Here is a 54,026-nt window from a genome sequence, read left to right on the forward strand (position 1 = left end):
GTGGCTGTGAATGTCAGGCAAAAACGCCCGTCCGACACGGCGGCGTGAAAACCCTGACTCGGACCTAGGTATGAGAACGGTCGGTTTATAATCGTCCGACAGACTCTCAAAAATACTAACCGCCAGGGTGGATCACGCAGCAGCGGCACGCCGCCGCGCGGCCAGCCGGCGTTACCTGGGCCGGACGACATGGAAGCCAAACCTCCCCGCCGCACCCGCGAACGGATTCTCGAACTGTCGTTGAAGCTATTCAACGAGATCGGCGAGCCGAACGTCACGACGACGACGATCGCCGAGGAAATGGAAATCAGTCCGGGCAACCTGTACTACCACTTCCGCAACAAAGACGACATCATCAACAGCATCTTCAGCCAGTTCGAGCAGGAGATCGAAAAACGTCTGCGCTTTCCGGACGATCACCGCGCGACGATCGACGAGATGTGGTCCTATCTGCAGTACATGGTGGATTTCACATGGCGCTACCGTTTCCTATATCGCGATCTGAACGATCTGCTGGCGCGCAACCGCACGCTGGAAACACACTTCAAGCAGATCATCAGCCACAAGGTGCGCTTTGCCAGCCAGTTCTGCGACCAGCTCGTCGCGGACGGCGAAATGGTCGCAACGCCTGACGAACTGAACGTAATCGCCACCAATGTGGGCGTGATCGGCACGTACTGGCTGTCGTATCAATTTGTGATGAATCCGCGCAAGTACAACGAACAGGAAGCGATCCGCGCCGAACTGCATCAGGTCAGCGTGCAGATCGTCTCGCTGATGGCGCCGTATCTGCGCGGCCGCTCGCGGCAACTGTTCGACGACCTGATCTCCGGCAAGCTGCCCAAGCGCGAGTTCTACGACTACCTGCCGCAGAAAGAAGGCGCCGCGCCGCGCAACGAACCGAAGGACGTCTGAACATGAAGTCGGTGTGTGTCTATTGCGGCTCCGCGCTGGGAGCCAAACCGCTGTACGCCGAAGCCGCCCGCGGCTTCGGGCGCGCACTGGTCGAAGCCGGCCTCGCGCTGGTCTATGGCGGCGGCAAGGTCGGCCTGATGGGAACCATCGCCGATGCGGTGATGCAAGCGGGCGGCCGCGCCATCGGCGTGATCCCCGAGTTGCTCGTCAATAAGGAAGTCGGCCATAACGGCCTGACGGAATTGCACGTCGTGCCCGATATGCACCACCGCAAAAAGATGATGGCGGACCTCTCGGATGCATTTGTCGCCATGCCGGGCGGCGTGGGCACCTTCGAAGAACTGTTCGAGGTTTATACCTGGGCGCAGTTGGGTTATCACCAGAAGCCGGTGGCGCTGCTCAATATCGACGGCTATTACGATCCGCTGATTTCGATGCTCGCGCATACGGTCGAGGAAGGTTTCATGCGCCAGACCTATCTCGATATTTTGCAGATCGAGTCCAATCCGGCTGCCTTGATCGCGAGGCTCAAGGCCTATCAACCGCCTGCCAACGACAAGTGGGCCGATAACCGCCAGGCGGTTTGAGCGACGCCACGGCGTAATTCACGAGGCAAGCATGACGAAAGCGGTTCTGATTACCGGCGCGAGCCGCGGCATCGGCCGCGCGACGGCACGGCTGCTCGGCGGGCTCGGCTGGTCGGTGGGCGTGAACTACACGCAAAACGAAGCGGCGGCGCAGGAAACCGCGGCCGAAGTCGTTCGCGCCGGCGGCCATGCCCGCGTGATCCAGGGCGATGTCGCCAGCGAAGCGGACGTGATTGGCATGTTCGACGCGGTGGTCGACGCATTCGGACGGCTCGACGCGCTGGTGAACAACGCGGGCATCGTCGCCCCCGGCATGCCACTCGCCGACATGGATCTGGCGCGCCTGCAGCGCATCTTCGACGTCAACGTCCTCGGCGCCTATCTGTGCGCCCGCGAAGCCGCACGACGGATGTCGAAGGACCGCGGCGGCGCAGGCGGCGTGATCGTCAATATTTCGTCGGCGGCGGCGCGGCTGGGCGCACCGAACGAGTATGTCGACTATGCCGGCTCGAAAGGCGCGGTCGACACACTGACCATCGGACTCGCCAAGGAACTGGGACCGCAAGGCGTGCGGGTGAATGCAGTGCGTCCCGGCCTGATCGACACCGAGATCCACGCGAGCGGCGGCCGTCCGGACCGCGCCGCGGTGTTGGGCTCGCAGACGCCGCTAGGCCGTCCCGGCAGCGCCGATGAAGTCGCGCAGACCATCGTCTGGTTGTTAAGCGATGCCGCGTCCTATGTCACCGGCGCGTTGCTCGACGTGGCGGGCGGCCGCTAAGGTTTGCCAGGTCGTTCGATCAGAACGACGACCCAGGCCCGCGCAGAAAAGCCACCTCTTCTTCCGTAGACTCCCGCCCGAGCAGCGCATTGCGATGCGGAAACCGCCCGAAGCGTTCGATGATCGCCGCATGCCGCAGCGCCGAGCGATAATAACTCGCGCCGCCGTGCGGTAATCCTTCAAACGGCTTGAAAAGCCGCACCGCTTCGCGCTGGCTGTCGAGCGACTCGTCATGTTCGAACGGCATATACACGAAGGCGCGGTGAAAGAGGCCAGGCAGGCGTAGATCGAAGCCGTTCGTGACCGCATGCCTGGCAATCCTCAGTGCATGGTGGTCGGTTTCGAATGCGCGCGCCGTGCCGCGATGGATATTGCGCGAGAACTGATCGAGCAGGACAACGAGTGCCAACGCGCCGGATGGCGTATCCATCCACGTATCCAGCGCGCCCTGCCCTGCCGCTTCGAGCAGCGCGCCGAAGCGCTCGCGCAACGTGGCGTCGAATGCCGTGTCGCGTGCGAACCAGAGTTTTCGGTCTTGTCCGAAGCTCGCGGAACCCGGCGCCCCGAACCAGCAATCGAGGATCGCATGCGCGCGCTGGTCGAGCGCGGCGTAATCGGCGTGTTCAGCGTATTCGGCGTGGCTGTCATACGCCGCAGAACCGGAGGACCGGCCGGACGCCTCCTCGCTCATGCGAATTCCAGCACCAGCCGGCGCGTGCGCGCGCTTTTCTTCTCGAGTTTGCCCACCCGCACCGCGCCGATTTCCTGCGTGTTGCGCACATGCGTGCCGCCGCACGGCTGCAGATCGACGCCTTCGATACGCAGGAGACGCACGCGGCCCAGCCCCATCGGCGGCTTCACGCTCATCGTGCGGACCAGTTCGGGACGCGCGGCCATCTGCTCGTCGGTGATCCATTCGGTGACGACGCCGTGCGCGCCGCCCACCAGCTCCGCGAGCCGCGCATCGACCCTCTCGCGTTCGATCGGCTCCACGGTCGCGAAATCGAGACGCGCGTAATCGCTGGTGATGCTGCAACCGTCGACGGCATACGGCAGCACCGCGCACATCAGATGACTCGCGGTATGCAAACGCATATGCCGATAGCGGCGCGTCCAGTCGATCTCCGCCGTGACGCGTGTGCCGGGCGCAAGACGCGCCAGCAGCGCCTCCTGTCCCGCCGCAGGCAGATGCACCGCGTCATCGGGCGTCGCGCCCTCGAATTTAGCCTTGCGGGTATCCGCGATCTCGATGCGGGTGCCGTCTTCCAGCGTCAGCACGCCGGCATCACCCGCCTGGCCGCCGCCGAGCGGATAGAACACGGTCTGGTCGAGATGGACGCCCTGCTCGTCGATGGCGGTAATCGTGGCCTCGCAGCGCGTCAGGTAGGCGTCGTCGCGAAACAGTGCGCGTGTTGTCATGGTGGCTGCCTCTATCCAGTCTTGCTGTGGAAGCTCATTATGCCGACCCGCCCAGCCGCCCGGAAGCTGGCCGAACGGCCAATCGGACAGGCCGGCGGCGTCGCCGTACCGGTCGAAAGACCAGGCCACCTGACTCGCACGGTCCCGTTCACACGGCCCGATGCCAGGACCCGCCTCGGTATCAACCCGGCCGATTGCGCATCCAGTCCGCCGTCTCGAAGAACGAATGCAGCAGCCGCTCGCGCAACGGCTCGGATAAGCCGACATCCTCCATCGCCCACGCCATGCAGCGCAGCCACTGATCGCGCTCGCTCGACGCAATCGCAAACGGCAGATGACGCGCGCGCAGACGCGGATGGCCGAAGCGGCTGATGTAATGATCGGGGCCGCCCAGCCAACCGCACAGGAACCAGAAAAACTTGTCGCGCGAGCCGTCGAGCGTGGGTGGATGCAGCGCGCGGATGCCCGCAAATTCGGGCTCGAGGTCCATCAGGTCATAAAAGCGGTCGATGAGTTCGCGCACGCGCGCCTCGCCGCCCACCAGTTCGAAGGCCGTCGGTTGGGCCGCGGCTTCGTCGTTTGGATCGGTCATTCGGTCAACTGCAATCTGCAAAAAGGAAAGGTCAGGCGTCGCGCAAGGATTGCAACGCCGGCCGCGACAGCACGTGGCGCAGGCTGATCCAGCCGCCCACACCGGCGCAGGCGATGCCTGCCACGATGCCGGCGGGCAGCAGCCACGGATCGAAGTTCAGGTAGAAGAAGAACACCCGCGTGGCGAGCTGCCAGCCCACCACCTGCGCGCCGATCGCCGCCATCAGGCCGGCCAGCGCGCCCACGGCAATGAACTCCGCCACCTGCACCGCGCGCACCTGCTGGTGCGACGCGCCGAGGGCGCGCAGCAGCGCGGATTCTCGCATACGCTCGTCGCGCGTGCCGGCCAGCGCCGCATACAGCACCAGCACGCCCGCCGCGAGCGTGAAGGCAAACAGGAACTGCACCGCGCCGATCACCTGCTCCAGCATGCGCTGCATCTGCGCGAGGATCGGGCCGACGTCGATCACCGTGAGATTCGGATAGGCAGCGATCAGGCCGTCGATGGTGGCGCTTTTCTCCGGCGGCAAATGGAAACTCGTGATGAAGCTCGCCGGGAAATCCTGCAGGGCGGCGGGCGGCATCAGCACAAAAAAGTTAACCTTGAACGAGCCCCAATCGAGCTTGCGCACGCTCGTCACGGGCGCATCGACCTGCAAGCCGGTCACGTCGAAACGCAGCGAATCGCCGGCCTTGACGTGGAGGGTTTTCGCCAGCCCCTCTTCGATGGAAATCTGCGGCGCTTTCGTCTCGCCATACCAGTTGCCGGCGACGATGCGGTTGTCGTCGGGCAGCGTGGTCCGGTACGACAGGTTGAATTCGCGGTCGACGAGGCGCTTGGCTTCGTCGCTCTTGTACTGGTCCGGATTGACCGGCTTGCCGTTGATCGCAATCAGGCGGCCGCGCACCATCGGTTCGAGCACGGCATTGGGCACGGCGTGGCTCGTGAGGTATTGCGCGACGCCGGCGCGCTGATCGGGCTGGATGTCGATGATGAACTGGTTGGGCGCGTCGGGCGGCGTCGATTTGCGCCAGCCTTCGACCAGATCGTTGCGCGTCATGGCGATCAGCAGCAGGCACATCAAGCCGATGCCCAGCGCGGTGATCTGCAACGCGCTCGCGCTGCTGCGCCGTTCGAGCGAGGCCAGCGCGTAACGCCAGCCGATTCCCACATTGAAACGCTCGCTGCGCACGATGCGCGCGGCGCCCCACAACGCGAGCCGCGCGATTGCCGCGAATACCAGCAAGCCAACCGCAAAGCCGCCGGCGACGATGCCGCCCAGCTTCAGTTCACCCGCCGCGACAATCAGCAATCCGGCGAACAGCACGATTCCCAGCGCATACGCGGCCCACGCCGTGCGCCCTTCCTCGCCCCACTCGCGGCGCAGCACGCGCACCGGTGGCACGCGCGTCAGCGGCAACAGCGGCGGTAGCGCGAAACCAAGCAGCAGCACCAGACCGGCGGCAATGCCTTCGAGCGCCGGCCACGCGGTGGGATACGGCAGCACCACGTCGATCAGACTGCCGAGCCAACTCAGCAACGCCAGATGCCCGGCATAGCCGAGCAGCACGCCGATCGCCCCGCCGAGCAGGCCGAGCCCAAGAAACTCCAGCAGAAACAGCGAGCGCAGCGTGCGCTGGCTGACGCCGAGACAACGCATCGCCGCGCAGCCGTCCAGATGCCGGCGCATGTAGCGATGCGCGGCCATCGCAATCGCGACCGCGGCCAGCATCGCCGTCAGCAGCGACACGAGGGTCAGGAAATGACTCGCACGATCGAGCGTCTCGCGCACCTGCGGCTGGCCGTCCTTCAGCGATTCGAGCGCGACGCCGCGCATCTTGCCGTCGTCGACGCGGGCGTGGGCGAACGCGGCGAATTGTTCGACCGGCCCGCGGTCGCCCGCCACCAGCAAGCGGTACGTCACCCGGCTGCCGAACACGATCAGGCCGGTGGACGCCACTTCGTCGTCACGCAGCATCAGTCGTGGGGAGAAATTGACGAAGCCGAAGCCACGATCCAGTTCGCGCGTGATGATCGCGCCAATCCTGAAGGTCCGGTTGCCGACCTTCACGGGATCGCCGACATGCACCTTCAGCGAATCGAGCAGCGCCTGGTCGGCCCACACCGTGCCGGGCGCGGGAATCCCCTGGGCAGGATGATCCGGCGCGTCCGGCGCGGTGGCGATGCGCAGCGCGCCGCGCAACGGATACGCCGGCGACACCGCCTTGAGCGCCGCCAGCCGCGACAACGGCTGGGCGCTCGTCGAACTGATCATGCTGGGGAAAATGGCGGTGGTCGCCGTCTGCAGGCCAAGCGTTTTGGCCTCATTGCCGAATTGGGGATCGACAGGATGGTCGGAGCGCACGATGAAATCGGCGCCGATCATGCGCCGCGCATCGCGTTCGAGCCCCTGGTGCAGACGGTCGGCGAGGAAACCGACGCTCGACAGCGCGGCCACGGCCAGCACCAGCGCGAGCAGCAGCATGGTCAGTTCGCCGGCGCGCCAGTCGCGGGCCGCCATGCGCACCGACTGGCGCAGCAGATCCGCCCCGGTAAACCGCCGCCGCCCCGCCACGCGCGCGGCGGGCACAACCGGCGCCACTGAACTGCGTGCCGGATCGCTCAATCGTGCCGACTCCTGGCAAGACGCGACACCATGTGAGTCGCCATGCCGCGAAAGCCGCCCTGCACGCCGCGCCACAGACGCGGCAGCGCCCAGGCCGCCAGCATCAGGAAGCCGATCATCAGCACGAGGAACAGCAGCGGCACGAACAGCGCCAACAGGAGCCCGCCGAACACGAGCCCGTCTTCGGCAACCGAAGTCACGACGTTCGACACCGGTTCCGGCGAGAGATTGATCAGCGCGCGAGTGCCGGCCTTCGCCAGATGCGCCGTGCCGGCCAGGGTGCCGCCGGCCAGCGCGGCCACGGTCAGAAGGGCCGGATCGGCATGGCCGAGCGCGCCGGCAGCCAGTACGGCGCCGGCCGGAATGCGGATAAAGGTATGAATGGCGTCCCAGAGGGAATCGAAGGCGGGAATCTTGTCAGCCAGAAACTCAGTGACCGTGAGCACCGCCGCCACCCCGATCACCCACGGCGAAGCCAGCGCGGACAAGGTATCAGGCAGATGGACGATGCCGAAGCGCGCGAACACGCCGGCTAACAGTACCGTGAGGTAGAGGCGCAGGCCGCTGCCCCAGGACAGGCCCGCCGCAAGCGAGAGTGGTTCAAGCATGGCCGCCTCCAGGCGCGCTACGCGTGCCGGGCGCTTTGCCGTGCAGAGGAACTACCCTGCCCACTGCAGCAAAGCCGCCAGACCCGCGCCAAGCCGGACGCGGGACACGTTCATCAAATTGAGATCGACTTCATTATAGCCACGTTAATTCGCAGACCGCAGAGCGGCGTGCAATTTCGCGGCGCAAAAGTCGTCAAATCGTCACGCGGAGGAGAGTTTCAGACCGATCAGGCCCACCACGATCAGCGCGGCGCTCGCCACCCGCGCCATCGTCAGCGCCTCGCCCATGATGACAATGCCGAAGATAAACGCGCCCACCGCGCCAATGCCGGTCCACACGGCGTAGGCCGTGCCGAGCGGCAAATGGCGCATCGCGAGGGTGAGCAGCGCGAAGCTGCCGAGCGCCGTCACCACTGTGAAGACAGAGGGCCACAGGCGGGTAAAGCCTTCGGAGGTCTTGAGACCGGCCGCCCACGCCACTTCGAGCAAACCGGCAATCAGCAGAAGAAACCAGGACATGAAACGACTCCATTGTTCAGATGGGGCCGTCCCCGTTCGATGCGAATGCGTAAGGCCGTCCTTACGGACTGTAATTATATCAAAATCAGGATTCGGGCGGCTCGGGCGGCCGCTGAGCGCCGGAGGTCGTCGCTAAACCGCCCCGACCAGCCGATAGCCCACGCCCGTTTCCGTGATGATATGCTCCGGCTGCGCCGGGTCGCGCTCCAGCTTCTGCCGCAGATGCGCCATGTAAATACGCAGATAGTGATGGCTCTCCACATGCGACGGTCCCCACACATCGCGCAGCAGCTGGCGGTGTGTCAGCACGCGGCCGGCGTGCCGCACCAGGGTGGCCAGCAGCCGGTATTCGATGGGCGTCAGATGGATCGCGGCGCCGTCGCGCGTTACCTGGCGCAGCGCCAGATCGACCATCACCGCGCCGAAATGCACCTGCGGCGACTCATTGGCGCCGCCCTGGTTGCGTCGGCGCATGTGGGCGCGAATTCGCGCCAGCAATTCGGAGACGCCGAACGGCTTGGTCAGGTAGTCGTCGGCGCCGGCGTCGAGCGCGGCGACTTTTTCGGCTTCCTGAGTGCGTGCCGACAGCACGATCACCGGCAGGTCGCTCCAGCCGCGCAGTTCGCGGATCACGTCGAGGCCGTCGGTATCGGGCAGGCCCAGATCGACGATTACCAGGTCGGGCTTGCGCGTCGCCGCTTCGACGAGCCCCTGCTTGCCGGTCTCGGCATCATGGACGACGATGCCCTCGCCTTCCAGCGAGGCACGCACGAAACGACGAATCTGTTTTTCGTCTTCGATCAGGACGACGGTAATGCTCGGGTCACTCATGGGTGGGCTTCGAAGTCTGCTCAGGGGACAATTCGGGGGACGACTCGCGTGACGACTCAACAGGCACCACGCCGGCCGGTTCGCCCGACGTCGCCTGCGCTGGATCATGCAGCGACCCGGGCGCCTGCGCTTCGCCGAGCGCAGCTTCGTCGTCTTCCAGCGCGTCAGGCGCGGGCGGCGGCGTCTCCACGGGCAGATTGAACCAGAAACGCGCGCCTTCGACACGGCCGTCGCTCGCCAGCCGGTTCAGTGCGCCAATCGTACCGCCGTGCGCCTCGACAATCGCCCGGCAGATCGCGAGACCCAATCCGATGCCGGGCTTGGCCGACTCTTTCTCACCGCGCGTAAATTTCTCGAACACGCGTGCTTCCATGCCGACCGGCAGACCCGGCCCGGTATCGTCGACGGTGACGCGCACGAACGGCTTGCCGTCCTCGTCGATAACATCCGCGCCGATCGTGAGCGGCGTGTCGGCCGCGGTGTACTTCGCGGCGTTTTCGAACAGGTTCGAGAACAGCCGCTCCATCAACACCGCGTCGAGCTGCAGCAACGGCAGATCGGGCGCGAGCCTGACCTGCACCGGATGCCTCGCCAGTACGCGCCGGCATGCACGCAGGGCGGCGCCCACGGTTTCCTCGAGCAGCGACCACTGCCGGTTCAGTTGCAGGCCGCCCGCCTGAAGCCGCGCCATATCGAGCAGATTGGTGACGATGCCGGTCATGCGCAGCGCCTCTTCGTGGATGGCTTCCACGAGATCATCGCCGGGTTCCCTGACGGCCTGGCCTTCGCGGCTCTGGGCGAGCATCGACGAAAAGCCGACGATCGTCGTCAGCGGCGTGCGCAAATCGTGCGAAATCGCCGACAGCAGCGAATTGCGCAGCCGCTCCGATTCCATGTTGACGAGCGCATCGCGGGCGATGTCGACGTAATGGACGCGCTCCACCGCGAGCGCGATCTGCGCGGCGAAGGCGTCGAGCATGCGCTGCTGTTCCGGCACGGCGAGTTCGCGCTCGTCGCGCATCACCACCGCCAGCACGCCGCGGGTGCGCATCGGCGCCTTGAGCGGCAGATACAGCGCGGCGGCGGCGGGTAAGGTGTCGGTGCCATGGCCGGCCGGTTTTTGCTGATCGTAGACCCACTGGCCGACGTCGATATCAAGCGCCTCGCCTTCCAGCGTCACCGCGGCATCCGGATCTTCGATCTTCTGCTTCACCTGGTCCGCGCTATCCGGCAACAGGATCGCCACGCGCGCGCCGAACACTTCGCTGACATGCCGGCTGCCGATCCCGACGATCTGCTCCATCGTCAGCGCGGCCGCCAGTTCACGCGCCATCGCATACATTGCGCCGGTGCGCTGCTCACGGCGGCGCGCGACGCTGGCCTCGCGGCGCAGGCTCGAAGTCAGATGACTGATCACCAGCGAGGTCAGCAACATGCTGAAGAAAGTCAGCAGATACTGCGTGTCGGACACCGAAAACGACATGCGCGGCGGCACGAAAAAGTAATCGAACGCCGCCACGCTCACGAACGACTGCACCACGCCCGGCCCGCGCCCCAGCCGCACAGCCGTGAAGATCACGCCGAGCAGATACAGCATCACGAGGTTGGCGGGGTCGATATGGTCGAATAGCTGGCTGGCAATCACCGTGATGCCCATGCAGACGGTCAGCGCCCAGCCATACGCGCTGAGCGGCGAGCGCCGTTCGCGCGCCGCGGAGAGCGCCTCGCGCCACGCATTGACGCCTTGATCGAGCGTCGTGCGGCGTTCCAGGCCGTCGCGCTCCGACGACGCGCGGATCAAGGTCAGGTCGAGGTCGCCCGCGCATTCCGCGATGCGCTCGCCGAGCGGCCGGCGCAGCCAGCGCGTGAGACCCGCGCGCGCCGATGCGCCCGCCACCAGCTTCGAAACGTTGCGCACCCGCGCATAGCCGATCAACGCGGCCACCGCGTCCGTGCCCGCCAGCGTGGCCGTTTCCGCGCCGAGTTCGGCAGCGAGTTTCAGGGCGTTCAGCGTGCGCTCGCGGCGCGCTTCCGGCAGCCGTTGCAGCTTCGGCGTTTCCACATACACCGCGAGCCAGTCGGCCTTCAGGGCCGCCGCGAGCCGCGCCGCCGCACGTACCAGAAGCGGCGCTTCGGGACCGGGACCCACGCACACCAGCAGCCGCTCGCGTGCCTGCCAGATCCGCTGGATGGAACGATCGGCGCGATACTCGCGCATCTGCGCATCGACCCGGTCAGCCGTGCGGCGCAGCGCGAGTTCGCGCAGCGCAATCAGGTTGCCCTTGCGAAAAAAGTTGCGCACGGCGCGCTCGGCCTGCTGCGCCATGTAGACCTTGCCGTCGCGCATGCGGTCGAGCAGTTCCTCGGCCGGCAAGTCGACCAGCGTGACTTCGTCGGCGCGATCGAACACGCGGTCGGGCACCGTCTCCCAGACGCGGATGCCGGTGATCTGTCCGACCACGTCGTTGAGGCTTTCCAGATGCTGGACGTTGACCGTGGTGTAGACGTCGATGCCCGCGTCGAGCAGTTCGTAGACGTCCTGCCAGCGCTTCAGATGACGCGCGCCCTGCACGTTCGAATGCGCGAGTTCGTCGACGAGGATCAGTTGCGGCTTGCGCGCGAGCGCGGCATCGAGATCGAATTCGGCGAGCTTGCGGCCGCGATATTCGATATGCGCGAGCGGCAGAACGTCGAGGCCTTCGAGCAGCGCTGCGGTTTCGCCGCGGCCGTGCGTTTCGGCGATTCCCACCACCACATCCACGCCGTCGTCCTTGCGGCGCTTCGCGGCCTGCAACATCGCATACGTCTTACCCACCCCGGCCGACGCGCCGAAAAATACTTTCAGCTTGCCGCGCTGGCGCTTTTCTTCGTCGCGCTGCAGCTTGTCGAGCAGCTCGTCTGGATCGGGTCGGTTCATGCGATGGGATTTGTTATGGTTCTGTTCGATGATACAGCGCGCTCTACAAAAGCCAAAGACGGCGCCGCAGCGGGCGCCGTCCTTGCCATATCCGCCGGTTAGCCTTGATGCGCGGCGTCGAGCGCGAGATTCAGTTCCAGCACGTTGACGCGCGCTTCGCCCAGCACACCTAACTGACGGCCGCTCGTGTAGCGCTCGACCAGCGCCTGCACGTCGTTCGGCGCCATCTTGCGCGCCGCCGCCACGCGGGCCACCTGGTAGGCGGCAGCAGCCGGGGTGATTTCCGGATCGAGACCACTGCCCGACGAGGTCACGAGGTCGATCGGCACCGGCTTCGACATATCGGTGCCGGCGGCCTTCAGGGCGTCGAGCCGGCCCTTGATTTCATCGGACAGGGCCGGGTTGGTCGGGCCGAGGTTCGAGCCGCTCGAACCCGAGCCGTTGTACGGATTCGGACTGGTCGCCGACAAACGGCCCCAGAAATACTGCGGCGCATCGAACTGCTGGCCGATCAGCTTCGAGCCGACCACCTTGCCGTTCTGTTCGATCATGCTGCCGTTGGCCTGATCGTGGAATGCGGTCTGGCCGATGGCGGTCATCACAGCCGGATAAGCCAGCCCGGTGATAGCCGACAGCACGACAAAGATCACGATAAGCGGACGAAAAAGTTTCATGATTGGCAATCCTGTTAGACACGCCCGGCAGCCCACGCCGCCGGACGCAGCCTGTTAAACCCAGCCGAGCGCGGCCAGTACCATGTCGATCAGCTTGATGCCGATAAACGGCACGATGATCCCGCCGAGGCCATACACCAGCAGATTACGGCGCAGCAGAATCGAGGCGCCGAGCGGCCGGTACTTCACACCCTTCAGCGCCAACGGAATCAGCAGCACGATGATCAGCGCGTTGAAGATCACCGCCGACATGATGGCCGAGGCCGGCGTCGCCAGGTGCATCACGTTCAGCCGGTTCAGCGCCGGATAGGTGCTGGCGAACGCGGCCGGAATGATGGCGAAATACTTGGAGACGTCGTTGGCAATCGAGAACGTCGTCAGCGAGCCGCGCGTCATCAGCATCTGCTTGCCGATTTCGACGATCTCGATCAGCTTGGTCGGGTTCGAATCGAGGTCGACCATGTTGCCGGCTTCCTTCGCCGCCTGCGTGCCGGTATTCATCGCCACCGCGACGTCGGCTTGCGCCAGCGCCGGTGCGTCGTTGGTGCCGTCGCCGGTCATCGCCACCAGTTTGCCTTCGGCCTGGTGCGCGCGGATCGTCGTCAGTTTGGCTTCCGGGGTGGCTTCCGCGAGGAAGTCGTCCACGCCCGCTTCCGCTGCAATGGCGGCGGCCGTCAGACGGTTGTCGCCCGTCACCATGATGGTCTTGATGCCCATCTTGCGCAGTTCGGCGAAACGTTCCTTGATGCCGCCCTTGACGATGTCCTTCAGTTCGATCACGCCGAGCACGCGCGCGCCCTGCTCGTTCTTCTCCGCCACCACCAGCGGCGTGCTGCCGCGGCGCGCCACTTCGGCCACCGCGCTATTCACTTCCGCGGGATAACGGCCGCCGTTCGCTTCGACGTAAGTCTTGACGGCGTCGGCGGCGCCCTTGCGGATCTCGCGGCCCGGCAGGTCCACGCCGCTCATGCGCGTTTGCGCGGTGAAGGCGAGGAACACGGCGTGCAACGAGGCCATATCGCGGGCGCGGATGTTGAAGCGCTGCTTGGCGAGCACGACGATACTGCGGCCTTCCGGCGTTTCGTCCGACAGCGACGACAGTTGCGCCGCATCGGCCAGCATTTCTTCGGTGACGCCCGGCGCCGGCACGAAGGTCGAAGCCTGACGGTTACCGAGCGTGATCGTGCCGGTCTTGTCGAGCAGCAGCACGTCGACGTCGCCGGCGGCTTCCACCGCGCGGCCCGACGTTGCAATCACGTTGGCCTGCATCATGCGGCTCATACCGGCCACGCCGATCGCGGACAGCAGGCCGCCGATGGTGGTCGGAATCAGGCACACCAGCAGCGCCACGAGCGCGGTAATGCTCACCACATGACCGGCCTTGACCGCTTCGACGGAGAACATCGAGAACGGCAGCAGCGTCGCCGTGGCGAGCAGCATCACGATGGTCAGCGCGACCAGCAGGATCGTCAGCGCGATTTCGTTCGGCGTCTTTTGACGCTTGGCGCCTTCGACCATCGCAATCATGCGGTCGAGGAAGGCTTCGCCCGGATTCGCCGTGACGCGCACGACGATCCAGTCGGACAGCACGCGCGTGCCGCCCGTCACCGACGAAAAGTCGCCGCCCGACTCGCGGATCACCGGTGCGGATTCGCCGGTAATCGCCGACTCGTCCACCGACGCCACGCCTTCGATCACTTCGCCGTCGGCCGGGATCACGTCGTTGGTTTCCACCAGCACGACGTCGCCCTTGCGCAGATCGGAAGCCGTCATGATGCGGATCGGCGACTTCGGATGCGGCTCGTTGAGCTTCTTGGCCATCACGTCTTTCTTGGCACTCCGAAGCGACGCCGCCTGGGCCTTGGAACGGCCTTCAGCGAGCGCCTCCGCGAAGTTGGCAAAGAGCACCGTGAACCACAGCCACAGCGACACCGCGAGGATGAACCCCGCAGGCGCCTCGGCCTGGCCGCCCAGCGCGGCGATCCAGAGGATCGTCGTCAGAATGCTGCCGACATACACGCAGAACATCACCGGGTTGCGAAACTGGGTGCGTGGCGTGAGTTTCTTGAATGAGTCCACGATCGCCGGACGCACCAGCGCCGGATCGAACATGGACCGCGTTGCATTATGTTCAGTCATTGAAGCCTCGTTTTTCCCTGGTTGCCCGGATCAATGGCCGGCGATCATCATCAGATGTTCGACGCCTGGGCCAAGAGCGAGCGCAGGCACGTACGTCAGTGCGCCGACGAGCAGCACGGTGCCCAGCAGCAGCACCACAAACAGCGGGCCATGCGTCGGCAGCGTGCCGCCGGTCACGGCCAGGCGCTTCTTGGCCGCGAGCGACCCGGCAATCGCCAGCACCGGAATCAGCGAGCCGAAGCGGCCGAACCACATCGCAATGCCGGTCAGCCAGTTGTAGAACGGCGTGCTGACCGTCAGGCCCGCAAACGCGCTGCCGTTGTTGTTCGCCGCCGAACTGAAGGCGTAGAGAATTTCCGAGAAACCATGCGGACCGGGGTTGGCGATGCCCGCTTTGCCGGCATCGGTCAGCACCGCGATCGAGGTCCCCACCAGCACCAGCAGCGGCGTGAGCAGCACCACGATCGACACCATCTTCATCTCATACGCTTCGATCTTCTTGCCGACATATTCAGGAGTCCGACCGATCATCAGACCGGCCACGAACACAGCAAGCAACGCGAATACGAGCATCCCGTACATCCCCGAGCCCACTCCGCCGAAGATCACCTCGCCCAGCTGGATCAACAGCATTGGATACAGGCCGCCAAGCGGCGTCAGCGAATCGTGCGTGTTGTCGACGGCACCGCACGAAGCCGCCGTCGTGGCGATCGTGAAGATGCCCGACTGCGCGATACCGAAGCGCGTTTCCTTGCCTTCCATGTTGCCGCCCGGCTGCAGGTCGCCGGCGCTCTGGTCGACGTTCAGCGCGGCAAGCGTCGGGTTACCAGCCTGCTCCGAGCTGATTTCACCCACCACGCAAGCGGCAAACGCAATCGTCATCACGGCGAGCACGGCGATACCCTGCTTGCGGTCCATGATCATCCGGCCGAACACCAGGCACAGCGCGGCCGGGATGATCAGCATGGTGAAGATCTGCAGGAAGTTGCTGAACGGCGTCGGGTTTTCGTATGGGTGCGCCGAGTTCGCGTTGAAGAAGCCGCCACCGTTGGTGCCGAGCATCTTGATGGCTTCCTGCGTCGCAACCGGCCCCATCGCGATGGTCTGCGTCGTCACCTTGGTGTCGACCGTCACCGCGTTACCCTTCGCGTCCTTCACCGGATTGCCTTGCGCGTCGAGCTTCGGTGCGGCATAGGTGGTGGTCTGCAGGGTCGGCACGTCCTGATACGCCTTGAAGTTCTGGATCACGCCCTGGCTCATCAGCAAGACAGCGACGATCGCGGCCATCGGCAGCAGCACGTACAGCGTGACACGCGTGATGTCGACCCAGAAGTTGCCGATGGTCTGCGCCGTATGACGCGCAAAGCCGCGAATCAGCGCGATCACCACGACGATGCCGGTGGCGGCGGACAGGAAGTTCTGCACCGTCAGGCCGAGCATCTGCGTCAGATAGCCGGCGGTCTGTTCAGGCGTGTAATCCTGCCAGTTCGTGTTGGTGACGAAGCTGACAGCCGTATTGAAGGCGCTGTCGACCGACATCGCGCCGAACTGCTGCGGATTGCCCGGCAGCCAGCCTTGAATACGCAACAGCAGATACAGGAACAGCACGCCGATCACATTGAACGCGACGGTGGCGACCGCGTAGTGCTTCCAGCTCATTTCCGTCGACGAATCGACTCCGGCGATGCGGTACAGCAAGCGCTCGAGCGGACCACCGAAGCGGACCACCCGAGAGCTGCCGTCCATCACCGCCGTGAGGTAACGGCCGACGGGCACGGCGGCCGCGAGCAGCACGACCAGGAAAATAACTATTTGCAGGACATTGTTCGAGTTCATTCAATGTCCTCCGCGCGCAGCAGCGCATAGACCAGGTATATGAAAAGCAGCGCGGTGGCAGCGCCCGATAACCACAGGATCCAGCTCATGAGCGTGCTCCCTGGCCACGCCGGAACTGCATCAACTTCTCGCAGCCGGCAATCAAAGCAAAGGTCAGCGCCGCAAAAAGCACCATCCCCCCGACGTACAGCACATCCATTTGTGTTCTCCAGTAGCGGACTTTGGATGGGTAGAACGTTATGCCGATCCGCGTAAAGGCCTGGTCAAAGATGGCGCGTGCCGTATAAAAAACGTGTAAACGAAAAAGGCCGTTCCAGTGGGGATGGAACGGCCTGATGCCCCGCGCAGAAGGGGCTGGAGGGAAAAAGCGCGCTTACGGCAGCAGCACGGTCGAGCCGGTGGTGCGACGGCCTTCCAGGTCTTCGTGCGCCTTGCCGACGTCCTGCAATGGATAGCGCTGGTTGATGCTGCTCTTGACCTTGCCCGACACCAGCACGTCGAACAGTTCCGCCGACATCGCCTCGTAGTCGCCGCGCTTGCCGATATACGTAAACAGCGTCGGACGCGTAAAGAACAGCGAGCCGCGTCCGGCGAATTCGGAGGAATCGATCGGCGGCAACGGACCGGATGCATTGCCGAAGCTCACGAACAGCCCGAGCGGCGCGAGGCAGTCGAGCGAGGCGGTAAACGTGTCCTTGCCGATCGAGTCGTAGACTACCGGCACGCCCGCGCCATTGGTGATCTCGCGCACGCGCTTCGTGAAGTTCTCGCGGGTATAGACGATGGCATGGTCGCAGCCGTGCGCCCTGGCGATCTCTGCCTTCTCGTCCGAGCCGACCGTGCCGATCACCGTCGCGCCGAGCGCCTTGGCCCACTGGCACACCAGCAGGCCGACGCCGCCCGCCGCCGCCTGGATGAGGATGGTGTCGCCCGCCTTCACCGGATAGGTCCGGCGTAGCAGATACTGCGCGGTCAGGCCCTGCAGCATCACCGAGGCGCCCTGTTCGTAGCTCAACGCATCCGGCAGCCTGACGAGCTGCACGGCAGGCATTACGCGCTCCTGGGCGTAGGCGCCCGGCGGACGCGCCACGTACGCAACCCGGTCACCCGGCTTCAGATCCGTGACGCCGGCGCCCACCGCGGTGACCTCGCCCGCCGCTTCCATACCCAGACCGCCCGGCAGCGGCAGCGGATACAGCCCCGTGCGGAAATACACGTCGATGTAGTTCAGACCCACCGCATGCTGTTTGAGGCGGACTTCGCCGTCGCCCGGCTCGCCCACTTCGACATCGAGCCACTTCATCACTTCCGGGCCGCCTGCCTTATCGAAACGAATTGCCTTGACCATCATGTCTCCAAAGTAGTGTCCAGGTGGTTTGACCGTCAGACCTTTTGCGCGAGCCGCAGTCTCAGCACGTCGAGAATCATCCGCGCGGTCGAAATGTTGGTGGCGCACGGCACGTTGTGCACGTCGCACGCGCGCACGAGGGCGTTGATGTCCGGTTCGTGCGGCTGCGGCGTCATCGGATCGCGCAGGAAGATCACCATATCCACGCGACCTTCAGCGAGTTGCGAGCCGATCTGCAAGTCGCCGCCGTGCGGGCCGGAAAGCATCCGCTCGACGTTCAGTCCGTGCGCGTCGGCGATCCGCGCACCGGTCGTGCCGGTGGCGACGATATCGCAGCGCCGCAGCGTGTCGACATACTCGCCCGCGAGTTCGACGATAGCCTCTTTTTTATGGTCGTGCGCGATCAGCGCGATGCGGGTAGTCATGACGTAAAGAACTCCAGATACCGGTTGTGTTGTTGTGATGAGTTGCAGCGGTGCGGCGAGGTCCGCTCGAAAGGTGCCCGCTCAGAAGGTTCCCGGATAAGCGCCGCCGTCGAGCAGCCAGTTCTGCCCGGTGATATAGCCCGCATGCACGCTGCACAGAAACGCGCAGGCACGGCCGAATTCGTCGCGATTGCCGAAGCGGCCTGCCGGAATCGTCGCCATGCGCTGCTTGCGCGCTTCGTCGACGGAGATGTTCTGTGCCTTCGCCTGGGCGTCGAAGGTGGTGGCGATGCGGTCGGTGTCGAACAGGCCCGGCAGCAGGTTGTTGATCGTCACGCCGTCGCGCGCCACCTTGCGCGCCACGCCCGCGACGAAGCCGGTCAGCCCGGAGCGCGCGCCGTTGGACAGGCCCAGTACGTCGATGGGCGCCTTTACCGAGGAACTCGTGATGTTGACAATGCGGCCAAAGCCGCGCGCGCTCATGGCGTCGATGGTGGCGCGGATCAGCTCGATCGGCGTCAGCATATTGGCTTCGAGCGCGCGAATCCAGTCGTCGTGCGTGAACTTGCGGAAGTCGCCCGGCGGCGGACCGCCCGCGTTGTTGACGAGGATATCCGGCTGCGGACAGGCGGCCAGCGCCGCCGCACGGCCCTCGGGTGTGGTGATGTCGCAGGCCACGGTCTTCACCTCGACGCCGCTTTGCGCGCGGATGTGAGCGGCGGTGGCCTCGAGCGTCTCGGCCGTGCGGGCGACGATCACCAGATTCACGCCCTCGGCGGCGAGCGCTTCGGCGCAGCCGCGCCCGAGTCCCTTGCTCGCCGCGCAGACGAGCGCGGTGCGTCCTGCGATTCCCATGTCCATGTTCTGATCCTTTTGCTGTGACGACGAAGGCCCGCCTGCGCGGCCGGTTTCCCCGATTCTAGAAGAATCGCTGCCCGACTGCCGCCGGATCCGCCACAATCTCCGGTATCTTCCGACGTTACTTTCGGTAAACTTGCAACCGTGGCGCGCCCGCCGGCCGGTTCTTCCGGCCGGCCCGGCCGCCAGCCGATTCCTCTTGCCGCGCTTGCGCTCTTGCCATGACCCAGGACAGCCGTTTCCCGAATCTTTTCATCCTCGATCACCCGCTGATCCAGCACAAGCTCTCGCACATGCGCGACCGCGATACCTCGACCCGCACGTTCCGCGAACTGCTGCGCGAGATCACGCTGCTGATGGGCTACGAGATCACCCGCAATCTGCCGATGACCACGCGCCGCGTCACTACCCCGCTCGTCGAAGTGGACGCGCCGGTGATCGCCGGCAAGAAACTGGCGATCGTGCCGGTGCTGCGGGCGGGCGTCGGCATGTCGGACGGCCTGCTGGAGCTGATTCCGTCGGCGCGCGTCGGCCATATCGGCGTGTACCGCGCGGACGATCACCGGCCGGTAGAATATCTGGTGCGGCTGCCGGACCTGGAGGACCGCATCTTCATCCTGTGCGACCCGATGGTGGCAACCGGCTACTCGGCTGTGCACGCGGTAGATGTGCTCAAGCGCCGCGGCGTACCGGGCGAAAACATCATGTTCCTCGCGCTGGTGGCGGCGCCGGAAGGCGTCCAGGTATTCCAGGACTCGCACGCGGACGTGAAACTGTTTGTGGCTTCGCTCGATTCGCATCTGAACGAGCATGCCTATATCGTGCCCGGCCTCGGCGACGCCGGCGACCGGCTGTTTGGGACGAAGAACTGAGGATGGGGGCGGGCGGGGTGGCGCCGTAAAACGACAAAAACGTCCCCCGGGCGTCGACAGAAGCGCTGTTTCCCCCGCTCGCCCCACTGCCGCGGCCCCGCGGCATGATAAAATTCGCATCCGCTCATCGAGCGGCCCAACTTGCACAATCGCCCGGCGCATCGCGCCTTTACGGGGTCCGCGCAAGCCGGCAGCGCGCTTTACCTTCAGGCGCGTGCGGCGCGCAGCACCCCGCCTCAACCGCGCGGCAGGCGGTCAGCGGCCCCCAGGGCCGTCCAGACGGCTGGTCCGGTCCCGATTGCCGGGCTCATGAAACGCAAGCTGGGACCGGTCTGACATCGAGGCGCACCTTCGCAAAGCGCCCGACATCGCAACGACAATTGCACTATGCGTGCGCCCCGCTGGCGCGCGCGATGGAGAAAGGTATGGCGGGTCATTCGAAATGGGCCAACATCAAGCATAAGAAAGCAGCGGCCGATGCCAAGCGCGGCAAGGTCTGGACGCGGCTCATCAAGGAAATTCAGGTGGCCGCCCGCATGGGTGGAGGCGATATCGACTCGAATCCGCGTCTGCGGCTCGCCGTCGAAAAGGCGTATGACGCCAACATGCCGAAGGACAACGTCAACCGCGCGATTCAGCGTGGCGTCGGCGGCGTCGATGGCGCAAGCTACGAGGAAATCCGCTACGAAGGCTACGGCATCGGCGGCGCGGCGGTGATCGTCGACACCATGACGGACAACCGCACCCGTACCGTCGCCGAAGTGCGCCACGCGTTTTCGAAGAACGGCGGCAACATGGGCACGGACGGTTCGGTGTCGTTCATGTTCGATCACATCGGCCAGTTCCTGTTCGCGCCCGGCACGGCGGAAGACAAACTGATGGAAGCGGCCCTCGAAGCCGGCGCCGACGACGTGGTGACGAACGAGGACGGCAGTATCGAAGTGCTCTGCCCGCCGAACGATTTCCCGAAGGTGAAGACCGCGCTGGAAGCCGCCGGCTTCAAGGCGGAACTGGCTGAGGTGACGATGAAACCCCAGACGGAAGTGGAATTCACCGGCGACGACGCGGTGAAGATGCAAAAGCTGCTCGACGCGCTCGAAAATCTGGACGACGTGCAGGAAGTCTACACAAACGCTGCGATCGCCGACGAATAAGTCCCTCGGGCGCGCCACGCGCGGCGCCCACGGGTGGTTCGCGGCGCACGGCACAGCCTGAACGTGCTGTCGGCTGTGTGGTGTTTTGCCATCGCTTTTTGCAAACCCTTTTTGCAAACCAGGCGCCCGGCTACCGTTTTTCATAGCCGGCACGCCAGGTTAGCCGTTCGCCCAGGGCGAACCTTGCGGATATCCACGGCTCGCGCCAAAACGCTGGCCGTTCATGGTTTTTAAGTCTTCGGGGAATCACATGAAGTTACTCGTCGTCGGTTCCGGCGGTCGCGAACACGCGCTCGCATGGAAGCTCGCGCAATCGCCGCGGGTCCAGCTCGTCTACGTGGCGCCTGGCAATGGCGGGACCGCTCAGGACGAGCGTCTGCGCAACGTCGACATTACCGAGCCGGCCGCGCTCGCCGATTTCGTCGAGCAGGAGCAGATCGCCTTCACGCTGGTCGGGCCGGAAGGGCCGCTCGCCGCGGGCATCGTCAATCTGTTCCGTTCGCGTGGTCTGAAGATTTTCGGGCCCACGAAAGAAGCCGCGCAGCTCGAAAGCTCGAAAGACTTCGCCAAGGCGTTCATGAAGCGCCACGCGATCCCGACCGCCGAGTACGAAACCTTCTCCGAGGTCGCCGCCGCCCACGCCTACCTCGACGCCAAAGGCGCACCGATCGTGATCAAGGCCGACGGCCTCGCCGCCGGCAAGGGCGTGGTGGTCGCGCAGACGCTCGAAGAAGCCCACGCCGCGGTCGACATGATGCTGTCGGACAACAAGCTGGGCGATGCCGGCGCACGCGTCGTGATCGAGGAATTCCTCGCCGGCGAAGAGGCCAGCTTCATCGTCATGGTGGACGGCAAGCATGTACTGCCGCTCGCCTCCAGCCAGGATCACAAGCGTCTGCTCGACGCCGATCAGGGCCCGAACACCGGCGGCATGGGCGCCTATTCGCCCGCACCGATCATAACGCCGCAACTGCACGCCCGCGTGATGCGCGAAATCATCCTGCCTACCGTGCAGGGCATGGAGAAGGAAGGCATTCGCTTCACCGGCTTCCTGTACGCCGGCCTGATGATCGACGCGCAAGGCAACCCGAAAACGCTGGAATTCAACTGCCGCATGGGCGACCCGGAAACGCAGCCGATCATGGCGCGTCTGAAAGGCGACTACTCGAAGGTGGTGGAACAGGCGATTGCCGGCACGCTCGACACGGTCGAGCTGGAATGGGATCGCCGCACCGCGCTTGGCGTGGTGCTGGCCGCGCACAATTATCCGGACAACCCGCGCAAGGGCGACCGGATCAGCGACATCCCGGCCGAGACCGACGACTCCGTGACCTTCCATGCCGGCACCACGCTGAAGGAGGGCAAGCTGACCACGTCGGGTGGCCGCGTGCTGTGCGTGGTAGGGTTGGCGGACTCGGTACGCAGCGCGCAATCGGTGGCGTATGAGACCATCAACCAGATCTCGTTCGACGGCATGCAGTATCGCCATGACATCGGTTATCGCGCGCTGAGCCGCAAACACTGATCCGTTCGAGACGCATCCCTGAACCCGCGGCGCGTCCGGCGCGCCGCCCTTACCGCAGCATTCATGACCGATCCGAACTACGACGTACAGGCTGTACGTAGCTGGCTGCAAGGCCTGCAGACGCACATCGCCGACACGCTCGGCGGGTTCGACGGCACCCCGTTCGCCACCGACGCCTGGCAACGCGCTCCCGGCGAAAAGCTGCGCGGCGGCGGCACGACGCGGATCCTGGAAGGCGGGCAGTTTTTCGAGCGCGCGGGCATCGGCTTTTCGGACGTCGCCGGGGACGCGCTGCCGGGCTCGGCCAGCGCCGCGCGCCCGCAACTGGCCGGACGCGGCTTCGAGGCAATGGGCGTGTCGCTCGTGCTGCACCCGCACAATCCGTATTGCCCCACGGTGCATATGAACGTGCGCCTGCTGATCGCCACCAAGGCCGGCGAAGCGCCGGTATTCTGGTTCGGCGGCGGCATGGATCTGACGCCGTACTACGGCTTCGAGGAAGACGCGCAGCATTTCCACCGCGTCTGCCGCGACGCGCTTACGCCTTACGGCGCGGACCTGTACCCGCGCTTCAAGCGCTGGTGCGACGAGTATTTCTTCCTCAAACACCGCAACGAGGCGCGCGGCGTCGGCGGGATATTCTTCGACGATTTCTCGGAGCCGGGCTTCGAGCAGTCGTTCGCGATGCTCCGGAGTGTCGGTGACGCTTTCCTCAAAGCGTACTTGCCGATCATCGAAAAACGCCGCAATCTGCCATACGGCGAAGCCGAACGCGATTTCCAGGCGTACCGGCGCGGCCGCTACGTCGAATTCAACCTGGTCTTCGACCGTGGCACACTGTTTGGACTGCAAAGCGGCGGACGCACCGAGTCGATTCTGATGTCGATGCCGCCTGTGGTGAACTGGCGCTATAACTGGCAGCCGGAACCCGGCACGCCGGAAGCACGCCTTTACAGCGACTTCCTCGTGCCGCGCGAGTGGGCTTGACGGGTTTGGCCGCCAGCCAGCCCGCGGGACCAGAGCGCGCCGTCACGACAAAGGATTCTCACCTGAAGCCGAACCACGCTCACCCCGCTGCCCTGCCCCGCCGCATTGGCCTGCTTGGCGGCACTTTCGATCCGATTCACGACGGCCATCTCGCGCTCGCGCGCCGGTTCGCCGAGGTGCTGCGACTGACCGAACTGGTGTTGCTGCCAGCCGGCCAGCCCTGGCAAAAGCCGGACGTTTCACCCGCTGCCGACCGCCTCGCCATGACCCGCGCCGCTGCCGGCGAGCTGGCGCTGCCGGGCGTCAAGGTGAGCGTCGCCACCGACGAGATCGAACACGACGGCCCGACGTACACCGTCGAAACGCTGCAACGCTGGCGCGAGAAGGTGGGAGCGCAAGCCTCGCTGGCGCTGCTGATCGGCGCCGACCAGCTGGTGCGGCTCGACACCTGGCGCGACTGGCGGCGCCTGTTCGAGTTCGCGCATATCTGCGCGTCGACGCGGCCCGGTTTCGATCTCGCCACGATCGCACCGGACGTCGCCGTGGAGATCGCCGCGCGCACCGCGAATGCGGACGTATTGCAAGCAACACCCTGTGGTCATCTGCTGATCGATACCACGCTGGCCTTCGACGTTTCGGCCACCGATATCCGCGCGAATCTGCGCGAACGTCTTGTCCAGCATGCCGGCGGCCAGCAACAGAACGAGGCCGCGAGCCATGTCCCCACCGCGGTGTGGGACTATATTCTTCAACATCATCTGTACCACCGGTAACCCTATGGATATTCGCAAACTGCAACGCGCGATCGTCGACGCCCTCGAAGACGTGAAAGCGCAAGACATCAAGGTGTTCAACACCAGCCATCTGACCGGTCTGTTCGACCGCGTGATCGTCGCCTCCGGCACCTCCAACCGTCAGACCAAGGCGCTTGCTTCGAGCGTGCGCGAGAAGGTCAAGGAGAACGGCGGCGAAGTGATCAGCACCGAAGGCGAAGACGTCGGCGAATGGGTGCTGGTCGATTGCGGCGACGCGGTGGTTCACATCCTGCAACCGGCGCTGCGCCAGTACTACAACCTCGAAGAAATCTGGGGCGACAAGCCGGTGCGCATCAAGCTGACGAGTTCGAGCCCGTTCGGCGGCGCCAGCGCCAGCGAGCCGCTCGACGAAGACGAAGAGGACGACGAACCGACCGCCAAACCGGCCCGCAAAACGCCGGCGCGTCGTCGTTAAGCGCAACGGCGGCGGCCCGTCAGCCGCGTTGCCGCCAGGCCCACGTCCCAGATTGCATCCGCGATGAAACTGCACATCCTCGCCGTCGGCCACAAGATGCCCGACTGGATCGCCACCGGCTTCGACGAATACGCGAAACGCATGCCGCCCGAGCTGCGTATCGAGTTGCGCGAAATCAAGCCGGAGCAGCGTTCGTCGGGGCGTCCCGCGGAGAGTGTGATGGCCGCGGAGCGCGTGCGGATCGAAGCCGCGTTGCCGAAGAACGCGCGCATCGTCGCGCTCGACGAACGCGGCAAGGACTGGACCACCATGCAGCTCGCCGCCGCCCTGCCCGGCTGGCAACAGGACGGACGCGACCTCGCGTTCCTGATCGGCGGCGCGGACGGGCTCGATCCCGATCTCAAGGCGCGCGCCGACCTGCTGCTGCGCGTCTCCAGCCTGACGCTGCCGCACGCCATGGTGCGCGTGCTGCTCGCCGAACAGCTTTACCGCGCCTGGACCATCACGCAAAATCACCCCTATCATCGCGTGTGACCGCGTGTGACCGCGCGCGGGCGCCACGCGCCTGAGCCGGACCTTTGCCAATCCGCCTTTGACGTGCTTTTGCTGTGTGCCGTGGATGTCTGTTTTCGGCGCACGTCTTGCGCACGCCTTTTTCACGCACCACGCTTCGCCGAGACCCGTTATGGCCACAGCCCCCGCCGCATTGCATCCGTTCGTCTACCTCGCCTCCCAAAGTCCGCGCCGCCAGGAACTGTTGCAACAGCTTGGCGTGCGCTATGAACTGTTGCTGCCGCGTCCGGATGAAGATGCCGAAGCATTGGAGGCCGAGTTACCCGGCGAGCGCGCGCATGCTTACGTCGTGCGCGTCTGCGAGGCGAAGGCCAGGGCGGCGCGCGCGCGGCTCGTGGCCGGCGGCCACACCGAGGCGCCGATTCTGGTGGCGGATACCACGGTTACGATCGATGACGCGATTCTCGGCAAACCCGTGGATGCTGACGACGCCGTGACGATGCTCTCGCGTCTCGCGGGACGCGAACACGAGGTGCTGACCGCGCTCGCCGTCGTCGCTGCGGATGGCGCGCTGCTGCCCGCTGCCTTGTCGGTCTCGCGCGTGCGGTTTGCTGCAGTCCAGGCGGACGCGCTGCGCCGTTACGTGGCAAGCGGCGAGCCGTTCGGCAAGGCGGGCGCCTATGGCGTGCAGGGGCGCGCCGCGGAGTTCATCGAGCGTATCGAGGGGTCCTATTCAGGTATCATGGGTTTGCCTCTTTTTGAAACCGCTGCGCTCCTGCGTGCAGCGCGCATCGACTTCTAGAACAAGACCATGAATGAAGAAATCCTGATCAATGTCACGCCGCAGGAAACGCGCGTCGCGCTCGTCCAGCAAGGCGCCGTCCAGGAACTTCACGTCGAACGCACACTGTCGCGCGGACGCGTCGGCAACGTCTATCTCGGCAAGGTGGTTCGCGTGTTGCCCGGGATGCAGTCGGCCTTTATCGACATCGGGCTCGAGCGCGCTGCGTTTCTGCACGTCGCCGACATCTGGCATCCGCGCATCGCTGGTGAGCCGCAACATCAGGTCGCGCATCAGCCGATCGAGAAGATCGTCTTCGAAGGTCAGACGCTGATGGTGCAGGTAGTCAAGGATCCGATCGGCACCAAAGGCGCGCGCCTCTCGACGCAGGTGAGTATCGCCGGTCGCACGCTGGTGTATCTGCCGCAGGAACCGCATATCGGAATCTCGCAAAAGATCGAGAGCGAGGCCGAGCGTGAAGCGATTCGTGCGCGTCTGACCGCCGTGCTGCCCGCTGACGAAAAAGGCGGCTACATCGTGCGCACGATTGCCGAGGACGCCACCAGCGAGGAGCTGGCCAGCGACGTGGCGTATCTGCGCAAGACGTGGGCGACGATTCTCTCGCAAGGCCAACGCATGCCGCCGACGAGCCTGCTGTATCAGGACCTGAACCTTGCCCAGCGCGTGCTGCGCGACTTCGTCAACGACGAGACCTCGCGCATCCAGGTCGATTCACGCGAGACGTTCCAGATGCTTTCCGATTTCGCGGCGGAGTTCACGCCGGCGGTGTCGTCGAAGCTGCATCATTACGCCGGCGAACGGCCGCTGTTCGATCTGTACAACATCGAAGCGGAAATTCAGCGGGCGTTGTCGCGGCGTGTGGATCTGAAGTCGGGCGGCTATCTCGTGATCGACCAGACCGAGGCGATGACGACAATCGACGTGAACACCGGCGGTTACGTCGGGGCGCGCAATTTCGACGATACGATCTTCAAGACCAACCTCGAAGCGGCGCATACCATCGCGCGACAGTTGCGACTGCGCAATCTGGGCGGCGTGATCATCATCGACTTCATCGATATGGAGAACACCGAGCATCGCGACCAGGTACTCGGCGAGTTGAAGAAGGCCTTGTCACGCGACCGCACGCGCGTCACCGTAAACGGCTTCTCGCAACTGGGTCTGGTGGAAATGACGCGCAAGCGGACGCGCGAGTCGCTCGCGCATGTGCTGTGCGAACCTTGTCCGGTGTGCCAGGGCAAGGGGCAGGTGAAGACACCGCGTACCGTGTGCTACGACGTGCTGCGCGAGATTTTGCGCGAGTCGCGCCAGTTCAATCCACGCGAGTTCCGGGTTGTGGCTTCGCAGCAGGTGATCGATCTGTTTCTTGAGGAAGAGTCGCAGCATCTGGCTATGTTGATCGATTTTATCGGCAAGCCGGTGTCGTTGCAGGTGGAATCGAATTTGAGTCAGGAGCAGTACGATATCGTTCTGATGTAGCTTAATTGACGTCTATTGACGTTCAGGGGAAATCGCCGTTAGCCCTTACTGGCGGGCGTTCCCCGGAAAATTCAGTTAATTGCCGTTGATCCCTCACTGACATTCAGATCGCAAGTGGATTCGTGCCGGCTCGCCCGTCGCAAAGTCGGACGGCGGCGGGCTCACGTTACGCTGCCGGCGCGGCGACATGGACAAGAAAGCCGACCCGCGATGGTCGGCTTTCTCTTTTATTTTGAGCGACCGCATAGTCGAGCTATCTCGTAAACAACTCCCCTCTCAACCTGCTAGGTTTACGCCGTCACAAGATACAGGGCGAGTAATGGGCGGTACTGAACTGAAAACAGACGCTTCGCAGCGGTGGATGATGTACAGCAACGAGGCCTACGGGAGTGGGCGCATCTTTCTTACTACCGAGCAGAAACAGGCGGTCGAAGAGGGCAAGAAGTTCTCCCAACGCGCATACGCGGAGGTATGGGCAAAGGATGCCGCGCTCGTGGAGCGCGTCCGCTCGTTTCTCGGGACGCACTTCCATTGGCACCAGCGGCTGGCGAAGGCCGGCACGGATCTGGAAGTCATCCAGACCTTGCAGTCCATGATTCGCGGTGAGGGCGTTGTGTTAGTCACCGAGCAATCCCGTTCAGGCGGCTCCGTTGCGGCCGCTACTCCGGCACAGCCGAAAGTGCGTAGCTTTCGCGAATCGTTGATGACCGAATACGGCATGACTTACGACGCCGCGACGGCCTACATCGAAAACTATAACGACATGGTGGACCGCATTAATGCGATTACGGACCGCTATGCGAACGGCGCCGCTTCGTCACTGGCCGACACCGCGGACGATCTGACGGAAAACGCTACACCGCTCGGCGATGCGCAGCCGTTCGAGTATCAGTCCGATATGCCGTATGGCGACGCTGAAGAACTGGCGGCGACGACAAATAGCCCGCGCTACGCTGCCAAAATGCTCGGATACGACAAAAACACGTTTAGCGACATGCTCCACGTGTTCAAGCCTGCAAACGGCCTAGGCCCTGCTGATAACGTGATTTTTCACGATGACGGAAGCGTCGAATTCAACGGCCACATGCTAGACGACAACATCCACAACTATGCGCCCTGACGAGAAACCCATCCGCCCCACTCACGCGCTCGCACATGCGACGTTCATCATTTCCGGGGAGTCCGTTTCCCCTGAGTTTTGGTCCGCCTACTTCGGGATGCAACCGGATCGAGCGATCACGAAAGGACAATCGTTCAAACTCCCTTCGGGCAAGCTGAGTCCCCGCCCGGGGAGATTCGGCCTTTGGGCTGTCGAAAGCAAGGCTGCGGTGCAGAGCGACGATCTAAGCCCGCACCTGAAATACCTGATGACACGTCTTGGTCTGCCGCGTGCCGATTTACGCGAACTCGCCAAGACGCAAGGGGCGAAGGTAGCAGTTTGGTGCTACTGGATGAACGAGACCGGCGACCGTGTCCCCGGCGTGCCTGACGACATTCGGGCGATGATAGAGACGCTGGGCGGCACTATCGAGATTGACGAATATCGATAGTGCTCTGATTCATTGATGGCACATACGAACCTGCTCGGGCTCGAATCCTTCGACACCCGGGCCTTCTCCTACTCCCGCCCACCCTTCTCACTATCCAGATGCGCCATCTGCGCAGCCGCATAGCGCTCGCCTGCAGCGGCGCCGTTCGGTACCGCCTCGGCAATCGCCGCAAGATCGTCATCGCTAAGCCGCACGTCCGCAGCACCCAGCGCTTCCGTCAGGCGGTCGCGCCGACGCGCGCCGATCAGCGGCACGATGTCGTTGCCCTGCGCGGAGACCCACGCAATCGCGATCTGCGCAACGGTCACGCCCCTGGCTTGCGCCACCTTGCGAAGCGCGTCGACGAGGGCGAGATTGTGGTCCACGTTGTCGCCCTGAAAGCGCGGGCTCATTGCGCGAAAATCGCCCTTACCTGCTGACTCTTTGGTCCAATGGCCGCTGATCAGCCCGCGTGACAGCACACCATACGCCGTCACGCCAATCCCCAGCTCGCGGCACACCGGCAGGATTTCTTCTTCGATGCCACGCGAAATCAGCGAGTATTCGATCTGCAGGTCGCTGACCGGATGCACCGCCGCCGCGCGGCGAATCGTCTTCGCGCCCATCTCGGAGAGTCCCACGTGCCGCACGTAGCCGGCCTTGATTATGTCGGCGATGGCGCCAACCGTGTCTTCGATCGGCACATTCGGATCCAGCCGCGCGGGACGGTAGATATCAATGTGATCGACGCCCAGACGTTGCAGCGAGTAGGCGAGGAAGTTCTTCACGGCCGCCGGGCGCGCGTCGTAAAGCGACCAGCCGCCTGCCGGGTCGCGCATCGCGCCGAACTTCACGCTGATGATGGCCGAGTCGCGGCGCGACGGCGGCGCGCTTTTCAGCGCCTCGCCAATCAGCATTTCGTTGTGGCCCGAGCCATAGAAATCCCCGGTATCCAGCAGCGTGATGCCCGCTTCGAGCGCGGCGTGGATGGTGGCGATGCTCTCGGCCCGGTCGGAGGGTCCGTACATGCCCGACATGCCCATACAGCCCAGACCCAGCGCCGAGCTTTGCGGGCCGGTCTTGCCCAGTTGCAGTTGTTTCATGGTGGTCCTCGGTAGGTGCGCCATCCGGTCCGGCAGGCGCTTGACCTCAAGTATCAGCGGTTTTCCGGCGTGCGATAATCCCCCTCAATTCGAATGACCCGTGCGGAAAACCGAACAATGCAGGAACCCGATCTTTCCGATCTGAAAGCCTTTGTCGCCGTCACGCAGGAGCGCGGCTTCCGGCATGCGGCGTCCGTCCGCGGCGTGTCGGCTTCGTCGCTTAGCGAGGCCATCCGGCGCCTTGAGCAACGATTGGGCGTCAGACTGCTCAATCGCACCACGCGCAGCGTCACCCCTACTGAAGCCGGGCAACGGCTTTTCGAGCGTCTCGCGCCGGCATTCAGCGAAATCACCACTGCGCTCGACGCCGTCAACCTGTTCCGCGAAAGTCCCACGGGGACGCTGCGGCTGAACGTGCCATCGATTGCGGCGCGGGAGATCCTGCCCGAATTGCTCGCGCGCTTTCTCGCCGCCCATCCGGGCATCACCGTGGATGTCAGCAGCAACGACACGTTTATCGACATCCTCGCCGCCGGTTTCGATGCCGGCATCCGCTACGACGAACGTCTGGAACGCGACATGATCGCCGTGCCGATCGGCCCGCGCGTGCAACACTTCGTCGCCGCGGCCGCGCCGTCCTATCTGACGATGCATGGCACTCCGAAGCATCCGCGCGAGCTGGTCGAGCATGCCTGCATCGGTCACCGCTTCGATAGCGGCGTGCTTGCCACGTGGGAATTCAAACGCGGCAACGAAGTCGTGCGAATCGATGCGAACGGGCCGATGATTGCATCGGTGATCGAACTGCAACGGGGTGCGGCGATTGCTGGCCTCGGTCTTATCTATACGTTCGAAGAGTTTGTGCGACCCGCGATCGAAAGCGGGAAACTCGTGCCGGTGCTTGGCGAGTGGTGGCAGTCATTCAGCGGACCGTTTCTGTACTATCCCAGCCGCACGCATATGCCGGGTCCGTTGCGCGCGTTTGTGGATTTCATTCTCAGACAAGATAGTTCGGAATCCAAATCTTCAGCTTGAGTGTGAGCGCAAATCAGAATCCTTACAGCCAGCACTCAACCGCTCATTGGCAGACACGATCCGCAATACAGAAGAAAGCGCCTTGTTAGCAAAGACTGGCGCAACGCCGACTCGCCCCTCTAAAAAAATTCCTGCCCACAGCGACGGATTCCAGGCTCCCGCCGCGTTAAAGACAACAAAGGCGCCTGCGTCAACAAGCCGACAACCTGTCCTCCGCAAGAATCTGGAAACCATGACGACCCGAATCCTTCTCGTTGACGACGACCCGGAGCTGCGCACGCTCCTGTGCGACTACCTGGCGCGCCAGGGCATTGCGGTGTCGACGTTGCATGACGCGGGCGCGCTGCAGCAACGGCTCGATCACGAGCGGGCGGACGTAGTCGTCCTCGACGTGCAGATGCCCGGCGTCGATGGCCTCACCGCGCTGGGACGGCTGCGCGCGGCAGGCGACGACATCCCCGTCATTCTGCTGAGCGGCCGCTCCGACGACGTGGACCGGATCGTCGGACTCGAAATGGGCGCCGACGATTACATCAGCAAGCCGTTCAATCCACGCGAACTGGTCGCCCGCGTCGAAGCCACCTTGCGGCGCCGCCGCGCGGTGCCGCTGCCCACAGCGCCCGAACAACGCACGCCCTTCGCGTTCGGCTGCTGCAAGCTCGACTTCCAGACACGCACGCTGACCATCGACAGCCGCACGCTGATCCTCTCCGCCACCGAATTCGCCTTGCTCAAGGTCTTTATCAATCACTCGATGCGCACCTTGACGCGCAATCGCCTGATCGAACTTCTATACGGCCCGGAAGGCGAGCGCACCGATCGCGGCGTCGACGTGCAGGTCTGGCGTCTGCGGCAGGTGCTCGAAGCCAATCCGTCTTCGCCACGAATTCTGCAGACGGTGCGCGGCCGCGGCTACGTCTTCGTTCCCGATGGCGAACAACCGGCCACGCGGCAACAACCGGTTTATAGCTAAAGGTCTGGCAGCCTTTGCCGTTACCCTGAATAGAGGACGTCAGCCCGGCTTACGATTACCTCATGGCAGACCGTATCGAAGGCTGCAGCCGCCGCATCAACGCTGCCGGTCGCCGGCATTGCGTTGCGGCGCGCCGCGATAATGGTTCTCAAAAGTTTCGTGCATGCGTTTGAGGAGCGCGAGGTATGGGCCGCCCCGTTCCGTGCCGACCAGTTGCGCGGCGAGAGAATTCGCTTCGTCCCAGAGGCACTCGAATTTTTCGCGTGCTACGGTAACGGGTAACCGCGAGGCCATCAGGTCTTTGAAGTCCTGATCGATGACCTCCGGCGCGCGAGCCGGTTTTGCCGTGGTATCTGGCATGTTGGAATTCCCGAACACGTTTCAGGTTATCTCCGACTATTGCCCAACCGCCGCGCTCGTGGGAGACGTTCGAACTTGCGATACGATCCGAAGAGCGGGAAAACGCTTCGATTGAACGACGGTCCGAAGCGCATCTGGACATCCGGACATTGTACTGTCACGGCAGTGCAAGACTGGGTCGTCAGAATCCCGCTCACAATGAAAATATGCAACGGGGCAAGAGCGTGACCAGTAAATATAAGGTGCTGTTTCTCTGTCGAGAGAACTCAGCGCGCAGCATCATGGCGGAAGCGCTTTTGCGCGAGCTGGCAGGCCACCGCTTCGAAGTTTACAGCGCGGGCGCCGAGCCTGCCGCGCGGGTCCACGCGCTCACCATCGCGCAACTGCGCCCTGGCATTTCCGAGCTGGGCTTGCTCGCGCCTAAAAGCTGGCTGGAATTCACCGGTGAATGGGCGCCGCGCATGGACCTGATCGTCGCGCTCGATGAGCGGGTGGCGGAATATCATGCGCCGGACTTTCCGGGCAAGCCCCTGTTCGTGCAATGGCACTTCGCCGATCCACTCGCGCCGGGCATGACGCCGGAAGAGCGCGCCCGTTCATTCGAAAAGGTGTTCTGGCAAATCGTGCGCCGGATCACGCTGTTCATGGAGTTACCACGCTATACCGTGCCGTCCGCGCCGGCTGAGGCGTGCGCGCCGGACGTCGAAATGACGACGCCCGAACGCGATATCGTCTGCCCAGGCTGAACGGCCAGGCGGCGCCCACGCGGGTATTGACGCTGCGCATCGCGCGGACGGCGAGCCAGTCGTTACTTACTCCGTAGTCCCGTGGGTGGGGTCGCGCGCAGGGCTGCTGCACACTCCCGCTGCGCGCCGCACAAATCCAATCGTTTCAGCGACTTGCGACGTTTGCCCGCGAATTGTCCACAGCCTTCTGAACAGATTGTGTGGACAACTCCGCGGCGGCAAGCGCCGGATGGCATCACTCATGCAGTAAGCAGCCCGCTCGCCGTCAGTGCGGGCTTTGCCAAAGCGACCGCTCCACGGCTGGACAAAGACAGCAAGCTCTGCACCGTCTTTGCGCTGCGAACGGACTATGCTACGGCCATCATGAAGCCCAATACCGAACGCGATTACCATCGACGGATCGCCCGCGTCATCGAGGCGATCCTCGCCAATCCAGGCGCGCCCCATACCGTGGATAGTCTCGCGGCGGTCGCACATCTTTCGCCGTATCACTTTCATCGGATTTACCGCGCCCTGACCGGCGAGAGCATCGCCGAAACCGTGCAGCGTGTGCGGCTCGCACAGGCGGCGTATCGCCTGACCGTCGCTGACGATTCCGTTACCACCGTCGCGGGGAACGTGGGCTATGACAGTCCGCAGGCTTTCGCGCGGGCTTTTCGCGGCTTGACCGGCGTGAGCCCCAGCATCTTCCAGACGCGACAGAAGAACCTTCTCGCGCCGCGCGCTGAGAAAGATCCAATCGCATCGGACGGCACAGAGGCAAGCACTGCCGACGTTTCATTCGTCGAACTCATCGAACTCGCACCGCTCGATGTCCTGGGTCTTCGCCACCAGGGACCGACCGCCACCATCAAGCAAACGTTCAGGACGTTATCGCAGACGCTCGGCCGGGAGATGGATTCAACGCGGGTCCTCGGCAAGATCGGCATCGTTTCAGGGGACCCCGAAGACGAGCACGGCGATTTCCGTTACCTCGCCGGCGTCGTGACGGCCGAGCCAATGGAAGCGGTCGGGCCACTTGAGGCGACGCGCGTCGAAGGCGGCTTGTATGCGGCTCATCGTCTCGTCGGACCTTATGCGCTGATTGGCCCCACGTTCGCCGCGTTGTTCGGCGGCTGGCTGCCGCAAAGCGGCTACGAGCCCGACGACCGGCCCGCGCTGGAACTCTATCGCAACACGCCCTCGGCCGAGCGGCGACATGAATGCATCACTGATCTCTTGATCCCCATTCGTCAGGATTGAATATGCTGCGTCGTTACCTCGCCGTTGCCGTGGCACTCGCTGCCTGCTGCGTTGACTGCTGTGCCGCATCGTCCACACTGGCCGCGGATGTCGACAGCACGGCACCGTATCACGTCGGCGCGGCCCTGCGGCTGATTCACCCGCCCATCGCTCGCGACTGGCGCGGCGCGCAAACTCAGGCACTAGTGACGAACGTCTGGTATCCGGTGGATGCCGCGATTCCCGAAACATCGCGTGAGATCGGCGCTCCGGGCCATCCGCTTTTTAAAGGACATCCGCTCGCCGCAAACGCGCCGCTCTCGCCCGCTCGCGCAAAGTATCCGCTGCTTGTGCTGTCGCACGGCACGGGCGGGAGCGCCGCGAGCCTCGACTGGCTGGCGTCCGCGCTGGCGGCGAATGGCTATATCGTGGCCGGCGTGAATCATCCCGGCAATAATGCGCTGGAACCGTTGACCTTCGACGGCTTCATCCTGTGGTGGGAACGCGCGACCGACATCAGTGAAGTGCTCGATAACGTACTCGCCGATCCTGCACTCGGCGCACACATCGACACGACCCGCATCGGCGCAGTGGGATTCTCGCTTGGCGGCTATACGGTGCTCGAATTGGCCGGCGCACGCACCAACCTGAAGCGCTTCCTGGACTTCTGCGCGTCATCAGCCGCGGATGCGATTTGCCGTCCGCCGGAAATGGATCGTCTCGCGGACGGCGCGCATGCACCGAGCCATTTCTCGCCCGAGACCACGGCCTCCATGGCGCAATCCGGCGACTCGTATCGCGACCCGCGCATCAAGGCGGTGTTCGCCATTGCTCCCGCCCTGGGTGAGGCGTTCGACCAAACGTCCTTCGCCGACGTTCACATTCCCGTTTCATTGATGGCGGGTACGGCCGATAAAATCGCGCCGCCGCAAACCAATATCCAGCGGATTGCAGGGTTGCTGCCGGGCGCGACGGTGCTTATGGTGCCGGGGGCGGCGCACAATACCTATCTGGACACATGCCTTACGGACGCCGTCGTAAGCACTCCTGTGATTTGCGACGACGGTCCCGGCGTCGAGCGGGACGCGATTCATGCGCAAGCCGTCGAACAGGCGCTCGCATTTTTCGGGAACACGTTGCCGGCGGCCAGGCAGTAGACACGCGGTGGACGGATACGGCGGCGTCTGAGGGCTCAGTTCGCCGCCGTCCGCATGGCCCGGTATTCGCGCCGCACGATCTCCATCAATTCCGCCACCGACGTACTCGCGGATTCCTTCTCGTAGGTCACACGGCCGCGCTGCATCAGCATGACGCGGTCGGCAATGTCGAGTGTCTGCGCGTAGTTGTGCATGATCATCACGATCGACAAGCCGCCCTTCTCTTTCAGACGCAGCACGAGATCGATGATCAGGCCGGCTTCGCGAGCGCCCATCGCGGCAAGCGGTTCGTCGAGCAACAAAATCTTCGCGTTCGAATTGACCGCGCGCGCCACCGCGATCGCCTGGCGCTGGCCGCCGGAAAGCTGCTCGACCGGCAAGTCCACCGAAGGCACCCGCACGCCGATCTCTTCGAGACATTCGGCCGCGCGCGATCGCATCGCGCGGTTATTCAACAGGCGAAACGGCCCCGGATGAATGATCTCGCGGTTCAGGAACATGTTGTGATAGATACTCAGCGAGTTCGCCAACGCCAGATCCTGATAGACGCATTCGATGCCGAGCGAACGCGCGTGATCGACCGAGCGCAGCAAGGTCTCCTCGCCGTCGATAAAGAGCTTGCCGCTGGTCTGCTGGTGAAAGCCGGTGAGTATCTTGATCAGCGTCGATTTGCCCGCGCCGTTGTCGCCCAGCACGCCGAGAATCTCGCCGGGCTTAAGCGTCAACGACACGCCATCGAGTGCGGTAACGGCGCCAAAGCGCTTGACGATCTCGTCACCGCGCAGCGCATACGCCCCTTCGGACATCACGACTCTCCCTTACTTGCGCGCGAGACGCACGACGTGGATGTTGAAGATCATCGCGGCAAGAATCGCGGCGCCGAGAATCATATTGAAAGTGAAGGCGTTGATGCCGATCAGCGTAAAGCCATCATTCAGGATGCCTAACACTGCCGCGCCGATCAGGCCGCCGATGATCGTACCCGAACCGCCCGCGAGCGGCGTGCCGCCGATCACGGCCGCGGCGACGGCCAGGAACATGATCTGATTGCCGCCGGCCTGCGGATCGATCGAGGTAATGCGGAATCCTTCCAGAATCCCCGTAAAACCGGCCAGCACCGCGGCAATGACGAAGTTGCCGAGTTTCAGCCGCTTGACGTTGATCCCCGCCTCGCTCGACCCCAGCGGATTCGCTCCGGATGCGATCGTGTGCAAACCCCAGCGCGTATTGCGCAACAGGACGTGCATGAAGGCCGCAATCGCGACGGTCCAGATGATCTCGCTATAGCCCCATGCGCCCATGAAAGCGGCAAAGTCGTTGCCTTCGGGCGTGGACACCGGCGTGCCGCGCGAGATCGTCAGCGTGAGGCCGTTGATGAAGAACAGCGTGCCAAGCGTCGTCACGAACGAGGGAATGCGCAGATACACCGTTACCGCGCCATTGATCAGCCCCACCACAGCGGCGGCCAGCACGCCCACGATCAGCGCGATCCATGTAGGCGCCCCGGCCTCGTGTGCGAAGTGCATGATGAATGGCGCAAACGCGAACACCATGCCGGCGGACAGATCGATCTCGCCACCGATCATCAACATGATTTCGCCGCACGCGATAATCGCCACCGGCGCAATGAACTGCGAGAGATTTTCGAGGCTGGCGCTAGTCAGCAGAAAATCGTGATTGGCAATTTCGAAGTAGGCAGCCAGAATCAGCGCGACTGCCAAAATGCGAATCTCACTGGAGCGTCCAATCGCACCAGGCCAGCGTCTGGTGCGATTGCCCGATTTGGTATCGGTTACGGACGACATTACGATTTGATCCCACCGCTATGCGGCACGATTTGCGGCTTCGTGCTCTTGCCCTCATAACGCGTTTCGGTGTTGAGGTAAGGATCGACCGTGCCCTTGGTGACGAACTTCAGACCCGAGTTGACGTTAGCCGGTCCGACGAGGCCACCCGAGGCGAGGAACGTGAACGCTTCCACCACGGTATAAAAGCCTTGTACGTAGGGCTGCTGATCAATCGTGAAATCGAGGAAGCCGTCGTGAATCAACTGCACCGTGCGCGGCAGCAGGTCGAAGCCGCCACCATGCACGCCCTTTGACGGAAGGTTCGATTCCTTCATCACTTCCGCTACACCCTGGGTGCTGCCCGCGTCGACCGCGAACATGCCCTTCACATCCTGGTGGCCCAGATAGAACGACTTGATCTTCGAGAGTTCTTCGTTGACGGTCGCGCCCGTTGCGATGGTCTGCACCTCGATCTTCTTGCCGGACTTCTTGATCGCGTCGGCCGCACCGTCCAGACGCGGCTGAATGTTGAGCTGCCCTGGCGTGGCGATAAAGAGCGCGACGAGCCCGCTGTCGACCAGGCTGGCAATGCGCTCGCCCATCTGATAACCCGACAGATACAGGTCCTGGCCGATGTACGCGAGCCGCGGATTGGTGCTGCCGCGCGGCGCATCGGCGTTGTAGGCGAACACCGGAATGCCCGCGTCCAGTGCTTTCTGGATCGGACCGTCAAATGCCTTGGGATCGACGATCGGCACCGCGATGGCATCGGCCTTGGCGGCAATGGCGGCATTCATTGCGTTGACCATCTCGCCGACGTCTGCGTTGGCCGAACCGGTCCACTGATAATCCATGCCGAACAATGCACAGGCATCCTCAATGCCGTACTGCGTCGGCACAAAGAACGGATTGGTGGTCACGTGGTTGACGAAAACGATCTTCCATTTCTTGTGCGATGGGAACGGCGCGGCGTCGGCTGCGAAGGCCGGCGTTGAAATGCCGCCTAGCATGGCCATCGCCGCCGCGAGTCCCGCGCCTTGCAGCAAACCGCGCCGCATGCCCTGCACTTCGCCCCGTCCTTCGTCCTTCTTGTCTTCCCGCTCCTCGGCCATGTCATTCTCCCGTCTCTGTTGTTCGAACTCACTGTTCATGACGGCACAGGCCGGGAAAGCGCCGTTGCCGGGCATTACCGCGTCCAGCGGACTTGCTTGCTGAAACAGCAGGCGGTCCGCATGACAATCCACGAAAAATGCTATATCAGGCACCAACGACGAATAATCGATGTATACCCTAAAGTAGTCCGACTATTTCTTGCGGGATCGATTCCATTCGCACCGCATTGTTTAGTTGACCTTTCAGATTGAACACGCCGCATGGCGCAGAGATGACATCGGATGGCGTTTTGCATCGACCACCTGGTGTCTTGCAACGCAGCAAAATCCATCATGCATTAGGGCATCCGGTTCAGTGTTCGGACTTCCAGGCTCCGGATTCATCCTGGCACTCCAGATTGCACGAATAGTATTACTATCGTCACAGCCTAAGGAGAGTGCTGTATGAAGGACGCGAAACGCACGCTACGTTCTGCCCACTGGTTCGGCACCGCCGACAAGAACGGCTTCATGTACCGAAGCTGGATGAAGAATCAGGGCATCCCCGATCACGAATTCCAGGGCAAACCGATCATCGGAATCTGCAATACATGGTCGGAATTGACGCCATGTAACGCGCACTTTCGCAAGATCGCGGAGCACGTCAAGCGCGGCGTGTTCGAAGCGGGTGGCTTTCCCGTGGAATTTCCGGTGTTCTCGAATGGCGAATCGAATCTGCGCCCCACGGCCATGTTTACGCGCAACCTGGCCAGCATGGACGTGGAGGAATCGATTCGCGGCAATCCGATCGACGCCGTGGTGCTGCTCGCGGGCTGCGACAAGACCACCCCCGCGCTGCTGATGGGCGCGGCCAGCTGCGACGTGCCGGCCATCATGGTGAGCGGCGGACCGATGCTCAACGGCAAGCATCATGGCCGCGATATCGGCTCGGGCACGGTGGTCTGGCAATTGAGCGAGCAGGTCAAGGCCGGCAAGATCTCGTTGCACGAATTCATGTCCGCTGAAGCCGGCATGTCGCGCTCGGCAGGCACCTGCAATACGATGGGCACCGCCTCGACGATGGCCTGCATGGCCGAAGCGCTCGGCGTCACGCTGCCGCACAACGCGGCCATTCCCGCCGTCGATGCACGCCGCTACGTGCTCGCGCATATGTCGGGCATGCGCATCGTCGACATGGCGCTGGCGGACCTCAAGCTGTCGAAGCTGCTCACGCGTGAAGCATTCGAAAACGCGATCCGCGTGAATGCGGCAATCGGCGGCTCGACCAATGCGGCGATTCATCTGAAGGCGATTGCCGGGCGCATTGGCGTGCCTCTGGAGCTGGACGACTGGACCCGCGTCGGTCGCGGCACGCCTACTTTGGTCGACCTGCAGCCGTCGGGCCGTTTCCTGATGGAAGAGTTCTATTACGCGGGCGGTTTGCCCGCTGTCGTCAGGCGTCTGGGCGAAGCGGGCCTGCTGCCGCATCCGGATGCGCTGACCGCCAACGGCCAGTCGCTGTGGGACAACAATCGGGAAGCGCCGATCTATAGCGACGAAGTGATCCGTCCGCTCGACAAACCGCTCGTCGCCGATGGCGGCCTGTGCGTGCTGCGCGGCAATCTCGCGCCGAACGGCGCGGTGCTCAAGCCGTCCGCGGCGACGCCGGCCCTGCTCAGGCATCGCGGCCGCGCTGTGGTATTCGAGAACTTCGACGACTACAAGGCGCGCATCGCCGATCCGGATCTGGACGTCACCGCCGACTCCGTGCTCGTCATGAAGAATTGCGGGCCGAAGGGTTATCCCGGCATGGCCGAAGTGGGCAACATGGGCTTGCCGCCGAAGCTGCTGGCGCAGGGCGTCACCGACATGGTGCGCGTCTCGGACGCGCGCATGAGCGGCACCGCCTACGGCACCGTGGTGCTGCACGTCTCGCCCGAAGCGCGCGCCGGCGGCCCGCTCGCGGTGGTGCGCGAAGGCGACTGGATCGAGATGGATTGTCACGGCGGCCGCTTGCACCTGGACATTAGCGACGCCGAACTGCAAGCACGGCTCGCCGCATGGAAACAAACGTGGGAACCGCTATCGGCCGACGCAAGCGGCTACCGGAGCCTGTATGTCAAGCACGTGCTGCAGGCGGACCAAGGCTGCGATTTCGACTTCCTGGTGGGCTGCCGTGGCGCCGAGGTGCCGCGCCATTCGCATTGAGCAATGCCTGCCGCGCCGCCGTGGCATAACCACCGGGCAGACAAAAACGCCGCGCTCAGTGCTGGACGGTCAAAAAAGACTCACGCCGGATGTTCGCGCACGACTTCCAGAATGCTCTCGGCGTCGGCGCTGGCGTTCTCCAGCTGAACGAGGCTTGCCTGGCGTGCGCCAAGCGCGTCACGGCTCTGGATGGCGGTGAGAATCGCCTTGTGACGCGGCAGGGAGAGCGCGTGCGTATCCGGATGACGGCTCGTCAGCTTGATGGACTCCGACAACGCCAGCGACAACATATTGCCGATATGCGCGAGCAGGTCGTTGTGGGTGGCTGCCATGATGGCGCGATGAAATTCGAGGTCCGGTTCGAGCAGCGCGCTCGCGGTTGACGCGTGCGCCATGCGCTCGTACGCAGAGGCGATGCGGGCCAGATCTTCGCTGGTCGCAGAAGTGGCGGCGAGCGCCGCGGCAGCCGGTTCGATCACGCGCCGCACCGTCAGCAGCGAGTGAAAAAATTCGCCTTCCGGCATGCTGCTCAAGGTCCAGTAGAGGACATCCGGGTCGAGCATGTGCCAGTCTTCACGCGGCTTCACCACGCTGCCCACACGCGGCTTCGACACCACCAGGCCCTTGGCGACCAGCACGCGCGTCGCCTCGCGCAGCACCGGGCGGCTCACGCCGTAGCGCTCGCACAGGTCGGTTTCGGCGGGCAGGCGCTGGCCCGGCTGAACCTTGCCGCTGACGATATCCATGCCAAGCTCCTGCACGATGCGTCCATGCAGGCTCTTGCGTTGTTGCAGATGACGATAATCCATATGAAGAGATCGCGGACCGTGCACGCTTCAGTCGTGACGCGACTGATTTAGCGCTTAAGAAACCCCCGCCCCGTTGCCGCGACGTATCCCGTTCGGCTCGTTCTAGCGTGTGGAGACTCGGTTAAGCATAACACGCGCTCGGCTCGCAAATTAAGCCTCTATCGTGGGACAACATGCGGCCAGGAAAACCTGGCAGTCCCTGGTCTCGTCTCCAGACGCGGGCAAAAACAGCTGGAAGTTCACAGATCGAAACAACATGGGCATGGACGCTAAAATCAGGCCTCACGCACACAGGACGAGACAATGCTAAACGGCAAACACATTGCCATGGTGGCTGCGATGGCTAAAAACCGCGTGATCGGCGCGTCCAACGACATCCCGTGGAAAGCGCCCGGCGAACAGCGGCGTTTTCGCGCGCTCACCGAAGGACATTTGGTGGTGATGGGACGACGCACATATGAATCGATCGGCCGTCCATTGCCCAATCGCGACGTGCTCGTGATCGGCTCGCGGGCGGTGACCGCAGAACGTGTCACCGTGTGCCGTTCGCTGGAGGAAGCGGCGCGCATCATCGGCGAGGATGCGCGCGACGAAATTTTCATCGCCGGTGGCGAACAGATTTATCGCCTGTTCCTGCCGTATGCGGACACGATCTACCTGACGGAAGTCGCCGTAGAACCCGCGGGCGATGCGCTGTTTCCAGCGTTACCCGCAGACTTCGAATGCGTCGAACGGGAAGAGGTCAGCAGCCAACCCGCTTACACCTTCCTGACCTATCGACGCACATCGGCTAACGACGGACAGAACGTCTAAACGTGGTGTCCCACCTCACCGCCTGTTCCAACCGAATCGCCGACCGCGTCGGGCGAGTTCTCCAGCGCGGTGTCGTGATGCAGCAGCAACACCGCCGCCACACCCACCAGTCCCGCCCCGGCAAGACAGAGCAAGCCGGCGCCGAAGCCGCCGGTGCTGTCCTTGATCCAGCCCATTGCAAACGGGCCGAAGAAGCCCGCCAGATTGCCGAGCGAATTCACCACCGCAATGCCGCACGCGGCCGCCGCGCCGGACAGGAACGCCGCCGGCAAGGTCCAGATAATCGGCAGGCAGCCGAAGATGCCGAAGCCCGCAATCGACAACGCCGCCATCTTCAGCACCGGGTTGTCGAGCCCCGCGGCCGCGCCGATCCCGCCCGCTGCGACCAGCAACGCAATCGCCACATGCCACTTGCGTTCGAGCTTGCGATCCGAGCGCCGTCCCCAGATCACCATGCTGATGACGCCCACGATATAGGGCAACGAGGTCACAAAACCCGTTTGCAGATTGGTCAGGCCAAACGACTTGACGATCTGCGGCAGGAAAAAGCTCAGACCGTAATTGGTTGCGTTCGCACCAAAATAGATCAGCGCGATGGCGAGCACGCGCGGATTAAAGAGCGCCTCGCGCACACTGAAATTACGCACGGATTCACGCTTGGCTCGCTCCTGGGCAAGCCGGCTCACGAGCCAGTCTCGCTCTTCCGCCTTCAGCCATTTGGCGTGAGCGGGCTGATCGGTCAGATAGAAAAACACCACGACCGACAACACCAGCGCAGGCGCGGCCTCGAGCAGATACACCCACTGCCATCCGGCCATACCGCCCATGCCGTTAAGGCCGAGCAGCGCGCCCGAAACCGGCGAGCCAATCACAGTGGACAACGGAATCGCCGCCATGAAATAACCGACCACGCGGGCCCGGTACATCGCCGGAAACCACAACGTCAGCAAGAAAATGATGCCTGGGAAAAACCCCGCCTCGGCAATCCCGAGCAGCACACGCAACGTAAAGAACACATGCGCGGCCGACATGCCGGTGTATTTCGCAATGTCGGGAATGAACGCCATGGCACCGGCGAGAATCCCCCACGTGAACATGATGCGGGCAATCCAGCGCCGCGCGCCGAACTTCTCCAGCAGCAGATTAGATGGCACTTCGAAGAAAAAGTACGCAATGAAAAAGATGCCTGCGCCGAAGCCGAATGCACTCGACGACAACCCAAGATCCTTGTTCATCTGCAACGCGGCGAACCCCACGTTAACGCGGTCCAGATACGCCACGAAATAACAGATCACCAGGAACGGGACGAGTCGTGCCGTCACACGCGCCAGAGTACGGGTCTCAATCTCCATGAACGCTCCCCTTAACGAGCAACCCGATGCGGGTTAATGCGGACATCGACGCTTGAGCGGCAATTCACTCAGGTAGCCAAAGAGTAGACGCCCGAACGCTGGCGGCAAAGCGATTTCTGTTTACCGTGTATTCATTATTATGTGCGCAATACGACCACTAAAAACGCCTGGCAGTGAAAACCCCAATGCTGTCGCGCGGGCTCCGCGCTCGTCAGCCGATCAGACTCAGCCGCACCGTGCGAGCCAATTCGTCGAGCTGAAACGGCTTGCGCAGAATGCTGCAACGCCGCACCGCAAGGCGCGAAATATCGACATCCGCGTAACCTGTCGCGAGAATGACGGGCAGGTCATCTCGCACCTCGCGCGCGGCGGTAATCACGTCGATGCCGTTCATGCCCGGCATGGCGAAGTCGACCATCAGCAGATCGGGTTGATCGCCGGCCAGACGCCCCAGCCCCGTTTTGCCGTCGTGCGCTTCGGTCACCACGTAACCGAGCATTTTCAGCGAATCGACCAGCATGCCGCGCACTTCGTTGTCGTCCTCCACCACCAGAATCCGCTTGACGCCTTGCACCTTTTGTTCGGCCATCGATACTGCTTCGGACTCCGACACAACCGGTTCGCGCATGGGCAGCCAAAGCGTCACGGCGGTGCCGTGCCCCTCTTCGCTTTCGATGCGTGCCGTGCCGCCGGTCTGGCGCGCAATGCCATACACCTGGCTCAAACCGAGCCCGGTACCCTTGCCGATCGGCTTGGTAGTGAAGAATGGATCGAACACGCGCGAGATCACATCGGCGGGAATGCCTGAGCCTGTATCGCTGAAGCGGGCCACGACATATTGGCCGTCCGCCAGCGTGGGGTCCGGCGCCATCCGCTGACTGACGCGTACCGAGAGCGTGCCGCCGCCCGGCATGGCATCGCGTGCGTTGATGGCGAGATTCAGAATGGCCAGTTCAAGCTGATTGGCGTCGGCCTCGGTCCACAATTCCTCCGCGTCGAACTCGGTGATGAACTGGATCGTCGAACCGAGCGAAACGGTGATGATGTCGCGCATGCCCTGCAATAGCGCCACTACGTCGACTGCCTTGAGATCGAAATTGCTGGTGCGCGAGAACGTCAGCAACTGGCCAGTCAGTTTCGCGCCGCGCTCGGTGGCGCGCTTCGCGGTCGCAGCCATGGTGCGGACACGCTCATTGTCGCTGACACGCGCAATCAATTCCGCGTTGACCATGATGACGTTGAGAAGATTATTGAAATCGTGCGCGATGCCGCCGGTCAGTTGACCGAGCGCCTCCATCTTCTGCGATTGCACCAGCACGGCCTGCACTTTGGCGCGCTCGTGAATCTCCTTCATCAGCCGGTCGTTCGCCGAGGCGAGCTCATGGGTGCGTTCGGCGATGCGGCTTTCGAGCGAATCGTTGAGTTGCACCAGAGCTTCCTGGGCCTCGATGCGTTGCGCGAGATGCTGGCGCGACACGTCGAGGTGCTGGCGCGAGTCGTATTGGCGAATGCGCGCACGCAGCGACGACGTGACGGCACGGCGCAGCGTTTCGGAACTGAGCGGCCGTTCGAGCACGACGACGTTGCCGAGCCGCTCAAGCACGTCAATACTGCGCGCGGAGCGCCGCGCCGCGTGATCGCCCGCGAGCAGGATGATCGGGAAATCGGACCACGCCGGCTGGTTTTCCAGCCACGCGAACAGCGGCGCGGCCTGATCCGCCGTCAACGCCTCTTCGGTGATCAGCGCGGTGCCTGCGCCGCCGCTCAGCTCTGCGGTCAGCGTCTGCATATCGGTGCAGCGCTCGCAATCGCGACCGTCCTTGCCAAGCACTTCGGCAATTACATCGGCATCGCGGCCGAACGGCGCGAGAATCAGAATACGGCGCTCCATGGATCGGTTAACCTGCACGAGCAATCACACCCTCGGGAGAAGACAGCAACGCGGTATTCCCCTTGTACGAAGGCAAGCCGGTCAGCACGCCGTCGAAATCGCGCAGGGCTTCGCCGATTTCCACGCCGTCGTTGCCGAGGCGGAACTGGCGAATCGAGCGCTCATGCGCGTTCGCCCGGCTCTTCACAGCGGCGACGGCGGTCAGCACTTCGCCGTTATGCTCGAAGTAGCGGAACAGCACCACCACGTCGCTCAGATAGCTGATGTCGATATCGTTCTGCACTTCACCGATGATGCCGTGCTGGCCGAGCACCAGCATCGTGATGGCGCCCTGCTGGTTCAGGTAGCCGAGCAATTCATGCATCTGCAACAGCAGATAACGTTCGCCGGGCATGGCCTGCAGATAAGCGTTGAGACTGTCGATTGCGACATATTTCATGCCGCGCTTTTCGACGGCGCTGCGCACGTCGCTGGCAAACTCGCCCGGCGACATTTCCGCCGGATCGATCTGCCGAACCGTTAGTAGTCCTGTTTCAATATGCGGCCGCAAATCCATGCCGAGATTTCTCGAACGCAGCAGCAGCGTATTGAGTGTTTCGTCGAATAAGTAGTAGATGCAGTGCTCGCCGCGCTGCAAAGCCGCGAGCAGACACGACACCACCGTCGTGGTCTTGCCCACGCCCGAAGGTCCGATCATCAGCGCGCTGGTACCCGGAATCAGGCCGCCGCCGAGCAGTGTGTCGAGACGCCCCGTGCCCGTGCTGCGCGCTCGCGAGTCGAACTCCGCATGGTGCTCGGCGGCCACCAGGCGCGGATAGACATGGATGCCGCCGGTATCCAGCGTGAAATCGTGAAAGCCCTCGCGGAACTTGACGCCGCGCATCTTGGCGATGCGCAGTCGGCGGCGGTTGCCGCCATAATCGTGCGCGAGGCTGTCGAGGCTGATCACGCCGTGCGCGATGCTATGCAATTGCAGGTCGCCCGGCTCCGACGAATTGTCGTCGAGCAACAGCACCGTGCAGGCGCGGGTCGCCAGATAGCGCTTCAAGGCCAGAATCTGCCGGCGGTAGCGCAGCGGATTCTGCGAGAGCAGGCGCAATTCGGACAGGCTGTCGAGGACGATCCGCACCGGCCTTAGTTCGTCGATCTGCTGGATCACGTCGCGCACGGTTTCGCCCAGCTCGACTTCGGCGGGCTGCAAGACTGTCTGCTCATATCGCGGGTCGAGCCCCTCGTCGGACAGCAGTTCGACAATCGTGAACTTGCTCACGTCCCAACCGTGGCTCTCCGCCACCGAGATCAGTTCCGACTTCGTCTCGGACAGCGTGATGTAGAGACCGGTCTGTCCTTCAGAAGCGCCCCTCAGTAAAAACTGCAAGGCCAGGGTCGTTTTGCCGGTGCCCGGCGCCCCTTCGATAAGGTACATGCGGTGCGGCGTCAAGCCGCCGCCCAGAATGTTGTCGATTCCATCAATCCCCGAGGAGAGGCGCTCCGCTCGTTGTTTCGCTATGTTTTCGCTCATGGCGTGACGTCATCATCTGACGTAATAGTGGCAAATGGTCCAACCGCGGCGAGTCATTTTTTCCACTCGCTTCGTCAGCCGGCGTCTTCGTCCGAGCAAAATGCGGGCCACCGCGATTTGTGCAAATGCCTCGCTGCGCTCCACAGGCCCGTCAAAAGCCAAATTCAGTTTTGCGAATCCGGGCGACATTACACGCCGGTTCCGCGGGAACATTCGGCCAGCAGGCCCCTCCTACTGGAAGGCCGGCCCGCCGCAACGCAAACGCGCGGCCTGCGAGGGCAGGCCCGGCCGTTGCGGAATTGTCCTTGTGGTATCCGTCGGCAACTTGATGCGCATTACGGCGCCAACCGTATCTGTCCCAGCCCCTGTCTCAAGGAACGAGGATCGCAATGGAATCACGTGGAGGACGCTCGATCGAAGTGGACTTCTTCCGCGGGATCGTGTTGATTGTCATTGTTTTGGACCATATTCCCGGCAGCGCGCTGTCGCATCTGATGCTGCACGCCTACGCGTTTTGCGACTCAGCCGAAGTGTTCGTGTTTCTCGGCGGCTATGCGTCGGCCGCGGCATACACCGCCGTGCTGACGCGACGCGGCCCCGGCGCCGCGCAAATGCGCTTCGTCAAACGCTGTTGGGAGATCTACCGCGCGTATCTGCTGACGGCGCTCTTGACGCTCGTGTCCGGCGCACTGCTCGCGCTGTTCCATCTGAATCAGCCGATGGTCGATATGACCGGCTGGCCGCCGTTTGCGACGCAGCCGCTACGAGCCGCGCTCGATATTCTGGTGTTGCGCCGCCAGCCGTATCTGTCCAGCGTGCTGCCGATGTATGTCATCTTCGCGCTCTGCGTGCCGCTTGCCGTGCCGCTCGCGCGGCGTTCCGCGGCGGCCGCCTTGATCCTGAGCGTGACGATCTGGGCCGCTGGGCGCCCGCTTGCAGCTTTCTTCAGTATTGACGACGTCGGCGATTGGGCTTTCAATCCGTTTGCATGGCAATTGATGTTCGTGCTCGGCATTGTGAGCCGCGTGCATCCGGTAAGCGCGGACTTCCATACGTCGAAGGCGGCGCGCTGGCTGGTGCGGGTGGGTCTCGTTGCCGTGCTTGCTTTCGCGATTGCCAAACTTTTCGTGCTGACGCAGCCATTGCCCGGCACGCTTAAACAGAATCTCTCGGTGGATCGTGTGCTCAACTTTCTCGCCATTCTTTGTGTCACGGCCCGGCTGGTGCGCGGCGGCAGCATCGCCTGGCTGGCCGAGCGCCTGCCGTCGGTAGTGCGGGTGGGGCGCACCGGGCTCGTCTGCTTCGTGGCCGGCACGCTCGTTTCGCTGATCGTCGATACGGCCACGCCGCACGCTTTGCACGGCGTGACGGGCGTGCTGGTGGCGCTGGGCGGCGACCTCGTCGCGATCACCGCAATGCTTGCCATTGCGCGCGGCTGGAGCGGCTGGAAAGAGACCTCATCACGCGCCGCCGTGCGTGGCGCCGGGTGCGGATGAGCGCGAGGCGGGCTGTCATGGCCGGACGCGTCGCCAGAGGCTGGCGTGCGCGCGTGACGTGCGCGCTGCTAACAGGCGCGGCGTGGCTGCTTGCACCCGTCAATGCCATGGCGCTGTCGAACGAGGCCGCGCCGTTGGCCACGCAATGCGCGCCTCTCGCCGGCACGATGCTGCCCGCGCGGCTGATCGCCTTGCCCACGCGCGGCGCGCATATCGACAGCGCCACGATGATTCCCGCCACCGCCAGCGGCAACCAGAGCGGTGAGTTCTGTCGCATCACCGGCAGCATCAAGGCCATGGAACCCAACACGCCCGACATTCACTTCGACCTCAACTTGCCGGTGCGCTGGAACGGCCGCGCGCTGCAACTCGGCGGCGGCGGCTATGACGGCGTGGTCGTCAGCGGCCTGGGCGTGATGCCGTTTTCGCCGCTCCACGCGCCGCTCGCCGAAGGCTATGCGACGTTCGGCGACGACTCCGGCCACACCGGCAATTCCGCGTTCGCGGAATTCGGTCTCGTCAACGAGGCGGTGGTCAATTTCGGCTACGCACACCTGAAGAAAACCCACGACGCCGTGCTTGCGCTGATCGAACGCGTCTACGGCCGGCCACCCGAGAAAATGTATTTCGCCGGCGGCTCGACCGGCGGCCGCGAAGGCTATACGGTGATGCAGCGTTTCAGCGACGACTACGACGGCGTGATCGCCAATTCGCCGGCGCTCAACTTTTCCGGCGTGCGGCTGCTCGGCGTGGCGCTCGGCCGCGCCGAATACGGCGTGCCGGGTGGCTACGTGCCGCCCGCCCTGCTCGAGCGCGTATATCAGCGCACGCTGGATGTGTGCGACAAACTCGACGGCGTGGCCGACGGCATCGTCAGCGACGTGGAGGGATGCCGTCAGCACCAGCAGGAGATCATCGATTCGCTAAGCTGCCCGGCGGCCGCGGCAACCGAGCCGGCCGCGTCTTCGAACAGCAACGACACCTGCCTCACCGCGCCGCAGCTCGCCACCCTGCTCGTGCTGCGCAACGGCCTCGCGCTGCCCTACCCGCTCGCGTGGCACGCGAACACCTACGCCGGCTACAACGTATTCGAAGGCACCCGCCTGACCGGCATGCTCGGCCTCGCGCACGATCCGGTGCGCCTGCCCTCGCCCACCTTCGTGGCGAACGGCTACCTGTTCACCCAGGGCGACAGCTATCTGCGCTACTTCGTGACCCAGGACGCGAACTTCAATTCCGTGAACTTCGATCTGCAGCACCCCGGCCGCTATTTGCGTCAACTGGTCGCGCTATCCCAGACGATCGGCGCGATGGACACTGACCTGTCGCGCTACATCGCGCATGGCGGCAAACTGATCACGCTGCACGGACTCGCGGACGAAGTCATCAGCCCGAACCAGACCATTGCGTATCACGACGCGCTGATCACCCGCTATGGCGCCGACAAGGTCGATGCGTTCATGCGCCTCTACATGGTGCCGGGCTATCAGCACGGCAACGGCGTGTTCATTCCTTCGGTCGATCTGCTGAGCGCGCTCGACGACTGGGTCACGCACGGCGTGTCCCCGGAAACGCTGAGCGCAACCGATATCGCCTTGCCGACGAATGGACGTACCCGGCCGTTATGCCGCTATCCGCTGTTTCCGCGCTATCTGGGTCACGGAAATGTCAATCATGCGGGCAGCTTCACGTGCGCCGAGCCGTAACGCGAAGGCATTGGCTGAGCTCTCAGTGACCCGCAGCCACGCCGCGGTTGCGCATCGCCGCCGCGCCTTGACTTCATTGGATTTGGGCGTACCGTAAACAGACCACCGCACGTCTGCCGAGCCGGGACTCGCAAGGAAAGACCATGGGCAACCGATACGAACGCTCGCGCCTGTCGCGTTCCTTCACGTACAAGGGCATCCAGTACCATCCGGGCATGCTCGCCGTTCTGGCCGCCCAGGTCGTGTGTCTCGCCGCTTTTTCGTTCGCCGCCAATCTGCTGAGCCACGACAAATGGATGTCGGTGACGCTCGTCTTTAGCCTGCTATTCGGACTGATTCTGTCGCTGGGATTTTTCGGCACGTGGAGTCAGTTCCGCGACGATATCGACCTATGGACGTTCCTCAATACCAACCCGGTCGAGTCCGCCGTGGCGATCGCCACGGCTGGCGAAGTCATCGCGATTCTGATGATCCCATCCGCCACCTGAGAGCGAATCTGGGCAGACGCCGAACGCACCGTTGACGTGCATTCGGCGCATGCCTGTTGGGATGCGACGGCGTTACGGAATCAGCCAGAGCGCCGCGCCGTAAATGACCAGCGACACCGCAAAGGTCACCGCCGTGTAGCCCATCACGCGCTGGATGCGAATGCCCGCAATCGCCACCACCGGCACGGCCCAGAACGGCTGCAGCATGTTCGATACGTTTTCCGCCATCGCCACGCCCATTGCGGTGCGCGGCACGGAAGCATGCAGGCTCAGCGCGGCCGGCAACACGAACGGCCCTTGCACGGCCCAGTGACCGCCGGCGCTCGGAATCAGCAAGGTGATGATCAGCGAGCTCAGATAGCTCAGCACCGGCAGCGTCACCGGCGTGGCGATCGCGACGAAAGTCTTGGCGATCGTCGATGCCAGTCCGGTGCCGGTCATGATGCCCATGATGCCGCCGTACACCGGGTACTGCAGCAGCATCGAGCCAGTCTGGCGCGCGGCGCGGCGAATCGCATCGGCGTAGGCGATCGGCGTGCGTTGCAGCGCGAGGCCCACCAGCAGAAAGATCAGGATCGTCGTGTTGATGTCGAGCTCGAAGCCCTTCTCATGCCAGGTCATGGCGAGATAGCCAATGCCCAGCACGAGCAGGATCAACGTGCCCAGCATCGAGCGCTCCATGCGCGCCGCCAGCGAGGTCGGCAAAACGCCGCGCGCGTGCGGATCGGCGTCGGCGTTTGCCGCTGCATTCGCATTCGCGCTCGCGCCGGCTTCCGGTGTGGTGTCGTTAAAGGCCACGACGTGTTCGGGCTTCGGATGCATCTTGATGAAGATCGCCGTCATCACCACCACCACGAGCACGCTCGGGATAAAGACGAACGACGCGAACACCGTTTGGCTCAGCGGAATTACCTGGCCGGTGGCTTTTTCCACCAGATTCAGCGCGTTGCCGTGCGACGCCTGCGACAACGCAATCGAACTCGACAGCCCGCTATTGCAAACCGACCACGCCGAATAGCTGCCCGCCACCAGCCACGCGAAATCCACTTTCACGCGCCGCGCGATTTCACGCGACAGCAGCGCGCCGACGATCAGCCCGAGTCCCCAGTTGAGCCATGCCGCCACGGCGACGATCGGGAACACCAGCAGCGCGGCCCGCGCGGGCGTATGCACGCCGGCGGCCATCTTCCGCAGACCGCGCTGTACGAGCGGCGCCTCGGCGATGGCGTAACCCGTCGCGAGAATCAGAATCATCTGCAGCGCGAAGCCGAGAATGCCGAAGGTGCCGCCGTACCAGGATGTCAGGATCACCGGCAGCGTCGCATGTGGCGCAAAGCCAAACGCCAGCAGAATCACGACGACGGTCAGGCCGATCGAAAGGACAAACGGGTCCGGCATGACCTGCTCGAACACGTAGACGAGGCCCGCGACGATGCCGCGGCGTTCACTGGAATGTGAGTGGGGGTGGGCTGAACCGGTTTCGCTGTTGTCCATGATGTCTCTTCCTCTGGCCGCGTCCTGAGGTGCGGCATGTCTCACGAGCCGCGCCTCGGGCGTGCATTGATGCGCGGCATGAGGATCGTCAAACGCAGCCTATGTGCACGCCGGCGCGCGGTATCGCGGCACGAACCCTACCTGATTTTGGGATTTGTTGCTCTGAAGCCGACATGACGCAAACACACGTCGAAAGCATGCGCAAAAACCCGCCGCGGAGCGGGCGGACGAGTGCGTTATCGTCTGAAGAATGCTGCTTTGGGGAGGCGGAATGCAAAGGACTGAAGCAAGGGGAAAAAGCGGAGGCGGAAAAGACCGAGGGCAGCCATGGCTGCCCTCGCTTTGATACCTGCTTTGACGTGATGCTTAGAACGCCGTACCGATCTGGAACTGGAACTTCTGGTACTGGTCGCCGGCGTGCTTGACGAGCGGGAAGCCAAGGCTCAGCTTGAGCGGCCCGATTGGCGAGATCCACGCCAGACCCGCGCCATATGCGTAACGCAGGCCGTTAGCGCCGACGCTGTTACCTTCGTCGCCCCAGACGTTACCGCCGTCGAAGAACGTGAAGACGCGCAGCGTGCGGTCGTAGCCGGTGCCCGGCAGCGGGAACGTCAGTTCGATGTTACCCACCAGCATCTTCGAGCCACCGATCGGGTCGCCCGTCGACGCGTCACGCGGACCCAGCGAGCTCGGCTCGTAGCCGCGCACCGAACCGATACCGCCTGCGTAGTAGTTCTTGAAAATCGGGTACGGCTTGCCGTCGAGACCGTTACCGTAGCCGCCCTGGAAGTTCAGGCCGAGCACGAAGCCCTTCGCAAACGAGTAGTAGTACTGTGCCTGCAGGTCGGCCTTGTAGTAAGGCGTACTACCGAGCGGCGAACCATATTCCGCGTTCGCTTGCGTGAAGTAACCGCGGCTCGGCACCAGCGCGCTGTCGCGATTGTCGCGTGACCAGCCGATCGTCAGCGGAACGTTGTTCGACACGCGGCCGAAGTCGTTCACGTAGTCGATATAGCTTTGCGGCGTGGTGGAGTCGACGTCCAGACGGTTCTGTTCGAAGCCGAGGCCGAAGTACACCATGTCCGCTTCGGAGAACGGAATGCCGAACTTCATGTCCGCGCCGGCCGTAATGATCCGGAAGCTGGTGTCGGTCTGGTTCGAGTAATACAGCGGCTCGCTGGTCCGGTAATAGACATCGGTAATACGCTTGATGCCGTCCACCGTGAAATACGGGTCCACCTGCGTGACCGTCAGCGTGCGGAAGGTCGTGGCCGTGTTCACGTTGACCGCGAGACTCGTCCCCGAGCCGAACACGTTGTCCTGCGACACGCCCGCCGAAATGATCGGGCCTTCGCCGGAACCGTAACCCAGACCCAGCGTGACCGAACCGGTCGGCTTCTCGGTGACCTTCACGTCCACGTCGACCTGGTCGGCCGTGCCTTCGACCGGGATGGTCGTCACGTCGACGTCCGTGAAGTAGCCCAGGCGGTTGATACGGTCTTTCGACAGCGCGAGGCGGCTCGAATCGAACCACGAGCTTTCGAGCTGACGCATTTCGCGGCGCACCACTTCGTCGCGCGTGCGGGTGTTGCCGACGATGTTGATGCGGCG

Annotated in this window: 52 protein-coding genes (1 of these 52 running past the window's edge); 25 read left to right on the forward strand and 27 right to left on the reverse strand. The window is 63.6% G+C overall.

The window, feature by feature from the left end:
- The 4 genes from FQ755_RS15900 to FQ755_RS15915 form a co-directional block, all read left to right on the forward strand.
- Positions 1-10, forward strand: the final stretch of a protein-coding gene (locus FQ755_RS15900) for a diacylglycerol kinase (protein ID WP_144155808.1). Its footprint begins 659 nt before the window's first position; 10 of the gene's 669 nt are visible here — the last part of the coding sequence; its start codon lies off the left edge, out of view; it ends in the stop codon at positions 8-10.
- A 179-nt stretch (positions 11-189) separates the two neighbouring features.
- Complete coding sequence (locus FQ755_RS15905; protein ID WP_144155809.1) at positions 190-915, forward strand: TetR/AcrR family transcriptional regulator; 726 nt, start codon at positions 190-192, stop codon at positions 913-915.
- Positions 916-917: 2 nt separating this feature from the next.
- A complete protein-coding gene (locus FQ755_RS15910; protein WP_144155810.1) occupies positions 918-1,502 on the forward strand; it encodes a TIGR00730 family Rossman fold protein in 585 nt (194 codons plus the stop codon).
- A 31-nt stretch (positions 1,503-1,533) separates the two neighbouring features.
- Positions 1,534-2,280 (forward strand): SDR family oxidoreductase, encoded by a 747-nt coding sequence (locus FQ755_RS15915; RefSeq protein ID WP_144155811.1) that lies wholly within the window; start codon positions 1,534-1,536, stop codon positions 2,278-2,280.
- A gap of 19 nt (positions 2,281-2,299) precedes the next feature.
- Here the strand turns inward: FQ755_RS15915 and FQ755_RS15920 are convergent, their stop codons facing one another.
- The 16 genes from FQ755_RS15920 to FQ755_RS15995 form a co-directional block, all read right to left on the reverse strand.
- Entirely contained in the window at positions 2,300-2,971 is a 672-nt protein-coding gene (locus FQ755_RS15920) for a DUF924 family protein (RefSeq protein WP_144155812.1), read from the reverse strand.
- Positions 2,968-3,699 (reverse strand): alanyl-tRNA editing protein, encoded by a 732-nt coding sequence (locus FQ755_RS15925; protein WP_144155813.1) that lies wholly within the window; start codon positions 3,697-3,699, stop codon positions 2,968-2,970. Before FQ755_RS15925 ends, FQ755_RS15920 begins: the two co-directional genes overlap by 4 nt.
- 181 nt (positions 3,700-3,880) lie before the next feature.
- Positions 3,881-4,291 carry a group II truncated hemoglobin gene (locus FQ755_RS15930; protein WP_144155814.1) on the reverse strand — a complete coding sequence of 137 codons (411 nt, stop codon included), beginning with the start codon at positions 4,289-4,291 and terminating at the stop codon, positions 3,881-3,883.
- A 31-nt stretch (positions 4,292-4,322) separates the two neighbouring features.
- On the reverse strand, positions 4,323-6,917 hold the full coding sequence (locus FQ755_RS15935; RefSeq protein WP_186308543.1) for an ABC transporter permease: 2,595 nt from the start codon (positions 6,915-6,917) through the stop codon (positions 4,323-4,325).
- Entirely contained in the window at positions 6,914-7,525 is a 612-nt protein-coding gene (locus FQ755_RS15940) for a DUF4126 domain-containing protein (protein ID WP_144155815.1), read from the reverse strand. The genes FQ755_RS15935 and FQ755_RS15940 overlap by 4 nt, the downstream gene beginning before the upstream one ends.
- Before the next feature lie 201 nt (positions 7,526-7,726).
- A complete protein-coding gene (gene sugE / locus FQ755_RS15945) occupies positions 7,727-8,044 on the reverse strand; it encodes a quaternary ammonium compound efflux SMR transporter SugE (RefSeq protein WP_144155816.1) in 318 nt (105 codons plus the stop codon).
- A gap of 132 nt (positions 8,045-8,176) precedes the next feature.
- Positions 8,177-8,875: a two-component system response regulator KdpE gene (gene kdpE, locus FQ755_RS15950; protein ID WP_144155817.1), complete on the reverse strand. Its 699-nt coding sequence runs from the start codon at positions 8,873-8,875 to the stop codon at positions 8,177-8,179.
- Positions 8,868-11,792, reverse strand: coding sequence for a DUF4118 domain-containing protein (locus FQ755_RS15955; protein WP_144155818.1), 2,925 nt, complete (start codon positions 11,790-11,792; stop codon positions 8,868-8,870). Before FQ755_RS15955 ends, kdpE begins: the two co-directional genes overlap by 8 nt.
- A gap of 98 nt (positions 11,793-11,890) precedes the next feature.
- Positions 11,891-12,469: a potassium-transporting ATPase subunit KdpC gene (gene kdpC / locus FQ755_RS15960; protein ID WP_144155858.1), complete on the reverse strand. Its 579-nt coding sequence runs from the start codon at positions 12,467-12,469 to the stop codon at positions 11,891-11,893.
- Between the two features lie 51 nt (positions 12,470-12,520).
- A complete protein-coding gene (kdpB, locus tag FQ755_RS15965) occupies positions 12,521-14,605 on the reverse strand; it encodes a potassium-transporting ATPase subunit KdpB (RefSeq protein WP_144155819.1) in 2,085 nt (694 codons plus the stop codon).
- Between the two features lie 30 nt (positions 14,606-14,635).
- Positions 14,636-16,441, reverse strand: a complete 1,806-nt coding sequence (kdpA, locus tag FQ755_RS15970; protein ID WP_144155820.1) for a potassium-transporting ATPase subunit KdpA — start codon at positions 16,439-16,441, stop codon at positions 14,636-14,638.
- A complete protein-coding gene (gene kdpF / locus FQ755_RS15975; RefSeq protein ID WP_144155821.1) occupies positions 16,438-16,530 on the reverse strand; it encodes a K(+)-transporting ATPase subunit F in 93 nt (30 codons plus the stop codon). The genes kdpA and kdpF overlap by 4 nt, the downstream gene beginning before the upstream one ends.
- Positions 16,527-16,640, reverse strand: a complete 114-nt coding sequence (locus FQ755_RS15980) for a hypothetical protein (RefSeq protein ID WP_063495261.1) — start codon at positions 16,638-16,640, stop codon at positions 16,527-16,529. Before FQ755_RS15980 ends, kdpF begins: the two co-directional genes overlap by 4 nt.
- A 174-nt stretch (positions 16,641-16,814) precedes the next feature.
- Positions 16,815-17,789, reverse strand: a complete 975-nt coding sequence (locus tag FQ755_RS15985; RefSeq protein WP_144155859.1) for a quinone oxidoreductase family protein — start codon at positions 17,787-17,789, stop codon at positions 16,815-16,817.
- 35 nt (positions 17,790-17,824) lie between these two features.
- Positions 17,825-18,214 carry a methylglyoxal synthase gene (locus FQ755_RS15990; RefSeq protein ID WP_144155822.1) on the reverse strand — a complete coding sequence of 130 codons (390 nt, stop codon included), beginning with the start codon at positions 18,212-18,214 and terminating at the stop codon, positions 17,825-17,827.
- Between the two features lie 81 nt (positions 18,215-18,295).
- Positions 18,296-19,075: an SDR family oxidoreductase gene (locus FQ755_RS15995; RefSeq protein ID WP_144155823.1), complete on the reverse strand. Its 780-nt coding sequence runs from the start codon at positions 19,073-19,075 to the stop codon at positions 18,296-18,298.
- Between the two features lie 218 nt (positions 19,076-19,293).
- Here FQ755_RS15995 and upp point away from each other — a divergent pair, with 218 nt between their 5' ends.
- From upp to FQ755_RS16050, 11 genes are all read left to right on the forward strand, one after another.
- Positions 19,294-19,944 (forward strand): uracil phosphoribosyltransferase, encoded by a 651-nt coding sequence (upp, locus tag FQ755_RS16000; protein ID WP_144155824.1) that lies wholly within the window; start codon positions 19,294-19,296, stop codon positions 19,942-19,944.
- 425 nt (positions 19,945-20,369) lie between these two features.
- Positions 20,370-21,098 (forward strand): YebC/PmpR family DNA-binding transcriptional regulator, encoded by a 729-nt coding sequence (locus tag FQ755_RS16005; RefSeq protein WP_144155825.1) that lies wholly within the window; start codon positions 20,370-20,372, stop codon positions 21,096-21,098.
- A 250-nt stretch (positions 21,099-21,348) separates the two neighbouring features.
- A complete protein-coding gene (purD, locus tag FQ755_RS16010) occupies positions 21,349-22,623 on the forward strand; it encodes a phosphoribosylamine--glycine ligase (RefSeq protein ID WP_144155826.1) in 1,275 nt (424 codons plus the stop codon).
- 63 nt (positions 22,624-22,686) lie between these two features.
- A complete protein-coding gene (gene hemF, locus FQ755_RS16015) occupies positions 22,687-23,610 on the forward strand; it encodes an oxygen-dependent coproporphyrinogen oxidase (protein WP_144155827.1) in 924 nt (307 codons plus the stop codon).
- Positions 23,611-23,672: 62 nt separating this feature from the next.
- On the forward strand, positions 23,673-24,383 hold the full coding sequence (locus FQ755_RS16020; RefSeq protein WP_144155860.1) for a nicotinate-nucleotide adenylyltransferase: 711 nt from the start codon (positions 23,673-23,675) through the stop codon (positions 24,381-24,383).
- 4 nt (positions 24,384-24,387) lie between these two features.
- Positions 24,388-24,840, forward strand: coding sequence for a ribosome silencing factor (gene rsfS, locus FQ755_RS16025; RefSeq protein WP_144155828.1), 453 nt, complete (start codon positions 24,388-24,390; stop codon positions 24,838-24,840).
- A gap of 63 nt (positions 24,841-24,903) precedes the next feature.
- A complete protein-coding gene (gene rlmH / locus FQ755_RS16030; RefSeq protein ID WP_144155829.1) occupies positions 24,904-25,374 on the forward strand; it encodes a 23S rRNA (pseudouridine(1915)-N(3))-methyltransferase RlmH in 471 nt (156 codons plus the stop codon).
- A 151-nt stretch (positions 25,375-25,525) separates the two neighbouring features.
- Positions 25,526-26,155, forward strand: coding sequence for a Maf family protein (locus FQ755_RS16035; RefSeq protein ID WP_144155830.1), 630 nt, complete (start codon positions 25,526-25,528; stop codon positions 26,153-26,155).
- Positions 26,156-26,164: 9 nt separating this feature from the next.
- Positions 26,165-27,634, forward strand: a complete 1,470-nt coding sequence (gene rng / locus FQ755_RS16040) for a ribonuclease G (protein ID WP_144155831.1) — start codon at positions 26,165-26,167, stop codon at positions 27,632-27,634.
- Between the two features lie 187 nt (positions 27,635-27,821).
- Entirely contained in the window at positions 27,822-28,754 is a 933-nt protein-coding gene (locus tag FQ755_RS16045) for a hypothetical protein (protein WP_409937517.1), read from the forward strand.
- Entirely contained in the window at positions 28,744-29,184 is a 441-nt protein-coding gene (locus FQ755_RS16050) for a DUF4279 domain-containing protein (protein WP_144155832.1), read from the forward strand. The genes FQ755_RS16045 and FQ755_RS16050 overlap by 11 nt, the downstream gene beginning before the upstream one ends.
- Positions 29,185-29,252: 68 nt before the next feature.
- Here the strand turns inward: FQ755_RS16050 and FQ755_RS16055 are convergent, their stop codons facing one another.
- A complete protein-coding gene (locus FQ755_RS16055; RefSeq protein WP_144155833.1) occupies positions 29,253-30,266 on the reverse strand; it encodes an aldo/keto reductase in 1,014 nt (337 codons plus the stop codon).
- A 117-nt stretch (positions 30,267-30,383) separates the two neighbouring features.
- Between FQ755_RS16055 and FQ755_RS16060 the strand changes: the two genes are divergently transcribed.
- A complete protein-coding gene (locus FQ755_RS16060; protein WP_144155834.1) occupies positions 30,384-31,301 on the forward strand; it encodes a LysR family transcriptional regulator in 918 nt (305 codons plus the stop codon).
- Between the two features lie 232 nt (positions 31,302-31,533).
- The gene (locus FQ755_RS16065) at positions 31,534-32,274 is read left to right on the forward strand and encodes a response regulator (RefSeq protein ID WP_144155835.1); all 741 of its coding nucleotides are present in this window, start codon (positions 31,534-31,536) and stop codon (positions 32,272-32,274) included.
- A gap of 96 nt (positions 32,275-32,370) precedes the next feature.
- Here FQ755_RS16065 and FQ755_RS16070 read toward each other — a convergent pair whose 3' ends face one another.
- Positions 32,371-32,634 (reverse strand): hypothetical protein, encoded by a 264-nt coding sequence (locus FQ755_RS16070; protein WP_144155836.1) that lies wholly within the window; start codon positions 32,632-32,634, stop codon positions 32,371-32,373.
- Positions 32,635-32,858: 224 nt separating this feature from the next.
- Here FQ755_RS16070 and FQ755_RS16075 point away from each other — a divergent pair, with 224 nt between their 5' ends.
- The 3 genes from FQ755_RS16075 (at position 32,859) to FQ755_RS16085 (ending at position 35,758) form a co-directional block, all read left to right on the forward strand.
- Positions 32,859-33,380 (forward strand): low molecular weight phosphatase family protein, encoded by a 522-nt coding sequence (locus FQ755_RS16075; RefSeq protein ID WP_144155837.1) that lies wholly within the window; start codon positions 32,859-32,861, stop codon positions 33,378-33,380.
- A gap of 363 nt (positions 33,381-33,743) precedes the next feature.
- Entirely contained in the window at positions 33,744-34,622 is an 879-nt protein-coding gene (locus tag FQ755_RS16080; protein WP_144155838.1) for a GyrI-like domain-containing protein, read from the forward strand.
- Between the two features lie 2 nt (positions 34,623-34,624).
- The gene (locus tag FQ755_RS16085) at positions 34,625-35,758 is read left to right on the forward strand and encodes an alpha/beta hydrolase family protein (RefSeq protein WP_144155839.1); all 1,134 of its coding nucleotides are present in this window, start codon (positions 34,625-34,627) and stop codon (positions 35,756-35,758) included.
- Positions 35,759-35,793: 35 nt separating this feature from the next.
- Here the strand turns inward: FQ755_RS16085 and FQ755_RS16090 are convergent, their stop codons facing one another.
- From FQ755_RS16090 to FQ755_RS16100, 3 genes are read right to left on the reverse strand one after another with little or no spacing between them, the layout of a single operon-like run.
- Complete coding sequence (locus FQ755_RS16090) at positions 35,794-36,564, reverse strand: ATP-binding cassette domain-containing protein (protein WP_144155840.1); 771 nt, start codon at positions 36,562-36,564, stop codon at positions 35,794-35,796.
- A gap of 12 nt (positions 36,565-36,576) precedes the next feature.
- Positions 36,577-37,563: an ABC transporter permease gene (locus FQ755_RS16095; RefSeq protein ID WP_144155841.1), complete on the reverse strand. Its 987-nt coding sequence runs from the start codon at positions 37,561-37,563 to the stop codon at positions 36,577-36,579.
- Positions 37,563-38,657, reverse strand: coding sequence for a sugar ABC transporter substrate-binding protein (locus FQ755_RS16100; protein WP_144155842.1), 1,095 nt, complete (start codon positions 38,655-38,657; stop codon positions 37,563-37,565). The genes FQ755_RS16095 and FQ755_RS16100 overlap by 1 nt, the downstream gene beginning before the upstream one ends.
- 444 nt (positions 38,658-39,101) lie before the next feature.
- Between FQ755_RS16100 and FQ755_RS16105 the strand changes: the two genes are divergently transcribed.
- A complete protein-coding gene (locus FQ755_RS16105) occupies positions 39,102-40,844 on the forward strand; it encodes an IlvD/Edd family dehydratase (RefSeq protein ID WP_144155843.1) in 1,743 nt (580 codons plus the stop codon).
- Positions 40,845-40,924: 80 nt separating this feature from the next.
- Here the strand turns inward: FQ755_RS16105 and FQ755_RS16110 are convergent, their stop codons facing one another.
- Complete coding sequence (locus FQ755_RS16110; RefSeq protein WP_144155844.1) at positions 40,925-41,653, reverse strand: FadR/GntR family transcriptional regulator; 729 nt, start codon at positions 41,651-41,653, stop codon at positions 40,925-40,927.
- A gap of 303 nt (positions 41,654-41,956) precedes the next feature.
- Between FQ755_RS16110 and FQ755_RS16115 the strand changes: the two genes are divergently transcribed.
- Positions 41,957-42,466 (forward strand): dihydrofolate reductase, encoded by a 510-nt coding sequence (locus tag FQ755_RS16115; protein WP_144155845.1) that lies wholly within the window; start codon positions 41,957-41,959, stop codon positions 42,464-42,466.
- Here the strand turns inward: FQ755_RS16115 and FQ755_RS16120 are convergent.
- From FQ755_RS16120 to FQ755_RS16130, 3 genes are all read right to left on the reverse strand, one after another.
- Positions 42,463-43,818, reverse strand: coding sequence for an MFS transporter (locus FQ755_RS16120; protein ID WP_144155846.1), 1,356 nt, complete (start codon positions 43,816-43,818; stop codon positions 42,463-42,465). The two genes, FQ755_RS16115 and FQ755_RS16120, sit on opposite strands and share 4 nt — an antisense overlap.
- A 211-nt stretch (positions 43,819-44,029) precedes the next feature.
- Positions 44,030-45,709 (reverse strand): ATP-binding protein, encoded by a 1,680-nt coding sequence (locus tag FQ755_RS16125; RefSeq protein ID WP_144155847.1) that lies wholly within the window; start codon positions 45,707-45,709, stop codon positions 44,030-44,032.
- A 7-nt stretch (positions 45,710-45,716) separates the two neighbouring features.
- A complete protein-coding gene (locus FQ755_RS16130) occupies positions 45,717-47,231 on the reverse strand; it encodes an ATPase domain-containing protein (protein WP_144155848.1) in 1,515 nt (504 codons plus the stop codon).
- Between the two features lie 389 nt (positions 47,232-47,620).
- Between FQ755_RS16130 and FQ755_RS16135 the strand changes: the two genes are divergently transcribed.
- The 3 genes from FQ755_RS16135 (at position 47,621) to FQ755_RS16145 (ending at position 50,921) form a co-directional block, all read left to right on the forward strand.
- Positions 47,621-48,727 (forward strand): OpgC domain-containing protein, encoded by a 1,107-nt coding sequence (locus tag FQ755_RS16135; RefSeq protein WP_144155849.1) that lies wholly within the window; start codon positions 47,621-47,623, stop codon positions 48,725-48,727.
- A gap of 17 nt (positions 48,728-48,744) precedes the next feature.
- Positions 48,745-50,433: a tannase/feruloyl esterase family alpha/beta hydrolase gene (locus tag FQ755_RS16140; RefSeq protein WP_144155850.1), complete on the forward strand. Its 1,689-nt coding sequence runs from the start codon at positions 48,745-48,747 to the stop codon at positions 50,431-50,433.
- Between the two features lie 143 nt (positions 50,434-50,576).
- Positions 50,577-50,921, forward strand: coding sequence for a hypothetical protein (locus tag FQ755_RS16145; RefSeq protein ID WP_260858620.1), 345 nt, complete (start codon positions 50,577-50,579; stop codon positions 50,919-50,921).
- A 72-nt stretch (positions 50,922-50,993) separates the two neighbouring features.
- Here the strand turns inward: FQ755_RS16145 and FQ755_RS16150 are convergent, their stop codons facing one another.
- Both FQ755_RS16150 and bamA read right to left on the reverse strand, forming a co-directional pair.
- Positions 50,994-52,415, reverse strand: a complete 1,422-nt coding sequence (locus tag FQ755_RS16150; RefSeq protein WP_144155851.1) for a TIGR00366 family protein — start codon at positions 52,413-52,415, stop codon at positions 50,994-50,996.
- Between the two features lie 366 nt (positions 52,416-52,781).
- The coding region (gene bamA, locus FQ755_RS16155; protein WP_144155852.1) for an outer membrane protein assembly factor BamA at positions 52,782-54,026 on the reverse strand (1,245 nt) is incomplete at its 5' end.

It is taken from the genome of Paraburkholderia sp. BCC1885, from assembly GCF_900996235.1.
Lineage (GTDB): Bacteria > Pseudomonadota > Gammaproteobacteria > Burkholderiales > Burkholderiaceae > Paraburkholderia.

Coding starts and splice junctions, on each gene's coding strand:
- FQ755_RS15910 (WP_144155810.1), top strand. CDS start 918: ATGAAGTCGGTGTGTGTCTATTGCGGCTCCGCGCTGGGAGCCAAACCG.
- rlmH (WP_144155829.1), top strand. CDS start 24,904: ATGAAACTGCACATCCTCGCCGTCGGCCACAAGATGCCCGACTGGATC.
- FQ755_RS16035 (WP_144155830.1), top strand. CDS start 25,526: ATGGCCACAGCCCCCGCCGCATTGCATCCGTTCGTCTACCTCGCCTCC.
- kdpF (WP_144155821.1), bottom strand. CDS start 16,530: ATGAGCTGGATCCTGTGGTTATCGGGCGCTGCCACCGCGCTGCTTTTC.
- FQ755_RS16050 (WP_144155832.1), top strand. CDS start 28,744: ATGCGCCCTGACGAGAAACCCATCCGCCCCACTCACGCGCTCGCACAT.
- FQ755_RS16130 (WP_144155848.1), bottom strand. CDS start 47,231: ATGAGCGAAAACATAGCGAAACAACGAGCGGAGCGCCTCTCCTCGGGG.
- upp (WP_144155824.1), top strand. CDS start 19,294: ATGACCCAGGACAGCCGTTTCCCGAATCTTTTCATCCTCGATCACCCG.
- FQ755_RS16105 (WP_144155843.1), top strand. CDS start 39,102: ATGAAGGACGCGAAACGCACGCTACGTTCTGCCCACTGGTTCGGCACC.
- FQ755_RS16125 (WP_144155847.1), bottom strand. CDS start 45,709: ATGGAGCGCCGTATTCTGATTCTCGCGCCGTTCGGCCGCGATGCCGAT.
- FQ755_RS15990 (WP_144155822.1), bottom strand. CDS start 18,214: ATGACTACCCGCATCGCGCTGATCGCGCACGACCATAAAAAAGAGGCT.
- FQ755_RS16140 (WP_144155850.1), top strand. CDS start 48,745: ATGGCCGGACGCGTCGCCAGAGGCTGGCGTGCGCGCGTGACGTGCGCG.
- FQ755_RS16145 (WP_260858620.1), top strand. CDS start 50,577: ATGGGCAACCGATACGAACGCTCGCGCCTGTCGCGTTCCTTCACGTAC.
- FQ755_RS16090 (WP_144155840.1), bottom strand. CDS start 36,564: ATGTCCGAAGGGGCGTATGCGCTGCGCGGTGACGAGATCGTCAAGCGC.
- FQ755_RS16120 (WP_144155846.1), bottom strand. CDS start 43,818: ATGGAGATTGAGACCCGTACTCTGGCGCGTGTGACGGCACGACTCGTC.
- rng (WP_144155831.1), top strand. CDS start 26,165: ATGAATGAAGAAATCCTGATCAATGTCACGCCGCAGGAAACGCGCGTC.
- FQ755_RS15955 (WP_144155818.1), bottom strand. CDS start 11,792: ATGAACCGACCCGATCCAGACGAGCTGCTCGACAAGCTGCAGCGCGAC.
- FQ755_RS16115 (WP_144155845.1), top strand. CDS start 41,957: ATGCTAAACGGCAAACACATTGCCATGGTGGCTGCGATGGCTAAAAAC.
- hemF (WP_144155827.1), top strand. CDS start 22,687: ATGACCGATCCGAACTACGACGTACAGGCTGTACGTAGCTGGCTGCAA.
- FQ755_RS15985 (WP_144155859.1), bottom strand. CDS start 17,789: ATGGTCAAGGCAATTCGTTTCGATAAGGCAGGCGGCCCGGAAGTGATG.
- FQ755_RS16065 (WP_144155835.1), top strand. CDS start 31,534: ATGACGACCCGAATCCTTCTCGTTGACGACGACCCGGAGCTGCGCACG.
- purD (WP_144155826.1), top strand. CDS start 21,349: ATGAAGTTACTCGTCGTCGGTTCCGGCGGTCGCGAACACGCGCTCGCA.
- FQ755_RS15995 (WP_144155823.1), bottom strand. CDS start 19,075: ATGGACATGGGAATCGCAGGACGCACCGCGCTCGTCTGCGCGGCGAGC.
- FQ755_RS16095 (WP_144155841.1), bottom strand. CDS start 37,563: ATGTCGTCCGTAACCGATACCAAATCGGGCAATCGCACCAGACGCTGG.
- FQ755_RS15980 (WP_063495261.1), bottom strand. CDS start 16,640: ATGGATGTGCTGTACGTCGGGGGGATGGTGCTTTTTGCGGCGCTGACC.
- FQ755_RS16005 (WP_144155825.1), top strand. CDS start 20,370: ATGGCGGGTCATTCGAAATGGGCCAACATCAAGCATAAGAAAGCAGCG.
- FQ755_RS16070 (WP_144155836.1), bottom strand. CDS start 32,634: ATGCCAGATACCACGGCAAAACCGGCTCGCGCGCCGGAGGTCATCGAT.
- FQ755_RS16045 (WP_409937517.1), top strand. CDS start 27,822: ATGGACAAGAAAGCCGACCCGCGATGGTCGGCTTTCTCTTTTATTTTG.
- sugE (WP_144155816.1), bottom strand. CDS start 8,044: ATGTCCTGGTTTCTTCTGCTGATTGCCGGTTTGCTCGAAGTGGCGTGG.
- FQ755_RS15905 (WP_144155809.1), top strand. CDS start 190: ATGGAAGCCAAACCTCCCCGCCGCACCCGCGAACGGATTCTCGAACTG.
- FQ755_RS16100 (WP_144155842.1), bottom strand. CDS start 38,657: ATGGCCGAGGAGCGGGAAGACAAGAAGGACGAAGGACGGGGCGAAGTG.
- FQ755_RS16060 (WP_144155834.1), top strand. CDS start 30,384: ATGCAGGAACCCGATCTTTCCGATCTGAAAGCCTTTGTCGCCGTCACG.
- FQ755_RS16110 (WP_144155844.1), bottom strand. CDS start 41,653: ATGGATTATCGTCATCTGCAACAACGCAAGAGCCTGCATGGACGCATC.
- FQ755_RS16085 (WP_144155839.1), top strand. CDS start 34,625: ATGCTGCGTCGTTACCTCGCCGTTGCCGTGGCACTCGCTGCCTGCTGC.
- FQ755_RS16150 (WP_144155851.1), bottom strand. CDS start 52,415: ATGGACAACAGCGAAACCGGTTCAGCCCACCCCCACTCACATTCCAGT.
- FQ755_RS15925 (WP_144155813.1), bottom strand. CDS start 3,699: ATGACAACACGCGCACTGTTTCGCGACGACGCCTACCTGACGCGCTGC.
- FQ755_RS15920 (WP_144155812.1), bottom strand. CDS start 2,971: ATGAGCGAGGAGGCGTCCGGCCGGTCCTCCGGTTCTGCGGCGTATGAC.
- FQ755_RS16135 (WP_144155849.1), top strand. CDS start 47,621: ATGGAATCACGTGGAGGACGCTCGATCGAAGTGGACTTCTTCCGCGGG.
- FQ755_RS15940 (WP_144155815.1), bottom strand. CDS start 7,525: ATGCTTGAACCACTCTCGCTTGCGGCGGGCCTGTCCTGGGGCAGCGGC.
- kdpB (WP_144155819.1), bottom strand. CDS start 14,605: ATGACTGAACATAATGCAACGCGGTCCATGTTCGATCCGGCGCTGGTG.
- kdpE (WP_144155817.1), bottom strand. CDS start 8,875: ATGAGTGACCCGAGCATTACCGTCGTCCTGATCGAAGACGAAAAACAG.
- FQ755_RS16080 (WP_144155838.1), top strand. CDS start 33,744: ATGAAGCCCAATACCGAACGCGATTACCATCGACGGATCGCCCGCGTC.
- FQ755_RS15915 (WP_144155811.1), top strand. CDS start 1,534: ATGACGAAAGCGGTTCTGATTACCGGCGCGAGCCGCGGCATCGGCCGC.
- kdpA (WP_144155820.1), bottom strand. CDS start 16,441: ATGAACTCGAACAATGTCCTGCAAATAGTTATTTTCCTGGTCGTGCTG.
- FQ755_RS16055 (WP_144155833.1), bottom strand. CDS start 30,266: ATGAAACAACTGCAACTGGGCAAGACCGGCCCGCAAAGCTCGGCGCTG.
- rsfS (WP_144155828.1), top strand. CDS start 24,388: ATGGATATTCGCAAACTGCAACGCGCGATCGTCGACGCCCTCGAAGAC.
- FQ755_RS15930 (WP_144155814.1), bottom strand. CDS start 4,291: ATGACCGATCCAAACGACGAAGCCGCGGCCCAACCGACGGCCTTCGAA.